This window comes from Pseudomonas sp. P5_B3, from assembly GCF_056400405.1.
Genome location: NZ_JBFULI010000039.1, coordinates 1 through 55,844 on the forward strand (window position 1 = coordinate 1; position 55,844 = coordinate 55,844).

Below are 55,844 nucleotides of genomic sequence, written 5' to 3' on the forward strand. Positions count from 1 at the left end.
GTAGTATAGGGCGTCTGYGGATGTGGCAAGTTGTCACAGCGCAATTCTTTGATAAGTCGCAGACACAAAAAAACGCCCAGCTCCGTGAGGAAACTGGGCGTTCTTTTTTGAACGTGAAAGCGAATTAACGCTTCGAGTACTGCGGACGCTTACGCGCTTTACGCAGACCGACTTTCTTACGTTCAACTTCACGAGCATCGCGGGTTACGAAGCCGGCTTTACGCAGGGCGCTGCGCAGAGTCTCGTCGTAGTCCATCAGAGCGCGAGTGATGCCGTGGCGGATTGCGCCAGCCTGACCACTTACACCACCGCCGATCACGGTGACGTAGATGTCGAACTTCTCGACAGTCTCAGTCAATTCCAGCGGCTGACGAACTACCATGCGGGCAGTTTCGCGGCCGAAGAAATTATCCAGCGAACGGTTGTTGATGGAGATGTTACCAGTACCCGGACGCAGGAAAACGCGTGCGGTTGCGGTCTTGCGACGGCCAGTGCCGTAATTTTGAGTCGCCGACATAATGTACTATTCCGTTAAAACTTCAGTTCTTGGGGCTGCTGAGCAGTATGTGGGTGTGCAGCGCCCGCATAGACTTTCAGCTTACGGTACATGTCGCGACCCAGCGGGTTCTTAGGCAACATGCCTTTGACCGCGGTCTCGATCACGCGCTCAGGGGCCTTGGCGATCAGCTTTTCAAAGTTGATCGACTTGATGCCGCCCGGGAAACCGGAGTGGGAGTAGTACATTTTGTCAGTGGTTTTAGCACCGGTAACACGGATCTGCTCAGCGTTGATTACGACGATGTAGTCGCCGGTGTCAACGTGAGGAGTGTACTCAGGTTTGTGCTTGCCACGCAGACGGCTCGCGATTTCGGTGGCCAGACGACCCAGGGTCTGACCAGCAGCGTCGACGACAAACCAGTCGCGCTTTACTGTTTCCGGTTTAGCAGTAAAAGTTTTCATTCTTTATAGCCTCAGGGGCCGCCCTGTAAATTAGACGGCGGATCTTACTGAATAGTGCGTACTTTGACAAGTCAAAGGCAGCCGGATACAGACGCTTTCGGGGGCTCGGGTCGGCGCGTCCGTTCAACGGCAAGATTCTTCGGCGGCGGCGCATCACTTCCACTGCAGAAAGAGGTGCGCAATTATGCAGATTGCGAAAAATAATTCAACCTGCTTTTATGATTGTTTTGCCCAAGGAGCACCCGATGGACTATCGCCAGCTAGGCCGAACCAATCTGAACGTGAGTGCCCTCTGCCTCGGAACCATGACCTGGGGCGAACAAAACAGCGAGGCAGACGCCTTCGCCCAGATTGAAGGGGCCAAGCGTGCCGGGATCAACTTCATCGACACCGCCGAGATGTACCCGGTGCCCCCCAAGGCCGAAACCTATGCCACCACCGAACGCTACATCGGCAATTACTTCAAAAGCCGCGGCGACCGCACCGACTGGATCCTCGCCAGCAAGATCGCCGGCCCCGGCAACACCATCGACTACATCCGCGATAAAAACCTGCGCCACAACCGCCAGCACATCACCGAAGCGGTGGACGCCAGCCTCCAGCGCCTGCAGACCGATTACATCGACCTCTACCAACTGCACTGGCCGGAACGCAGCACCAACTTTTTCGGACAACTGGGCTACAAGCACAAGATCGAAGCCAACCTGACCCCGCTGGAGGACACCCTCGAAGCACTGGACGAGCAGGTCCGCGCTGGCAAGATCCGCCACATCGGCCTGTCCAACGAGACGCCGTGGGGCACCATGCGCTTCCTGGCCCTGGCCGAAGCCCGTGGCTGGCCACGCGCGGTGTCGATCCAGAATCCGTACAACCTGCTCAATCGCAGCTTCGAAGTCGGCCTGGCGGAAATCGCCATCCGCGAGCAATGCGGCCTGCTCGCCTATTCGCCGCTGGCGTTCGGCTTCCTGTCAGGCAAGTACGAAGGTGGCGCCCGCCCGCCAAAAGGTCGCCTGAGCCTCTACAGCCGCTTCAGCCGCTATTTCAACCCGCAGTCGGAAGCAGCCTGCAGTCGTTACGTGGCGCTGGCTCGCGAGCACGGCCTGGACCCGGCGCAAATGGCCCTGGCGTTCGTGACGCAACAGCCGTTCGTGACCAGCAACATCATTGGCGCGACGACGATGGAGCAACTGGAGAGCAACATCGCCAGTTTCGACCTGAAGCTGTCGGAGGAAGTACTGGAAGGGATCGAGGCGATTCACAAGGATCATCCGAATCCGGCGCCATAACCCCCACTTGTAGGAGCGAGCTTGCTCGCGAAAAACCTGAGCACACCGTTGGGTGTCAGGTTTTCAACGTTATCGTTGACGACCATCGCGAGCGAGCTCGCTCCTACAATGATCTGGCGATGATTTCCTTCATGATTTCATTGGTCCCGGCATAAATCCGCTGCACCCGCGCATCCGCCCATGCCCGCGCGATCGGGTACTCCCACATGAACCCGTAACCACCGTGCAACTGCACGCACTCATCGAGCACCTTGCATTGCAGGTCGGTGCCCCAGTACTTGGCCATCGCCGCCGTCGGCACGTCGAGCTTGCCTTGCAGGTGCAGCTCCAGGCAGCGGTCGACAAAAACCCGGCCGATCTGGATTTCCGTGGCCATCTCCGCCAGCTTGAACCGGGTATTCTGGAAATCCGCGATCGACTTGCCGAACGCCTTGCGCTCGCGGGTGTAGTCCAGCGTCCATTGCAGCGCCGCTTCGGCCGATGCCAGCCCGCCAATGGCCACGGTGAGGCGCTCCTGGGGCAATTCCTGCATCAAGTAGGCAAACCCCATCCCGGCTTGGCCCAGCAGGTTTTCCTTGGGCACACGCACGTCCTGGAAGAACAACTCCGAGGTGTCCTGGGCTTTCATCCCGACTTTTTCCAGACGCTTGCCTTTCTCGAAGCCCGGCGTATTAGCCTCCACCAGAAACAGACTGGTGCCCTTTGCACCGGCCTTCGGATCGGTCTTGGCGACGACGATCACCAGATCGGCCAGATAGCCGTTGGTGATAAAGGTCTTGGAGCCGTTGATCACGTACTCATCGCCATCGAGCACGGCCGTGGTTTTCACCCCTTGCAGATCGGAACCGGCGCCCGGTTCGGTCATGGCGATCGCGGTAACCATCTCGCCGGACACCAGTTTCGGCAGGTATTTATGCTTCAGCGCTTCACTGCCGTAATGCAGGATGTACGGCGCCACGATGTCCGAGTGCAGGGAAAAACCGATGCCGGTCAGGCCCAGTCGCCCCACTTCTTCGATCACCACCGCACTGTAGAGAAAGTCCGCCCCCAGGCCGCCGTACTCTTCCGGCAAGTGCGAGCAAAGCATCCCCGCCTCCCCTGCCTTGTTCCACAGTTTGCGGTCGATATAGCCCTGTTTTTCCCATTGCCCATGGAACGGCACCGCCTCCTTTTCGAGGAACGTCCGCACGCTGTCGCGGAAAAGCTCGTGCTCGGAACTGAACAGGGTTCTGGGGATCATGCGGCACCTTTTCTTTGTTTTTAGAAGGAGTTGACCTTCAGAGACTATGCCTCGCTTCCGATACAGGACACTGGACACATCCGACAAAAAATAAGACGATCCAGCCGTCTGGTGACCACTTCCCCCTATAAAAATAAAGTTGAATTATGTCTAAGCAAGCCTCCACGCCCCTGCGGCGCGTCAGCATCCTGGCCATCGACCGGGTTTTCGCTTCCACCCTCATGCAAGCCAAGGATTTCTTCCACCTCGCCAGCCTGCGCTACGGCAAACAGCTGGGCCAGGGCCTGACACCGGCGTTCGAAACCCGTCTGGTCAGCCCCGATGGCAAACCGGTCAACACCTTCAGCGATGTGCTGATTCCGGTGGATGGCGGGCTGGAAAACGCCGACATCATCGTTCTTCCCGCGTTCTGGGACGATTTCGAGAGCCTTTGCAAACGTTACCCGCAAGTCTTGCCCTGGTTGCGCCAGCAGCATGCGCGCGGTGCCGTACTGTGCGGCGAGGCCACCGGTGTTTTCTGGCTGGCCGAAGCCGGATTGCTCAATGGCAAGGAAGCGACTACCTACTGGCGCTTCTTCAATGCCTTCGCCGAACGCTTTCCTCAGGTCCAGCTCAATCAGGACAAGCACCTGACCGACGCCGATAACCTGTACTGCGCCGGCGGTACCACCTCGGCATGCGATCTGTACATTTACCTGATTGAGCGCTTCTGCGGCGCCAATGTGTCCCAGGCCGTAGCGCGGGACATTCTGTATGAGGTGCAGCGCAGCTACGCGCCTGGACGCATCGGGTTTGGCGGTCAGAAGCTGCACCAGGACGTCATCATCCTGCAGATCCAGCACTGGCTCGAAGAACACTTCGCCGACAAGTTCCGCTTCGAAGACGTCGCCCGCGAACACGGCATGAGCATCCGCAACTTCATGCGCCGCTTCCAGACCGCCACCGGCGACAAGCCACTGCATTACCTGCAACGCCTGCGCATCGAAACCGCCAAGGGCTTGTTGTCCGGCAGCCGCAAGAGCATCAAGACCATCAGCTATGAAGTCGGCTATGACGATGCGAGCTTCTTTGCGCGGCTGTTCCGCCAGCACACGGAATTGTCACCGAACCAGTATCGGCAGCAGTTTCAGCAGGCGGCGTAATCACAGGCATACAAATACCCCCTGTGGGAGCGAGCTTGCTCGCGATAGCGGCGCATCAGTCACATCGATACTGAATGTGCCGCCGTCATCGCGAGCAAGCTCGCTCCCACAGGGAGTTTCAGCGCACAAAAAAAGGCCTGCAATCGCAGGCCTTTTTTATTTTCCGTACTACGGCTTGTGCGCCCGGGCCAGAAATTCGTGGGATTGCATTTCCAGCAGTCGGCTGAGGGTTCGCTGGAATTCGAAATTCAAGCGACCGCCGGTGTACAGATCCTTGAGCTCGACTTCGGCGGAAATGATCAGCTTCACGTTGCGGTCGTAGAACTCGTCGACCATGTTGATGAAGCGTCGGGCGATGTCGTCGGTGGTGACGCTCATCTGCTCGACATCGCTGAGCAGCACGGCGTGGAAGATCTTGCCCAGCTCAATGTAGTCGTTCTGGCTGCGCGGGCCGTCGCACAGTTCACGGAAGTTGAACCAGGCCACGTCGTCGCAGGTGCGCAGGGCACGAATTTCACGGTTTTCGATCATCAGCACGTCATTTTCGACCGCCGCCGTGCATTCCGGTGTCAGCGCACGGAAGCTCTTGCGCAGGCTTTCGTTGGCGGCTTCGTCGAGCGGATAGTGGAACAACTCGGCTTGTTCCAGGTGACGCAGTCGATAGTCGACGCCACTGTCGACGTTGACGATCTCGGTATTCTGCTTGATCAGCGCAATGGCCGGCAGGAAGCGCGCGCGTTGCAGGCCGTCCTTGTACAGGCCGTCCGGCACGATGTTCGACGTTGCAACCAGGGTCACGCCGTTCTTGAACAGTTCTTCCATCAGCGTGCCGAGGATCATCGCGTCGGTGATGTCCGAGACGAAAAATTCATCGAAGCAGATGACCCGGGCTTCGGTGGCGAAGCGCTTGGCGATGATGGTCAGCGGGTTTTTCTCGCCGCCCAGGGTTTTCATCTCTTCGTGCACGCGCTTCATGAAGCGGTGGAAGTGCGTACGGGTCTTTTCCTTGAAGGGCAGCGCTTCGAAGAAGGTGTCCACCAGGTAAGTCTTGCCGCGACCTACGCCGCCCCAGAAATACAGGCCCTTGACCGGGGTCTGATCCTTCTTGCCAAACAACTTGCCCAGCAGGCCCGGCTTGTTTTGCTCGGCCGCGACCAGGTCGTCGTACAGGCGCTGCAAATGACGCACGGCGGTTTCCTGCGCGGCGTCATGGAAGAATTCCGGGCGTTTCAGATCAGCTTGATATCGTTCTAGGGGCGTCATAATTCGTTAGCAAGGCAACAAAAACGGGCCGACACTGTAGCGACGGCCCGCAGGAATGGCAATCGGCCCTTGGTCGGGCCGAACCGTTGTTTATTCCTGAACCGGCGTCAGGGCGATGCGCAAGGCTTCGATAGCCGCGTCACGCGCGGCGCTGTCGGCGAAGGCCGGGCTGTCGGCAACGCACTCGCCTTCCAGCCATACACTGAAGCTCAGCGCCTCGCTGCGCACGTCCAGAGGCTGGCCCGCTTGCAGTTGCTTGGTCACCTGCCCTGCGGTCTTGCCGTCGGCGAAGTTGCGCGACAGCAGCAGTTGTTCGCTATCGGCCGCCAGCAGACGGAAGCGGAAACTGCCGTCGTCTTCGCGGAAGCTGACAAAACGTGCAGCTTTCGCGACTTTCTTCTTGGTGGTCGCCGCCACTTGAGTCTGGGCAACGAAGGAGCGCAGGCCCACCGCTTCACGCAGTTCGTTGAGGAACGGTGTCGCTACCGAACGGGCCTTTTTCGCGCCGTGTTGCAGGATGTCTTCCAGATCCCCCGGGCGCTCGATCAACAGGTTATAACGCTCGCGGGACTCGCCCAATTCGTTGTCCAGTAGCTGGAACAGACGACTCTTCGCCTCGCCCCAACCCAGACCCTGCAACAGCTCGCTGCGGAACTCGTCGGCCTGCGACGGGGTGGCGAATGCCTGGAACAGGGTGAACAGGTGCGAGTTGTCCGGATCCTTGGCTTCGCCCGGCGCGCGGGAGTCGGTGACGATCCGCGAAATCGCGTCCTTCATCTCTTTGGCGCTGCTGAACAGTGGAATGGTGTTGTCGTAGCTCTTCGACATCTTGCGGCCATCCAGGCCCGGCAACGTGGCGACGCTCTCTTCGATCAACGCCTCGGGCATGGTGAAGAATTCCTTGCCCTGGCCAAACAGGTGGTTGAAGCGCTGACCGATGTCCCGCGCCATTTCCACGTGCTGGATCTGGTCACGACCGACCGGCACCTTGTGTGCGTTGAACATCAGGATGTCCGCGGCCATCAGCACCGGGTAGCTGTACAGGCCCATGGTGATGCCGGCATCCGGGTCTTCGCCGGTCTCGACGTTCTTGTCCACCGAAGCCTTGTAGGCGTGGGCGCGGTTGAGCAGGCCCTTGGCGGCAACGCAGGTCAGCAACCAGGTCAGTTCGGGGATTTCCGGGATGTCGGACTGGCGGTAGAAGGTCACGCGGTCGACATCCAGCCCACCGGCCAGCCAGGTCGCGGCGATTTCCAGGCGCGAGCGCTGGATGCGCTGCGGGTCATCACACTTGATCAGGGCGTGATAGTCGGCCAGGAAGTAGAACGAATCGGCATTGCTGTCACGGCTGGCGACGATCGCCGGGCGGATGGCGCCAGCGTAGTTGCCCAGGTGCGGCGTGCCGGTGGTGGTGATGCCGGTAAGGATGCGGGTACGGGTCGTCATGGGTAATCGCTTGTCAGACTGCAATCAATTCGAGAGACGCGGCAGGATCAGATCCTTGAGATCGGTCAGCTTGCCATGAAAAAAGTGTCCGCATTCTGCCACTTTCAGCAGCTCATGGGGGCGTTCGAGCTTGTCGGACCACTCGTAAACCAGCTGCGGATCGATCACTTCGTCGGTTTCCGGCTGGATCAGGGTCAGTTCGCCCTGTTCCGGCAGCTGGTCCTGATCGCCCAGGCGCATGACCGCCGGCGCGACCATGAACAGGTGTTTGATCTGCTCGCCCTTGGCCTCAAGGCGTCCGCCGAGACTTGCTGCAACAAATCCACCGAAGGAGAAACCGAACAGGGTCAGCGGCAATTGCGGGTGTCTGGCACGAAACCATTCGGCCACAGCCTGGGCATCATCGACTTCACCGGTGCCCATGTCGTGGGTACCTTCGCTGGCACCGACGCCACGGTAGTTGAAGCGCAGGGTGATCAAGCCGGCATCGCGCGCGGTGCGCTGTAGGGTCGAGACCACTTTGTTGAGCATGGTGCCGCCCTGCACCGGGTTTGGATGGCAGATCAATGCAAGGCCGCGCGGCTGCTCGCTATCCAGATATAAAGCCTCAAGCTGACCCACCGGGCCGTCAATCACTACAGGGGTTTCACGCATAAGCAAGGAAGGAACTCCGTGACCTCGAATCAGGTCGACTCGTCTAGCAAATTGTCTGTGGCTGTCTATTGCGAGTGAATCGCGGTATACAGCGCAGGTTCGAGCCGTTAACGTAAAGCAAAGCCGTTTATAGAGGAAGGACTCGTGGAACACTCGCTCTTAGTTTGGTTGTTACCGACTCTTGCCCTGGTTGTGGGTGTCGCCATTGGGTTCCTGATCGCTCGCGTTGCACCGAACGCCGCGCCCAGCCGCACGCAGCGTCAGCTGGACGATATTCAGGAACGTTTCGACAGTTATCAGAACGAGGTGGTGACCCACTTCAACAGCACCGCGACACTGGTCAAGAAACTGACTCAGAGCTATCAGGAAGTACAGGAGCATCTCGCCGAGGGCGCAAATCGCCTGGCCCTGGACGAACAGACTCGCCAACGCCTGCTGGCCTCCCTGCACGCCGATGCGGCGCAGGCTCCACGGGAACGCCTGACACCACCGCGCAATCAGGAACCGCCACGCGACTACGCACCGAAAGCCCCGAACGCGCCGGGCATGCTCGATGAGCATTATGGCCTGAAGAAGTAAGCAGCTTTCGCGCCTAGCAAAAAGCCCCCGGACGGGTGATTGTCCGGGGGCTTTTTTGTTTCTGATCCTGTATCTCAGGTGCCCAGACCGGCCCCTTCGCGGGCAAGCCCGCTCCCACAGGGTTATGCATTGAATACAGATTTTATGTACGACATCGCCCCCTGTGGGAGCGRGCTTGCYCGCGAWGGGGCCAGAACTGACGACAAAAAAGCCCGCCCGATCTGTAAAGGATCGAGCTGGCTTTTTTACGCCTGGGGTTCRATCAGACGATCAAGGGTACTGCTGAACCTGACCTTGCTGCTGGGCACCATACTGCTGACCCGGAATCGCCTTGAGGTTGACCTCTACGCGGCGATTCTGAGCCTTGCCGTTGGTGTCGCTGTTGCTGGCCACCGGATTGTCCGGACCTGCGCCGCGAGCGCTCAGGTTGGCACCGCTGACACCTTGCGAGGTCAGGTAGGTTGCCACGCTCTGGGCACGACGCTGGGACAGGTCCATGTTGTGCTGGCGGCTGCCGGTGCTGTCGGTATAGCCGACGATCTCGATCTGGTTCTGGTTGAACTCTTTCAGCGAGCCCGCCAGGTTGTTCAGCGGTTGATAGAAACTTGGGGCAATGTTCGCCGAATCGGTCGCGAACGTGATGTTGCCTGGCATGATCAGTTTGATCTGGTCGCCCTGGCGCTGCACTTCAACACCGGTGTTGGCCATGCTGGCGCGCAGCTTTTTCTCTTGCTGATCGGCGTAGTAGCCGTAGCCTGCGGCAGAAGCACCGACCACCGCTGCACCGATCAGGGCGCCCTTGCCACGGTTATCGTGGTTGATCGCAGCACCGGCCAATGCACCGGCCAGAGCGCCGAGACCACCGTATTTCGCGGTCTTGCTCATGCCTTCGGAGCCGTTATCCGCCTGGCCCTGAGCCTGGCCTTGACCACCGTACGGGTTAGGCGAGGCACAACCGGACAAAACGGCCACAGCCGTAGCGAGAATAATCAAACGACGCGTGGTGAACATGTAAAGCTCCTACTTTTTTGCATTCTGTGGTGCAACGGACCAAGGCATCAGTCTTTGCGGGCGTTGGATCATGTTAACGGGTAAAAATTCCGCTCGTTACAAATCAGGCCCGTACAAACGGGTTTTCGCGCATTTCATCGCCCAGACGGGTGTCCGGACCATGCCCGGCCACCACTGTCGCCTCTTCATCGAGGGTGTACAAACGCTGCTTTATCGAACGCACGATGGTGGCCTGGTCGCCCCCCCACAAATCCGTGCGGCCGACGCCGCGACGAAACAGCGTATCACCGGCAATCAGCAGCTTGGCCTCGGAAAACCAGAAGCTCATGGAGCCCGGTGTATGACCTGGCGTGTGCAGCGCCACGCCACAACCGCAGGCCAGTTCTTCATCATCGGCCAACCAGCGGTCCGGAGACGGCACCGGAGTATAAGGAACGCCGAACATCTGGCACTGCATTTCCAGGTTGTCCCACAGAAACTGGTCTTCCTTGTGCAAATGCAGGGTTGCGCCGGTTTTCTCCTTGAGTTGACCGGAAGCCAGGAAATGATCGAGGTGCGCATGGGTGTGAATGATGCTGACCACTTTCAGCCCCAAGGCATCGAGACGCGCCAGGATCAGTTCATGATTGCCACCCGGATCGACGACGATGGCCTTTTTCGTCACCGGATCGCCGATGATCGTGCAGTTGCACTGCAAAGGGCCGACGGGGAAGGTTTCGCGGATGAGGGTGGGTTGCTGGGACATCGGGGCCTGCTCGATAAACGGGGACGAGGGATTTTCGCACACTTGAGTATCCAGCCAATGGCCACGATGGGTAACGTGAAGAATCCTTAACCCAAAACCCCCAGCTCCTTGGCCCGCGCCACGGCCTGCGTACGCCGCTCGACCCCGAGTTTGCTGTTGATATGGCTGGCGTGGGTCTTGACCGTGTGCAGTGAGATAAACAGCTGATCGCTGATTTCCTGGTTCGAACAGCCCTGGGCGATCAATCGCAGGACCGCCATTTCCCGCGTGCTGAGCTGTTCCGCGGCCGCGCAGGAATCCAGTCCGGGACGGGCAGCCAATGCCGGCAGTTTTTCACTGAGGCTCAGGGAAACAGGGGTGGGCGGAAAGTTTTGAAGCTGCCCACGCAGCCAGTCCGGGTGCTCGGCCAGCAGGCCCTCAAAGGGTTGCAACACGCCTCCACCAGCGGCGTCCAGCGCCTGAGCCAGTGCCTTACGGGCTTCCGGCTCCCGCCCGCTGCCCAGCAATAACGCCACTTTCTGGGTCAACGCCATGACACTGAGCAGCTGCCGACCGCTTTGCTGGCCATGTTCAAGCAGTGCATTCAAACGCCCTTCGGCCAGCATCGGTTGGCCCTGGATGACGTCGAGCAAGGCTTGTTGCAATTCGATATGCAGCGGCAATTGCGGATGGAATTCCGGTGGTGCCGCCCCGTTTTCGCCGTTATAGGTCTGTCCCAGGCGCGACAGCCAGGCTTCGGCCAGATCGATGCGCCCCTGGGCCAGCCAGAGTTCACATTTGACCAGGGTGATCATGGCCAGGTAGTAGATCGGTGGCACGTCCCAGATGTGCATCAGCCGTTCGGCTTCGGCCAGTTCGGCAAAGGCTTTGGCGAACTCGCCGTTGCTGCCTTCCAGCCTGGCAATCACACAATGGCCGATCAGTACGCTGATGTCACGACAGGCGCGCGCCTCGCTCAAACCGGTCTGCAATCGCAGCCGCGCCGCCTGCGGCTGCATGCGCAGGGCCAGCAGAAAGCCTTCATACAAGGTCAGCCGGGCTCGAACTGCATACAGCCGCTGCGCAGACAAGCTCTGCAGGCGTTGCATCCCCTGACGGACCTCTTCCAGCGCCCGACAGATTTCCCCGCGCGCTTGCAGGACACGGGCTCGGTCGTAGTGCGCCAGCGCTTCGAACAAGGGGTTGCCGACCCGTTGCGCCAGTTCCAGCGATTCGCGGTTCAGCCCCCGCGCCCGCCACAAATCACCGTCGGCAATGGCCAGGTTGGACAGGGTCGAGAGGCACATCAGGCGCTGGCCGTAACGCTTGCACGGAAGACTTTCCAACGCTTCGCGGCAGTACCGCAGCGTCAGTTCGCGGTTGCCGCGCCCACGGGCAATGATGCCACTCAATGCCAACCATTGAGCCAGCATGGACTTCTGGGCGGTGGCCGACGGAGCGGGCAGGAAGCGACTCAAATGGCTGGCCAGTTCCTCGGCGGCATCCAGCTGGCACGCCATCCCCAGCGCCCAGCTATAGAGCACAATCAGTCGCGGCGTGCTGATCAGCAAACTGTCAGGCAAGTCCATTTTCCAGCGCAGCAACATGCCGACATTCTGCTCGGCCAGCAGTTGCTCTTCGGAGAGGTTCTGCACCAGGTTCGCCGCGACGTCCAGGTGACCGGCACGCAAGGCCTGCTCCACGGCCTCATCGAGCAGGCCCTGGGCATTGAACCAGCGGCAGGCACGCAGGTGCAGGCTGGCGGCCGGCACCATCGACTGGGAAGCAGGCCGTGTGCGCAACAGATCGGAAAACAGGTGGTGGTAACGATACCAATGGCCATGCTCGTCCAGTGGCACCAGGAACACCTGGTGGGCAAGCAGGAAGCGCAGGATCTCCCCACTGTCATGGGCGTCGCGAACGGCGTCGCACAGTTCGCTGCAAAAACGTTCCTGGGGTGCCGTGTCGTAGAGGAACGACTGGACCTCGGCAGGCAGGCAATCGATGACTTCTTCGAGCAGATAATCGCGGATCAGCCCTTCCCCGCCGTGCAACGATTGCGGCAGCGCGCCATCGGTGCCTGCCTCCGAGGCGGCCAGCAGCCAGAAGCGCAACCCCGCGACCCAGCCTTCGCTGCGCTGGATCAGGTTTTCCAGTGCCTCACCGCGCAAGGAGCTGCTGTGCCGGTCGAGCAGGCTCAAGGCTTCGTCGTGGGTCAGGCGCAGATCCTGTTCATGCAACTCAAGTAGTTGCCGTGACAGCCGCAGCCGCGCCAGGTGCCAGTCGGGACGTTGGCGACTGGTGACCATCACCAGCAAGCCATCGGGAAGATGATTGAGGAAAAACTGCAGGCAGCGGTCCAGCACCGGCCCCTGGGCCAGATGGTAATCATCCAGCACCAGCAGTAGTGGCGTCGCTGTAGACAAGTGCACGGCCAGTTCGTCAAGCAGGCCGTCCAGCCATTCTTCGAACGCGAACGGCTGATGGCGCTGGCGCATTTTCAACAGCCCGAGCGATTGCCTGCCCAGGTGCGGGAAATAGTCCTGGAGACCTTCCAGCAGTCGTTCGAGAAAACGCCCCGGGTCACTGTCTCGCGGGCTCAAGCCCAGCCAGAGACTTTGCCAGTGCGCCGGCAACCCCTGGCAAAACTCCACCGCCAACGAACTCTTGCCGAACCCTGCAGGTGCGCTGACCAGCAATAACCTGCCGCCGAGCCCGGCACTCAGGCGCTCGCACAAACGTGGACGCAGCACATGGCCGTCGGGCAACGGCGGGCGGAAGAAGCGCCCGTCGAGTGTCGCGACAGCAACGTGTGCAGAACCTGGGGATGTAGACAAATCAGTCATGGCCGGCTCTTGTTTGAATTGCGGGTGGCGGCGTTGCAGATGTCCGCAGACTAGCCGTAAACGGATAGGGAATGAAGGTAGTTGCTACAAATGGCTACAAAAAGTCTACAAACAAAAAAACGCCCCGAACCAGTCGGGGCGTTTTCAGAGGGTGCGGCCTCTACTCAGTTCACCTTAGCGAACACCATCCTGACGCAAGGCGGCCGGGGTGAAGTCGCTGGTGGTTGCCTGGAAGCCGAAGTCATAGGCTGACTTCTCTTCGTTCTTCATGCCCAGCGCCAGGTAACGACCCGATTGCAGGTCATACAGGGCTTCGAGGGCATACCACGGAACTTGCTTGTCGTAGTAGTTCTCGGCATGGGCCTCGGCGACACGCCACAGTTGACCGCGACCGTCGTAGTGATCGATGACCGCGGCTTGCCAGGTGTCTTCGTCAATGTAGAAATCACGCTTGGCGTAGATGTGGCGCTGACCTTCCTTCAGGGTTGCAACCACATGCCACACACGACGCAACTCGTAACGAGCCAGGTCCTGGTTGATGTGACCGGCCTTGATGATGTCGTCGTACTTGAGCGTTGGCGAGTCGAGTTTGTAGCTGTCGGAGGCGATGTACATCTCTTTCTTGCCTTCGAGCTTCCAGTCGTAACGATCCGGTGCACCGTTGAACATGTCCAGGTTATCGGAAGTACGCAGGCCATCGGCAGCCGTACCCGGACCGTCATAGGACACTTGCGGGGCACGACGCACACGACGCTGACCCGCGTTGTAGACCCACGCCGAACGCGGTTCCTTCACCTGGTCGAGGGTTTCGTGCACCAGCAGTACGCCACCGGCCAGACGCGCCGGCGCGGTCACTTTCTGCTTGAAGTAGAACAGGATATTGCCCGGGTTTTTCGGGTCGTAATCCTTCATTTTGTCGCGGAACACGAACTGGTCCTGGAAATACACCATGCTATACGAGCCATTCGGTTGCGGTGTGGCCTGGGTCACCAGACGGGTCACGCTGCCACCACGATAGCGGGTGATGTGGTTCCAGATGACTTCCACGCCGCTTTTCGGAATCGGGAACGGCACGGCCGTTTCGAAGTTCTCCAGACCGTTACCGCCGGACACCAGGTTGGTGTTGGTGGCGTTGCGCTTGATGGCGGCGAACACGTCATCCGGCACGGTGGCACCGCGGTGGGACGGGTACACCGGCATCTTGAAGGTTTCCGGGTAGCGCTTGAACATCGCGTACTGGCCAGGGGCAAGCTTGGCCTTGTACTGGTCGACGTTCTGCGCCGTGATAGTGAACAGCGGTTTTTCACCCGGGTACGGATCGGACAGGAAGCCTTTGCTGTCGACGGTGCCGGCGTTCTTCGGCAGCGGTTTCCAGGCAGGGATCGAACCGTCGGCGTTACCCGCCATTTCGGCGCCCATAGGGGTCAGGCTCTTGCCCAGTTTGTCGGCCTCGGCCTGGGGAACCGCTGCGATGACGCTGGTCGCCAGCAGCGAAAGACCCAGAACACCGGCGTGGAACAGACTCTTTGTTATTTTCATTTATGCGTTCGTCCTGAAAATACTGTGCTTAGAAGTTCACGCCGAGGCTGAGCGCAACGAAGTCGCGGTCATCCACTGTGGTGTACTTGCCGTCGAAGAAGTTGGTGTAAGCCAGGCTCGCGGTGTAGGTGTTCTGGTACTCGGCATCAACACCCAGGCTCACCGCCTTGCGGCCTTCCTCGAAGTTGCCGCCAGGGCCAGGGGAATAACCGCTTACGTCATGGGACCAGGCAACGTTCGGTTTGAGGTTCACACCGGCAAACACGTCGTTGTATTCCCAGATGGCGCGACCGCGGTAGCCCCACGAAGTCGGGGTGGTGAAGCCTTCGTTGGTGCAGTTGCGGCTGAGGTTGTTGGTCGGCGTACCCGGGCCGGCCCCGTTGATGGTGCTGGTGTTGAGCGCCACGCAGGTGTTCTGGCCGCCGGTAGCTGGCAACTCGCCAGGGCCGTAGACCGGGTCACGGCCATAACGGACATCGGAGGAGCTTTCCAGCCCGCCGACGTGGGTCACGCCCACTTCGCCCACCAGGGTCAGACGGCTGGCGCCCATGACCTGATCGAAGAAGTGCGTCAGAGTGGTCTGGAATTGGGTGACTTCCTTGCGGTTATACCCGTGCAAGTCCTGGCCAGGCACACCGTTGAGCAGTGAAGCGTTGCTCAGAGCGCCGCCCAAAGGACGCACACCGGCGAACAGGATGTCGGTGGAGTTGAGCTGCACCGGTGCGTTCGGACGGTAGCTGATCTCACCGCTCCACGCCGTACCGGTAGGCAGGGTGGTGGAGAAGCTCAAGCCATACAGGCGAATGTCCTCGGGGTATTCGATGAAGTATTGCGAATTACCGGCCACCAGCAACGGCGCAAGCCGGGCAAATGGTCCACCGCTCAGCGACGCTGCGGTGTTGTAGACCGACTGCGGCGCACCGGTGGCGCTGAAGATCGGCGCACGACTGTGGTAGTTCATGAAGTAGGCGCCGAACTCGGTGTCCAGCGGATCGAACATGTACTTGAAGGACGCGCCCCACTGGCCGCTGTCACGGGCATCACGATCGGGGCCACGACGCACCAGAACACCCTCTTCGTTGACGTCGACGCCGTTGGCAGCCAAAGGCCCCAAGGCAACGGCCGGAATTTGCGAGCGCTTGTTCAGCACGCGCAGGTTGTTGTCGCAGCCGTCGGCAACGATGTCCGGCTGGGAGAAGAACGTGCCGCAGTTGTCGACGACGGTCTGATCCCATTCAAGTTGATAAAACGCTTCGGCCGAGAGGTTTTCGGTCAGGCTCTGGGACACATAGAACATATTGACCGGGATCAGGCCTTCCTTGATCTCGGCACCCGGACGGCGGAATGCCGACACGTCGATCGGGTTGATCGAGTTGATGCCGCCGCCAATGAAGGTACTTTCACCCCAGCTCACGACCTGCTTGCCCAGGCGCACGGAACCTGGTTGATCGGCAATGGAGTAGTTGTGGTAGACGAAGGCGTCGAGGAGTTGAGTGCCAGCGGACTTGGCGCCTTCCTTGCGACCGTCGTCGCTGATGTCCTTGAACGGACGGCTTTCGTCTTTCAGTTCAAAGTCGTACCAGTATTTGCCACGGACGAAAACACCGGTATCGCCGTATTTCAGTTCAAGGTCATGGATGCCCTTGAAGATCTTCGAGAAGGTTTCCCCGCTCTTGAAGTTCAGGTGACCGTCATCAGAAGTCTGCGACAGCCCCTTACCGCCGTTGTTGACGCCGATGAGGTTCTTGTTCGGCTGTTCGGTAGACCAACTGGCGCCAATCGACAGGGATGAGTCGAACTGACCTTCGATTTCACCAACGTTGAAACTGACGCCGAATGCTGGCCCGGCGAGCGTAGAAGCAAGACTGACAGCCAGGGGCAGTTTCGCCCGGCGCCAGAACTGGTTTACTGATGTCATCGACGCTACTCCATGTGCATTTTATTTTTATGGCAATGAGCACTTCTAAAAACGCTGTGGATAACCGGGAGCCATGGCATCCCAAAGTCATTCCAAAGTTGCATCGCCCCGGTTCGTGCGGTTGCCCCGTTCTTAAAAATCCTTGAACGGACTATAGCCAGCAGGTAGTAGTGCTTGATCCCTCTAAAGTGTGATTTGCAGTTGCCAGCCACTCTGGAACAGTCCTTTCGCCAGTCCGACACCCGTCGGCACGGCAAGGATGGCTGAAAAATTCGAATTGACAAGCCAAGCGCTTGCTTGGTGGGGCTGGCGTGCCCTTTCGGGCACGCCGAGAGGCGCTTAAAGCGTCGAGAGGAAGGTGCTGTTGGTGGCTTGCCATTCGGTGATGTCGACACGAATGCGCTTCTTGTCGAGTTTGCCGACGCTGGTCTTGGGAATTTCAGTAACAAGGGCAATCTGGCTCGGAATCGCCCACTTGCTCAAGTGCCCCAGCTCCACGAACGGCTTGAGGTGTTCCTTGAGTTCCCGAGCCCCGATTGCATGACCCTCACGGAGCACCAGCAGGGCAAACGGCCGCTCGCCCCACTGCGGATCGGGAATCCCCACCACTGCTACTTCACGTACCGCCGCATGACGGCTGATCAGGTCTTCCAGGTCCAGGGAGGAAATCCACTCGCCACCGGTCTTGATCACGTCCTTGATCCGGTCACGAATGTCGATCACCCCCATGCTGTCCAGGGTCGCCACGTCGCCGGTGTGCAGCCAGCCGCCGGCCCAGAGCTCGGCGCCCTTCTGCGGTTCATTGAAATAGCCCTCGGTGAGCCACGGTGCACGCAGCACCAGTTCACCCTGAGTCTCGCCGTCGGCGGGCAGGAAGTTGCCCTCGGTGTCGACGATCGCCGCCTCCACCAGCGGCCCCGGCACGCCAGCCTTGATCCGGTAGGTGGTGCGTTCGTCTTCGGTGCCTGCCATCAGCTCATCGTTCAAGTGCGCGCACGACACCAGCGGCCCGGTCTCCGACATGCCGTACGCCGCGGTCAACTGAATGCCCTTGGCCTTGGCCGCCTCGTACAACGTACGGTTCAGGGCGCTACCGCCGATGACGATTTTCCAGCCGCCGAAGTCGACGTTCTGCGCGGCCTTGGCATTGAGGACCATCTGCAAAATGGTCGGTACGCAATGGGAGAACGTGACCTTCTCCTTGCGCCACAACTCCACCAGGTATTCCGGGTCATAGCGGCCGGGATACACCTGCTTGAGCCCGAGCATGGTCGCCACGTACGGCAAGCCCCAGGCGTGGACGTGGAACATCGGGGTGATCGGCATGTACACGTCGTTGGTGCCCAGCAGGCGCACGCTATCGATCGCGCCCATGATGGTCGACACGCCCATGGTGTGCAGCACCAGTTGCCGATGGGTGAAGTACACGCCCTTGGGGTTACCGGTGGTGCCGGTGGTATAGAACGTGGTCGCGACCGAGTTTTCGTCGAAATCCTCGAAGTCGTACTGCGGGCTCGCCGCTGACAGCAGTTGTTCGTATTCGCCGACGAGGTTCGGCAGGTCCGCGGTTTTTTCCGGCAGGTCAGTCAGCAGCAGGGTTTTCTCGACCGTGGTCAGTTGCCCCTCGATTGCCTTGTACAGGCCGACGAACTCGCTGTTGACCAGCACAAAGCGGTCCTCGGCGTGGTTCATGGTGTAGAGGATCTGTTCCGGCGACAGTCGCACGTTGATGGTGTGGATCACCGCACCAATCATCGGGATGGCGAACATGCATTCCAGGTAACGATGGCTGTCCCAGTCCATCACACCCACGGCATCCCCGGGCTTGACCCCGGCCGCCGTCAGCACGTTGGCCAGGCGGGCCACCCGTTCGATCAGGGTCGGGTAGCTGTAGCGCAACTTGTCGCGGTAGATGATCTCGCGGGTTTTCTCATAACGGGCACCAGACATCAGCAGCCGTTTGATCAACAGCGGGTACTGGTAAGCGCCTTCGGCCGGGGGGATAACGCGAGTCTGCAACATAAGAATCCCTTTTTCTGACTGCACGGTCGTGACTGAAAGTACGCACTGTAGTGCCCTTGATCGTCAGCCAAATCAGCCAAAGGAATGATTTGCAGAACCGCGCAAATGCTAGCGTTGCGCCAGCATTTGCAGCAATTCGTGAACCGTTACGGTCAGTGCATCTCGGTAAACGCGAGTTTCACACCGATCGCAATCAGCACCGCGCCCATGGTCCGGTCGAACCAGTGGCCCATGCGGGCGAAACCGGCGCGTACGCGCTGCTGGCTGAACAGCATCGCCACCAGGCAGAACCAGGCCGCTGTCGCCGCCGCCAGGTAAACCCCGTAACCGGCCTGCACGGCCAGTGGCGTTTGCGGATTGATGACCACGGTGAACAGCGATAGGAAGAACAGCGTGGCTTTCGGGTTGAGACCGTTGGTGACGAACCCTGAAGTGAAGGCACCACGGGCGGTGCGCTCGCCGGCTTCCTTGTGCAGATCGTCCACCACAGGCTTGGCCGGTTGCGCGCGCAGTGCCTTGTAACCGATGTACAACAGGTAAGCGGCGGCGGCCCATTTCAAGGCATTGAACAGCACGATCGACTGGGACACGATCAGGCCGATACCCAACAGCGAATAACCCACGTGCAGGAAAATCGCCGTCCCCACACCCAGCGCGGTCCAGGTGCCTGCGCGGCGACCGTGGGTAACACTCTCACGCACCACGACAGCAAAGTCCGGGCCGGGGCTGGCCACGGCCAGCAAGTGAATCAGGGCAACGGTCAAGAATTCTGTCCAGTACATGGGGGCTCCTTCAGGCCAAGCGTATCTATTTATTTCATCTGGTAGGCTCGGCAGATTACGCCTTCAGTTCATTGCACAAAAGGTACAGTTGATGACGAACACTCGCCGCGCCGTTTTCCTCGACCACCCGTCCCTGGACCTTGGCGACCTTGACCTCAATCCGCTGCGCAGTTGTTTCAGCGAACTGCAGCTTTTCGCCCAGACCTTGCCCGATCAAGTCATTGAACACCTCAAGGGTGCCACCGTCGCCATCAGCAACAAAATTGTCATCGATGCCGCCGCCATGGCCGCCAGCCCTGATCTCAAGCTGATCCTGATCACCGCCACCGGCACCAACAACGTCGACCTCGCCGCCGCCCGCGCCCACGGAATTACTGTGTGCAACTGTCAGGGCTACGGTACGCCATCGGTGGCGCAGCACACGATCATGCTGCTGCTCAACCTGGCCACACGCCTGGCCGATTATCAAAAAGCCGTCGGCGAAGGTCGCTGGCAGCAGGCCAAACAGTTCTGTTTGCTGGATTACCCGATTGTCGAACTCGAAGGCAAAACCCTTGGACTGCTGGGCCACGGCGAATTGGGCGGCGCAGTCGCACGGCTGGCCGAAGCCTTCGGCATGCGCGTTCTGCTGGGGCAAATTCCCGGACGCCCCGCCCGGCCGGATCGCTTGCCGCTGGATGAACTGTTGCCACAGGTCGATGCCCTGACCTTGCACTGCCCACTCAACGAACATACCCGCCACTTCATCGGTGCCCGTGAACTGGCCTCGATGAAGCCCGGTGCATTTGTGGTCAACACCGCACGTGGTGGTCTGATCGACGAACAGGCACTGGCCGACGCCCTGCGCAACGGGCATCTGGGCGGCGCCGCCACGGACGTGCTGAGCGTCGAGCCCCCCATTAATGGCAATCCGCTGCTGGCCCACGACATTCCGCGCCTGATCGTCACCCCGCACAACGCCTGGGGCAGCCGCGAAGCGCGTCAGCGAATCGTTGGCCAAGTGACCGAAAACGCACTGGGATACTTCAGCGGTAAGGCGCTGCGGGTCGTCAGTTGATAAACTGCGGCACTTTTTTTAACGGGAGCAGTTATGGATCCGCGCAGTGAAGTACTGCTTCGTCAGGCCGAGTTATTCCAGGGTTCGGTGTTGCTGGCCGGTTTGCCCGCCGACGACTTGCTGGGCCGTCTGCCCGAAGCTCATGGCTGGTGCTGGCACGCCGGCGATCAGGCCGCGCTGGACGCCCGCTTTGCCGAGCGCAGCCATTTTGGCGTGAATGCGCCGCAGCGCGAGTTCGATAGCGCCGTGGTGTTTCTGCCCAAGGCCAAGGACCTGACCGACTACATCCTCAACGCCCTCGCCTCGCGGCTGGCCGGCCGTGAGCTGTACCTGGTCGGCGAGAAAAAAAGCGGCATCGAAGGTGCCGCCAAACAACTCAACCCGTTCGGCAAGCCACGCAAACTCGACAGCGCGCGACACTGCCAGCTCTGGCTGGTCACCGTGGCCAACGCGCCTGAAGCCAAACCGCTGGAAAGCCTGGCGCAGACCTACGAACTGCCGCTGGCCGAAGGCCCGCTGAAGGTCATCAGCTTGCCGGGGGTGTTCAGCCATGGTCGCCTGGATCGCGGCAGCGCGCTGCTGCTGGAACATCTGGACAAACTGCCCGGCGGTCACCTGCTCGATTTCGGTTGTGGCGCCGGGGTTCTGGGGGCAGCGGTGAAACGTCGTTACCCGCACAACCAGGTCACGTTGCTGGATGTGGATGCCTTTGCCGCTGCCAGCAGTCGTCTGACTTTGGCTGCCAATGGTCTGGAAGCCGAGGTGATTACCGGTGACGGAATCGATGCCGCACCGATGGGTTTGAGTGCGATTCTGAGCAATCCGCCGTTCCATGTCGGGGTGCACACCGACTATTTCGCAACCGAAAACTTGCTGCGAAAAGCAGCCAAACATCTGAAAAACGGTGGCGAACTGCGCTTGGTAGCTAACAGCTTCCTGAAGTATCAACCGCTGATCGAAGAGCATTTGGGCGTGTGTGCGATCAAGGCGGAAGGACAGGGCTTCAGAATCTACCGGGCAAAGCGCGGCTGAGAATTTGTACTTGCCGAATGGATTTTGCCTAGGCAGAATCCGCTCCGTCCTAGGGGAGTAGTCTCCCACGAGCGCCACGCTCGTCCGGCATGCGTCAACATACTTGGTCAAAAGACCATGGCGCATGCGACCCAAGCATCCACATCAGATGGATCGCAGGGTTTGACAAGACCTATGACACGAACACCTTACCCGGGGCGGGAAGGCTGTACGTGTCATAGCCGTGTCGACCCGCCCCTTAGGAAAACCCCTGATGCTGGATTCACTACTCGTACCTACCGCAATCGTTGCCTTGGCCGAAATCGGCGACAAGACGCAACTGCTCGCGCTCATTCTCGCTGCCCGCTTCCGCAAGCCCTGGCCGATCATCGCCGGTATCGTCGCCGCGACCCTGGCCAACCACGCTGCAGCCGGTGCGATAGGCGCCTGGGTCGGCAGTTTCTTCTCGGATACGATGCTGCACTGGATCCTCGCCGCGAGCTTCGCCGCGACCGCACTGTGGACCCTGGTCCCGGACAAGATGGATGACGACGAAGCCAGCACCGCCCGCAAGTTCGGGCCGTTCCTGACCACGCTGATCGCGTTCTTCCTGGCGGAAATCGGCGACAAGACGCAGATCGCGACCGTGATGCTCGCGGCCCAGTATCCAGAGCTTTGGCTGGTGATCATCGGCACCACCCTCGGCATGCTGATTGCCAACGTACCGGTGGTACTGGCGGGCAACTTTGCCGCAGACAAATTGCCCTTGACCCTGATCCGTCGACTGGCGGCGTCGGCGTTCTTCATCCTGGCGATTGTCGCGGTGTACAAGGCGATGCAGAGCAGCGGGTGGGTTTGACGGTTTAGGTCGATAGACCGCGTTATCGTTCATCGCGAGCAAGCTCGCTCCCACAGGGTTCGGCGTCGAGCACAAAACCAATGTGGGAGCGAGCTTGCTCCGGGCGGCGCTCCGACGATGAGGCCCGAAGCCTCAATAGATGACCGTCAGGATTTCTTGGCCTGCTCATACAACGGCATCACTTTCGGAATCGCCGCCTGCAACGCCGCAATACGACTCGACGACGCCGGGTGAGTGCTCATGAATTCCGGTGGCGCACCTTCCGAGACCTTGCTCATCTTGTTCCACAGGGTAATTGCGGCATTCGGGTTGTAACCGGCGCGGGCCGCCAGTTCCAGGCCAATCAGGTCCGCTTCGTTTTCATTGGCGCGGCTGTTGGGCAAGGTCATGCCGTAGTTCGCCACGGTATCGGCCAGGGCCATGGTGTCCTGCCCCAATCCCAACAAGGCACCGGCGCCCTGCTTGGCCATTTCGATGCCGTAAGCCTTGGACATCGCTTCACGACCGTGCTCACGCAGGGCGTGGGCGATTTCATGCCCCATGATCGCGGCGATTTCATCGTCGGTCAGTTTCAGTCTGTCGATCAGGCCGGTGTAAAAGATGATTTTGCCGCCAGGGCCGCAGTTGGCGTTGAGCTCATCGCTCTTGATCAGATTGACTTCCCACTTCCACTGAGCCGCGTCCGGACGAAACGTCGGCGTCTGGGCAATCAGCCGGTCGGCAATCGCCTGAACCCGCCGGGCTTCATTGCTGGTCTTGTCCAGCACACCTTTGCTGGACGCTTCGCCCACGGTCTTCTGATAGGACTGGGCGTACATCTGGTCGACCTCTTGCGCGGACAACATGCTGAACATGTACTGCTTGCGCTCAATGCCCACTGCACCGCCGCTGGTGGTATTGACCGACTGACAACCGGTGAGCAGCAGCGCTGCGCTCAGTGCACTGACAACCAAAATCTTGTTCATCAAAAATTTCCCTGAAAACATGCCGCGTATCCTAGGCGTGGAAATGTCTAGACGCCAGATACAATGGACGTAAGACGCACAATTCGGACAAAGCTCTCATCGCCGTAGAAAAAATTCACATACGGCAACAACCCGCAGTCCATCACGCCGCGCATGGATTCATTTGCGACATCCGACACGCAAAAACAGTCATTTCAGCTGCCCGCGCTCATGCCCGTCCGACACTCTGCCGATACACCTGGGCAGACGTCCTTTTGCGTGCGGAGCCCCCATGAAATTCAAGTCGATCCAGTTTTCCGTGGCAGCCCTTGCCGGCGCCATTGTCCTTAGTGTCGTGGCAGCGCTGGTGGTGTATGCGCTGCTCTCCGGCGCCCGGACCCAAGACATGGTCCAGGAGCGGACCCAGGCCCAATTCGAGCAAGTCATCGAACAGCGCCTGACGTCCCTGGCGCAAACCCAGGTCAGCCAGATCCAGCGTGAACTCGAAGCACCGCTGCTGATTGCCGGCGGGCTGGTGCGGGTCAACGCCCTGATCGGCACACCGGGTACCGATGGCCAGCCTGCGCTGAGCCTCAGCCGCGAGCAATTGATCGGTCTGATCAAGGAAAACGTGGTCAAGAACCCGAAAATCCTCGGCACCTATATCGGTTGGGAGAAAGACGCACTGGATCACAACGATGCGGCCTATGTCGGCACTCAGGTAGTCGGCATCGACGCCGCCAACGGGCGCTTCCTGCCCTGGTGGTTCCGCAACGACGACGGCACCCTGGGCCTGGACAAACTGGTGGACGTCGACGACCAGAAAACCCTGTCCACCGGCGTGCGCGCCAGCGAGTACTACCTGTGCTCAAAAGAAACCAAAAAATCCTGCGTGATCGATCCGGCGCCTTATAAGGTGGGCGACAAAATCGTCATGCTCGCCTCCTTTATTGAGCCGATCATGCTCAACGGTGCCTTCCAGGGCATCGTCGGTGCCGACCTGTCGGTGAACTTCATCCAGGAAATGCTCTTGGGCGCCAACCAGAAACTCTACAGCGGCGCCGGGGAAATGGCCCTGATCGGCGGCAATGGCCGGATCGTTGCCTACACCAAGGATCCGAGCAAATTCGGCGAAAAGGTCAGCGACATCCTCGACAGCAAGCAGATCGCCAACATGGCCAATCTCAAGCGCGGCGAAGTCACCTATACCGTCGACAAGGCCCAAGGCCGGATCGAGTTGTACCTGCCGTTCGGCATCGGCCAGACTGACGCCCGCTGGACCTTGATGCTGCAGTTGCCGCTTAATGCGGTCATGGCCGACCTGCAAAAACTCCAGGCCGACCTGAACGCACAGCGCAAATCCGACACCTTCGGCATGGCGATGGTCGGTCTGGTGATTGCCGGTATCGGTTTGCTGGTGATCTGGCTGGTGGGCCACGGCATCGCCCGTCCGCTCAAGCAGATGGTGGCCATGCTCGACGATATCGCCCAGGGCGAAGGTGACCTGACCCGGCGCCTGAGCAGCGACCGCGCCGATGAACTGGGTTCGATCGCCAAAGGCTTCAATACTTTCCTGGCCAAGTTGCAGGCGATGATCACCCAGGTGGTGACGTCGGTGCAGAGCGTCAGCGATTCGTCGGAACACACTGCCGACATCGCCATCCGCACCAATACCGGTGTACACAAGCAAATGGCCGAGATCGATCAGGTGGCCACCGCTGTGCAGGAAATGACCGCCACCGCCCAGGACGTGGCGCGCAACGCGACCCAGGCCGCACAGGCCGCCAGCCATGCCGATCAGGCCGCCAGCCAGGGCATGCAGATCGTGCGCGACACCTCGAACTCGATTGGCGCCCTCGCAGTGGAAATCGGCCGCGCCGTGGGCGTGGTGCAAACCCTGGCCAAGGACAGCGAAAACATCAACGCCATCCTCACCGCCATTCGCGGGATCGCCGAGCAGACCAACCTGCTGGCCCTGAACGCGGCCATCGAAGCCGCCCGCGCCGGTGAACAGGGCCGAGGTTTTGCGGTAGTGGCCGACGAGGTGCGTAACCTGGCGCAGAAAACGCAAAAGGCCACCGAAGAAATCCAGACCATGATCCAGCAACTGCAGCAAGGCACGCGGGATGTAGTGCGGGTCATGGAAGACAGTCAGAACCGTACGGACGAAAGCGTACAGCACGCCTCCAAGGCCGCCGAAGCACTGGAAACCATTACTCAGGCGGTGTCGGTGATCAATGACATGAACACCCAGATCGCCAGCGCGGCCGAGGAGCAAAGTGCGGTGGCGGACGACATCAACCGCAACGTGATCAACATCGGTCAGGTGGCCAATGAAGTGGCCGGCGGCGCCGATGAGTCGAGCGCGGCCAGTGCGAATTTGACCAGGTTGGCCGAGCAGCAGCGGCGGTTGATCAATCAGTTCAGGGTTTGATCCAAAGGCCCCATCGCGGGCAAGCYCGCTCCCACAGGGGATTTGTGTACGCCACAGATCCAATGTGGGAGCGRGCTTGCTCGCGATGGGGCCGGCTCAGCCACCCAATAATTCAACCCGGAGTGAGGCACTCCGGCCCATTGAGCTTCGGATCATTCACCATGTTGGCCAGCACCCGCTCGCGCAACACGGCAGGCTCACTGGCCAGCAATGCTTGCAATGCATGCAACGGTGTCTCGGGATCCAGCCACGCCGCCTGCCCCACCTCATCAAGAATCAACGGCCGCCGCTGGCTTGCCGCCGGTTGGGTAATCACGGCGGTACTCAGCCAAACCTGCTCTTGCACCGGATACGCCTCCCAGATCGCCGCAAAAAACAATGACGAACCCTCCCCCGGTGTCAGCCAGTACGGGCGCTTGCGCGTCGTGCCGCGCCATTCGTAGAAACCGTTGGCCGGCAACAGGCAGCGGCGCAAGCGCAGGGCTTCGCGGAACATCGGTTGTTCGGCCACGGTTTCGGCACGAGCGTGGGCCGGAGTGCGGGACAGATCGGTCAGCCAGGGTGGCGTCAGGCCCCAGCGGGCGCGGGCCAGCGTGCGTTGACCGTCAGGCTCGGCCCGCAGCATCAACACCGAATCATTGGGGGAAATGTTCCACTGCGCCTGCTGGTCGGCGGGAAAACCGGGCAGCGCCGCGAAGGCGGGGTTCCAGCGAAACAGGGCATAACGTCCACACATGGGGCAACACGGCTCTTGATCAAACGAACGCCAGCCTAACAGACCAGCGTGCCGGGAAAGCTGTCCGGTTCATCGCCGGACAGCGGCAGCGCGGCATTGTACGCGGTGATCAGCTCGCGGGCGTATGCAGCCTGATCGTTCTCGACCGACAGCCCCAGCAAGCCATAGATCGGCAACTCGCCGCTGCCCCCGAGCAAATCACGGCCCACCAGGTGCGCCTCGATGCCCTCGCTGGCGAGCATGCCTTGCAGCAACTCGCCTTCCATCAGGTTCTCCGGGTCGTAGATGCGCTGCATACACGCTCCTCACTCGTTTTCGCTGAACACTTCGAGATGCCATTCATCTTCATGAACCTGCAACACGAAGGTTATCGGCCGGCAGCACACCTGACAGTCTTCAATATAGGTCTGATCGCCACCGGACAAATCCAGCGTCGTCTCGACTTCCTCACCACAATACGGACATTCATATTGCGCAGTTTCCAGCATCGCGGTCTCCCAGGTGACTTGTGCGTATAATCGCCGGTCTATTTGCAGGGCTATTTTTGTCTGGCTACTTTTTCAGACCGCACCCCGCCGGTTTTCAATCAAAACCTTTACTTACCCTAGCCGTTTCTAACAAGAGAGCATGATGGGCGAATTCGATGCCATCCGACCTTACGACGACAGCGAAGTCCCGGCAGTGCTGGCACGACTGCTCGGCGACAAGGCGTTTCTAGATATCCTCACCCACTTCCGCTTCCCGCGTTTCGCCGGCGCTTTAGGCTGGGCACTCAAACCTCTTATAGCCCATCGGCTGCGCCGTGAGTTTGCCGGCATTAACTCCGTGGCCACATTACAGGACAAAGTCGAGGTTTACGTCGACCACACCATTGAGCGCGCCACCGACGGCGTCACCTATACCGGGGTGGAGCAATTCAAGTCCGGCAGCGCCTACCTGTTTATCGCCAACCACCGCGATATCGTGATGGACCCGGCCTTCGTCAACTATGCCGTGTACCACGCCGGCCTGCCGACTCCGCGCATCGCCATTGGCGACAACCTGCTGCAAAAGCCTTTCGTCAGCGACCTGATGCGCCTGAACAAGAGCTTCATCGTGCACCGCTCGATCAGCGGTCGCCGGGAGAAAATGGCGGCTTATCAACTGTTGTCGGCGTACATCAACCATTCGATCCGCAACGATTGCGCCTCGATCTGGATCGCCCAGGCCGAAGGCCGCGCCAAGGACGGTGACGATCGTACCGAATCGGYGATCCTCAAGATGTTCCACATGAGCCGTAAGGACGAACCGTTCGGCGAAGTCATCCAGTCGCTGAACCTGACCCCGGTGTCGATCAGCTACGAATACGACCCGTGCGATCAGGCCAAGGCCCGCGAGCTTTACATCCGCGCTACCACCGGCAGCTACACCAAGGCGCCGGGCGAGGATGACGTGAGCATCGCCAAGGGCATCACCGGCTACAAGGGTCGGGTGCATGTGAACTTTGCCGCGCCGATCACCGAACTGTTCGAAGGCACCAAGCAGTTGGCGGTCGAGACGGACAAGCAAATCCTCAGCGGCTATCGCTTGTTCCCGGTGCACTACCTGGCGTACGCACAGTGGAAAGACGCCGATCCGCAGTTGCAGGTACCAAAAGCCGCCGAAGTGTTCCCGGCCGAGGAACTCGCCAAGGCCCAGGAAGAATGGCAACGCCGCCTGGACGCCTGCCCTGAAGAGCATCGTCCGTTCCTGGTGCTGCAATATGCGACGCCGGTGCGCAATCAGTACCGGGTGAAGGCAGGGTTGCCGCTGTAAGCGGTTTCGGCTGGATACGAGAACGGCGCCTTCGGGCGCCGTTCTTTTTAAATCAAGATCTTTTACTTTGAAAAGGCTCAGACCTGAGTACTGATCCAGGAAACCAGCAGCGCCATCCCCATGCAGGCAAAACCGAAGATGTAGAAAAAACGGTTCTTGCGCAAGGTCGCCCAGTCCAGCGTGGGCTCTACGTTGGGGCTGCTCTGGCGCTGTGCCTGAAGGCTGGCCATCGCGCGCATTTCACGACGACGGGTAGCGTGCAGCAACCAGCCGCCCGGAAAGGCAAAGAGCAAGGCCAGCAGATTGATCAATTTGGCGGGATGGGCGGTAAACAGCGTCATCAAGTGCAGCGACATCACAAACCTCAAGTCAAACAGGTGGCAGGTGCCGGACCGGCGACCGCGGCGCGGATTCTACCGAAAGCCTGCGCGCCTGCCCTCTGTTTCCGACAAATAACGAGGCAATTGATCAATGGTTGTCCTGAGTCACGGCTTCGTCATCTGTATCGGCGACCATGCGCGCCTCGAAACCGACAAGGACCACGTCATGCTCCACGCCGAAAACCAGGATCGCCTTTACCTCATCACCCCCAGCGAAGAACAACAAGCCCTCGTCGGCAGCCTCGCCTTCAATGTTCAGGACCGCCATTGGCTGGTGTATTGCGCCCTGGGCGGGCATCAACACGCGGATTTGCCGGAAACGGATCTGCTTACCGGCGTGAGCGTGCTGGACTTTTACTCACAAGCCGCCTGACACCAACGCCCCCCTGTAGGAGCGAGCCTGCTCGCGATGGTCGTTAACGATTACGCGGGGAATCTGATACCCCGCGGCGTCCTCAAGTCCATCGCGAGCAGGCTCGCTCCTACAAGGGGGCTCGCATTATTCGCCGAGAATCTGCCCCACGGTCGGGTCCTTGAACAGGCGGGTCAATGCATCACTGAGCACATCGCTGACCAGCTTGGTGTTGGTTTCCTGGTTCGGCGCCATACCGAAGCGCTGGTCCAGGGACGAACCATAACGGCCGCTGTAGCGACGGTTGGCGTTCTGCACATCGGAGCGGAAGGTCGCGCCGATGGTGGCTTCGGTCACGTACATGCCTTCCTTGGGCGACTGGTACTTCAACTCCACCAGGGTCACGGTCAGTTGCGGTGCATTCATGGCATTGTTCGTCGGGGTAAAGCCCAACAGACGCACGGCGGCTTCAGCCTGGGCCTGCAGCTTCGGCAGGATCTGCGCGCCCTGCACAGTGATCGCGCTGGTCTCCGGGTACAGGCCACCACGGGTGCCCAGCGTCGGCGACGGGCGACCGTCCACTACACGCACCACGACGGGCTGGCCATGGCCGACCGGGGCCAACTGGGCGGTCAGCTTGGGTTCCGGGCTCAGTTGTTGCGGGCTGTGGGCGCAGCCAACCAGCGTCAAACTGGTCACAGTGATCAAACCGAACAACAGGCGTTGCAACATGCTCTTCTCTCCAGAATCAGGCACAAACAGGCCCGCAGTATAGCGGTGCGCCACTGCGGGGAACCAGCACCTCACAGTGTTTGATGAAATCTCTGACAAACCCTTGGGAAAGCAGTTCATGTCACATATCTGTCATCGCCCATACACTTGCACGTAACGGCTAGTGGGCTATTTTCACCGTAGCCACCCCACAAGGTACTCCAGCATGCGCCACCTGATCTCTCTGTTCGCGCCACGCCCACTGCATCGCTGCTTCGCCCTGCTCGACCGCAATGGCCACTGCCAGGCCTTCAAACAGTGCAGCCTCCAGCCCATGGGCGATGGCTGGGTTGAAATCGAAGAGATCCGCCTGAACTGGCTGGATCAACCGCTGCCTGCCGGCGCCCGGGTCGTTTCGCAGCAGCTACAACCACGCTCGCGTGCACAGCAAATGATGACGACCTGACCAAACACCTAATAAAAGTCATTAAACACGACCATTTCCCTGCGTTTCTTAGATACAATCTCCCCCCGATTATAAGGACGTCTCCTGATCGGGCCTCGCAGCATCGTCAATGCGCTTGCATTGACACCCCGCACCGCCCACAGAGAGCCGCCCACACAGATCGAGTGAAGCTGGCGCGCTTGCTGTTTTGTTGAGCAAAACCTCCACTTTTCGCGAATCTGCAGAGCTGTCATTACGCTCGGTCACTGAGCTGTTTGCCCGTTTTGCCTGCCCTGTATCCCATGGCGGCAATCCATCCGGGCACGGTGCCAGGCTGGGACAGCCCTTTTTGAGGTTCACGTCTTCAAAAGAGCGTGAAAAAAACGGGTTTTCACAACTTCACAAGAGTGTGGCGAGCAAATGAATAGTTTTGCGTCTGAACATGCACCATTAGCGTCTACAACAGCCCAACGACACAGGACCGAGTATTCCTCGAACACCGGAGCCTGAAGCCTGTCCGCTACGGATTTGGTTGCACAAACGGATGTATCGACCATAAGTCGAATTGCCTCCCGCGCGTCGAAATGAGTTCATATGGCTCATGGGCCCGGCAGGTAGCGTCCGTCGAAGTTGCGATAAATTGCGAAGATTCGGACATGGCGATCCTGCCATGGGTACCTGGGGCAACACTGACACGCCCCGTCACTCCTGGCAGCCATGCCGACAATTTGGTGCTGCAGATTTTGGAGACGCGTTAAATGGCGCATAACGAAGCAGTCGACGTAGTACTGGTTGGGGCCGGCATCATGAGTGCCACCCTTGCAGTACTGCTCAAAGAGCTCGACCCCGCGATCAAGCTGGAAGTCGTCGAGCTGATGGATTCCGGTGCCGCGGAGAGTTCCAACCCGTGGAACAACGCCGGTACCGGTCACGCCGGGCTGTGTGAGCTCAACTACACGCCGCAGGCCGCCGATGGCACCGTCGACATCAAGAAAGCCGTGCACATCAACACCCAGTTCGAGGTGTCGAAGCAGTTCTGGTCGTACCTGACCAAAAAAGGCACGTTCGGCTCGTGCAAATCGTTTATCAGCCCGGTGCCACACCTGAGTTTCGTGCAGGGCGACAGCGGCGTGTCCTTCCTCAAGGAACGCTTCAAGGTGCTGAGCAAGCACCACGCCTTCGCCGACATGGAATACACCGAAGACAAGGCCAAAATGGCCGAGTGGATGCCGCTGATGATGCCTGGCCGCGATCCTGGCGAAACCCTCGCCGCGACCCGCGTGATCAATGGCACCGACGTCAACTTCGGCGCCCTGACCAACCAGTTGCTCAAGCACCTGACCAGCGCACCCGATGCACAGGTCAAGTACTGCAAGCGCGTGACCGGCCTCAAGCGTAGCAACGGTGGCTGGACCGTCAGCATCAAGGACGTCAACAGCGGCAACACCCGTGAAGTCGATGCCAAATTCGTCTTCCTCGGCGCTGGCGGCGCGGCACTGCCGCTGCTGCAAGCCTCTGGTATCGAAGAGAGCAAAGGCTTCGGCGGCTTCCCGATCAGCGGCCAGTGGCTGCGTTGCGACAACCCGGAAGTGGTCAAGCACCACCAGGCCAAGGTCTACAGCCAGGCTGCCGTGGGTTCGCCGCCAATGTCCGTGCCGCACCTGGACACCCGCGTGGTCGAAGGCAAGAAGTCCCTGCTGTTCGGACCATACGCCGGCTTCACCACCAAGTTCCTCAAGCACGGCTCCTTCATGGACCTGCCGATGTCGGTTCGTGCCGGCAACATCGGTCCGATGCTGTCCGTGGCAAAAAACAACATGGACCTGACCAAGTACCTGGTCAGCGAAGTGATGCAGTCGATGGAGCAGCGCCTGGAATCCCTGCGTCGCTTCTACCCGCAAGCGAAAGCCGAAGACTGGCGCCTGGAAGTGGCCGGCCAACGGGTGCAAATCATCAAGAAAGACCCGAAAAAAGGCGGCATCCTGCAATTCGGTACCGAACTGGTCGCGGCCAAGGACGGTTCCCTGGCGGCACTGCTCGGCGCTTCGCCAGGTGCCTCGGTGACCGTTTCGATCATGCTTGAGCTGATCGAAAAATGCTTCCCGGGCAAAGCCAAGGGCGAATGGGCCACCAAACTGGCTGAAATCTTCCCGGCCCGGGAAAAGGTTCTGGAAACCGACGCTGCGCTGTATCGCAAGATCAACACGCAGAACAACGTTGCCCTGGAACTGGTTGAAGCCAGYAGCGAGACCGAAAGCTACGCTTGATTCGGCCTTATGAAAAACGCCCCGTTCTCACTGAGAACGGGGCGTTTTTTTATGCCTTTAAAAGATCGTTAACCGCGAGCTTTTTCAATCAGCTCGATGTAATCCTGCGCATTGCGCTGATCCTTGATCAGGGCAACGAAGTCATTGCCGTGCTCATCCTTGCCATTCAGCTCGTAACCCGCTTCGACGAAGAACGTCAGGAAACGCTCGAAATCGTCAATGCGCAGGCCACGATAGGCCTTGACCAGTTTGTGCAGGGACGGAGAAGTCGCGTCGACCGGTTCGAAATCGAGGAACAACTTGATCTGCTCATCGCCGATCTCGTCACCAATCACTTGTTTTTTATCTTTACGCATTGCCGACTCCAGCTCGCAGACATTACACAGGGCGGGCAGTTTACCCCTGCGCAGGCACAGGGCTCAACGCGGACGAGTGCTGCCGGTGTGCAGATCGGCCCAGACATGACCATTGGCGTAGCTGAGAAACTGACAATACACCGTGTCGTTGCGCAGCAAATCGATCACCACGCGGTATTGAGCGAGCGGGTAATAGAGGGTCAGGGTTTTGCTCTTGTCGTCGTAGACCGGCTTCTTCAGGCTTTTGCTTTCACCATCGAAGTTCACCAGCACCTGGCTGATGGTGGCGCCCTTGTTCAGGGATTTGCCCTTGAGACGAATCATTAAAGGCGACGTGACCGGAATCGGCTGTTGATTGGATTGACGCTGGGCACCGACTACCACCGAATAATCGGTGACTTGCATCAGTTGCTGCTGTTCGGGATCGGCATCGCGCAGCGTGAGATCGTCCGGCGGCAGGAATTGACTGTGCATGGGCGCCGGCGCGGCGGCCAGGGGCAGGCTGAGGGTCAGCAACAGGGCGGCGCAGCTGCGGATCAAATGGCTCATGACAGGTTCCGGAATCGAGGCCGGGCACTTTACCATGGGCTGAAGGAAGTGGTTCAAGTGCACAGAAACCACTGTGGGAGCGAGCTTGCTCCGGGCGGCGTTCCGACGATGACGTCGGCACATCCAGCATTAATGTGTCAGTGACATAGCCATCGCGAGCAAGCTCGCTCCCACAGGGTAGGGATCAATCGAACTGCGCGCGCATCCAGGCCTGATACTCGGCAACGCCGGGCTCGCCTTCGCGCGGCGCCCAATGCGCCAGCTCACCTTCACCGACCGGACGGTAAGGGCCGGCCTTGCATTCGAACATCAGGCTGTCGGCCTCCAGCACCACCAAACCGTGGAACACACCGGTTGGCAGGTCCACACCAACACAATCGCCACCGGCCTGAAGCACGGTCTTGCTCAGCACCGTACCGGTCTCATCGAAGATCAACACGCCCAGCCGGCCCTTGAGGACCAACAGGGTTTCGGCCTTGTTGTCGCCCAAATGCCGGTGAGGCGGGATATACGTGGACGGCTGCAACCCCACCGCCATGCGATGGCATGCGTCTTCCATCTGATGGAAGTTGTGATGCTGACGCCCCCGAGGATTGGCCGCAGCTTTCCCGGCCAGCTCGGCGAACAAGGTCTGATCCAGAAAGCGAGGCGTATCCATGTCTTACATTCCTTTAACGGCGAAAATCCCGTTGGCGTTACGCCAGTAGCCTTTGTAGTCCATACCGTAACCGAAGATGTAGCGATCGATGCACGGCAGACCGACGAAATCGGCCTTGAGGTCCGGACGGGCCTTGCGGTCGTGGTCTTTGTCGATCAGCACGGCGGTGTGCACTTTACGTGCGCCAGCGTGTTTGCAGAAGTCGATGATCGCGCCCAGGGTGTGACCTTCGTCGAGGATGTCGTCGATGATCAGCACATCACGGTCGATGAAGGACACTTCCGGCTTGGCTTTCCAGAACAGGTCACCGCCGCTGGTTTCGTTGCGATAGCGGGTGGCGTGCAGGTAGGACGCTTCCAGCGGGAAGTGCAGGTAGGTGAGCAGCTTGCCGGAGAAAATCAGCCCGCCGTTCATCACGCAGAACACCACCGGGTTGCTGTCGGCCATTTGTTCGTTGATTTGTGCACCGACGCGGGCGATGGCCGCCTCGACTTCAGCTTCGGTGTACAGGCAGTCAGCCTCTCGCATGATTTGACGGATATGCTCGAGATCAGCGGACATGGCGCTCTCCAGGGGGTTTGAGGGGAGGGACGGATTCGGAAAAGCGGGCAAAGGTACGCATCAAGCGAGGCCAGATCAAGCCTTTGTGGACTAACGTACTGTATGTCTATAGGACAACACCCTCGGATAGATTAATCTAGACCGGTTTTTTTGCCCGCCGCCGGAGCCTTTCCCAATGCCCATTCATGAGATCCGCCACCCGCTGATCCGCCATAAACTTGGCCTTATGCGCCGTGCAGACATCAGCACGAAGAATTTCCGTGAGCTCGCTCAGGAAGTCGGCGCCCTGCTGACCTATGAAGCCACCAAAGACCTGCCGCTGGAATCCTACGATATCGAAGGCTGGTGCGGCACCGTATCGGTCGAAAAAATCGCCGGCAAGAAAATCACCGTGGTGCCAATCCTGCGTGCCGGCATCGGCATGCTCGAAGGCGTACTCAGCCTGATCCCGGGCGCCAAAGTCAGCGCCGTCGGCGTGGCCCGTAACGAGGAAACCCTCGAAGCCCACACCTATCTGGAAAAACTGGTACCGGAAATCGACGAACGCCTGGCCATGATCATCGACCCGATGCTCGCCACCGGCGGCTCGATGGTTGCCACCATCGACCTGCTGAAAAAAGCCGGCTGCAAGGACATCCGCGCCATGGTGCTGGTCGCCGCGCCAGAAGGCATCGCCGCCGTAGAGAAAGCTCACCCGGACGTGATCATCTACACCGCTTCCATTGATCAAAAACTGAACGAACACGGCTACATCATCCCAGGGCTTGGCGATGCCGGTGACAAGATCTTCGGCACCAAGCAGAAGGACGCGTGAGCATGCAGCAAGAGTTCAACGATCCGCTCTGGCGCACGGTGCTGTCCGGCGCACAGATGCTGTTCGTGGCCTTCGGCGCCCTGGTGTTGATGCCGCTGATCACCGGCCTTGACCCGAACGTGGCGCTGTTCACGGCCGGCCTGGGGACGATCCTGTTCCAGATCGTCACCGGGCGTCAGGTGCCGGTGTTCCTGGCATCGAGCTTTGCCTTCATCACCCCGATCATTCTCGCCAAGGGCCAATTCGGCCTCGCCGCGACCATGGGCGGTGTGATGGCGGCGGGTTTCGTCTATACCTTCCTCGGCCTCGCGGTGAAGATCAAAGGCACCGGTTTCATCGACCGCCTGCTACCGCCGGTAGTGATCGGACCGGTGATCATCTCGATTGGCCTGGCCATGGCGCCGATTGCCGCCAACATGGCCATGGGCAAGGCCGGCGACGGCAGTGAATTGATTCATTACCAGACGGCGATGATGATCTCGATGCCCGCACTGCTGACTACGCTGATCGTCGCGGTTTTCGGCAAGGGCATCTTCCGCCTGGTGCCGATCATCTCTGGCGTGCTGGTCGGTTTTGCCATGGCGTTCTATTTCGGCGTGGTCGATACCGCGAAGATTGCAGCGGCACCATGGTTCGCCATCCCGAACTTCACCGCGCCGGAATTCAACTGGCAGGCGATTCTGTTCATCGTTCCGGTGGCCCTCGCCCCGGCCATCGAACACATCGGCGGCGTGATTGCCGTGGGCAGCGTGACCGGTCGCGATTACCTGAAGAAGCCTGGCCTGCACCGTACCCTGCTCGGCGACGGCATTGCCACCACGGCGGCAGGTCTGTTCGGCGGCCCGCCCAACACCACCTACGCCGAAGTGACCGGCGCAGTCATGCTGACCAAGAACTACAACCCGAAAATCATGACCTGGGCGGCGATCTTCGCCATCAGCCTGGCGTTCATCGGCAAGTTCGGTGCACTGTTGCAAAGCATTCCGGTACCGGTGATGGGCGGGATTCTCTGCCTGTTGTTCGGTTCGATTGCGGCGGTGGGGATGAACACACTGATCCGCCACAAGATCGATCTGGCCGAGGCGCGCAATCTGGTGATTGTTTCGGTGACCCTGGTGTTCGGGATCGGCGGCGTGCTGATCGGCACCGGCACCGGGCCGGACGATTTCGGCCTCAAGGGCATCGCGCTGTGCGCAGTGGTGGCGATTGGCTTGAACCTGATCCTGCCGGGAAATGACAGCTGGAAGCACAAGAAAGCGCATGAGCCGCTGCTGTAATGCTTCAAGAGCTTTGTTGTTAATGAAATAGCTTTCGCGAGCAGGCTCGCTCCCACAGGAGATTTGTGAACAACACAAATCAAAATGTGGGAGCGAGCCTGCTCGCGATGCTTTAAAGCGCCAACGGTGCCCTTTCGCACAACGCACTCAACGCCCGCGCCCAGTGCGGATCATCGTTTAGGCACGGCACCAGCACCAACTCCTCTCCCCCTGCAGCGCGGAATTGCTCCTTGCCGCGATCACCAATCTCCTCCAGTGTCTCGATGCAATCGGCAACGAACGCCGGGCACATCACCAGAATCTTTTTCACGCCGCTTTTGGCCAACTCATCGAGACGCGCTTCGGTGTAGGGTTCGATCCATTTGGCCCGCCCCAGACGCGACTGGAACGACACCGACCACTTGCCCTCCGGCAGCCCCAAACGCTTGGCGACCTCTGCCGCCGTGCGCAGGCATTGGCCGCGATAACAGGTGGCGACCACCTCCGGCGGCGCCCCGGCGCAGCAATCACCGCCACCCTCGAAGCTGTGACCGGGGTTGAGCTTCTTCAGATGCCGTTCCGGCAAGCCGTGAAAGCTCATCAGCAAATGATCGAAATCCTGCTCCAGGTAGGACCTGGTCGTGGCCACCAGCGCATCGAGGTATTCCGGTTGGTCGTAGAACGGTTGCAGCACCGACAGCTGTACGTCGAGGTTTTTCTCGCACACCACGCGTTTGGCTTCCGCGATGACCGTGGTGGTGGTGCTGTCAGCGAACTGTGGATATAGCGGCGCCAGCGTGATTCGCTTGTGCCCCGCGGCAACCATGCGAACCAGTGTCGATTCGATCGAAGGCTCGCCGTAACGCATGGCCAGTTCGACCGGGCCGTGGTGCCACTGGTCAGTCATGGCTTGTTGCAGACGACGACTGAGTACCACCAGCGGCGAGCCCTCGTCCCACCAGATCGAGGCATAAGCATGAGCCGACTGCTCGGGACGCTTGATCAGGATCAGCGATACCAGCAAGCGTCGAACCGGCCATGGCAGGTCGATCACGTACGGGTCCATCAGAAATTGATTGAGGTAGCTGCGCACATCCGCCACCGAGGTGGAGGCAGGTGAACCCAGGTTGACCAGAAGCAACGCGTGATCGGTCATGCAACGTCCTATTTCAAAGGCGACCGGACAGATCGTCCAGAGCCGCGCGCAATTCCGTGAACTGAAAAGTGAAACCAGCCTGTAACAATCGCACCGGGGTGGCGCGCTGGCCGCCCAGCAACAGCAAGGACAACTCGCCCAACCCAACCCTCAATGCGAAGGCCGGCATCGGCATGAACGCCGGGCGATGCAGCACGTCGCCCAACGCCTTGGCAAACTCGCGGTTGCGCACCGGTTTGGGCGCGCACGCATTATAGGGACCGCTGGCCTCGTTGCGATGCAGAAGAAAATCAATGAGGGCGATTTGATCGTCGATATGAATCCACGGCATCCACTGCCGGCCGTTGCCGATCGGCCCTCCCAGACCCAGTTTGAACGGCAGTAACAGCCGCGACAAAAAGCCGCCCTCCGCCGACAGCACCAACCCGGTACGGATGTGAATGACGCGAATGCCCATCGCTTCGGCCCGCTGTGCAGTCTCCTCCCAGGCGATGCATAACTGGCTGGCGAAGTCTTCACTGACCGGCCCCGAATCCTCGGTCAGTTCACGCTCGCCGCCGTCGCCATACCAGCCGACAGCCGAACCGGAAATCAAGACCCGGGGTTTATGCTCGCGACTTTCGAGCCACGCCAGCAAGGTTTCGGTGAGGGTGATGCGGCTGCTCCACAACAAGGCTTTACGCTTGTGCGTCCAGAGTCGGTCGGCAATCGGCGCTCCGGCCAGATTGACGATCGCATCCACCGGCTCCTGCCCCAGATCCCCCAACCGGGCAATTCCACGCACTTGGGCACCACATATTTTCGCGACTTTTCCAGGCTGACGACTCCAGACTGTCAGGCGATATCCCTGAGCCGACCAGTGCCGGCAAAGTTGACGTCCTATCAAACCAGTACCGCCGGTCAGCAATATGTGCATGACTTCTTCCTCGCGTGGCGTTTTACCCTGTCCATTAGTCTATTTTTATAAGCAGGGATCTTTGGTATCGAGCAGGCTCTATGTTTAACAATAGGCCAAGCTGTCAGAACAAGAACGCTAAAAGTTATACCAATAAACAATATTGTACAGGTTTGAACCCCGGCGTAGTCTGTACAGAAAGGTAAACGAGGCCCCTATGACTGTACCTATCGCAATCATTGGCACCGGCATCGCCGGACTCTCCGCCGCCCAGGCTCTGACTGACCTCGGGCATGTGGTTCAATTATTCGATAAAAGCCGCGGCAGTGGCGGGCGCATGTCGAGCAAGCGCAGCGATGCGGGAGCGCTGGACATGGGCGCGCAGTATTTCACCGCCCGTGACCGGCGCTTTGTCACCGAAGTCCAGCGCTGGCAAGCCAAGGGTTGGGTCGCTGAATGGACGCCGCAGCTGTACACCTATCATGGCGGCCAGCTTAACCTGTCGCCGGACGAGCAGACCCGCTGGGTCGGCACGCCGCATATGAGTGCCATCACCCGCGCCCTGCTCGGTGACCTTGAAGTGCATTTCGCCTGCCGTATCACCGAGGTCTATCGCGGTGAAGAGCACTGGCACCTACAGGACGCCGAGGGTTTCACCCACGGACCGTTCAGCCACGTGGTCATCGCCACGCCGGCCCCACAGGCCACGGCTCTGCTGGCAACAACGCCGAAACTCGCGGGTGCCGCCGCCGGGGTGAAAATGGACCCGACCTGGGCCATCGCCCTGGCCTTCGAAACGCCGCTGGAAACGCCCATGGAAGGCTGCTTCGTCCAGGACAGCCCACTCGACTGGCTGGCCCGCAACCGCAGCAAACCCGGACGCGACAACACCCTCGACACCTGGGTGCTGCACGCCACCAGCGCCTGGAGTCGCCAGCACATTGATCTGTCCAAGGAAGCCGTGATCGAACAACTGCATGGCGCCTTCGCCGAACTGCTGCACGATTCCATGCCCGCACCGACCTTCAGCCTCGCCCACCGCTGGCTTTACGCCCGCCCCGCCAGCAGTCACGAATGGGGCACCCTGGCCGATGCCGACCTGGGGCTGTACGCCTGTGGCGACTGGTGCCTTTCCGGACGCGTCGAAGGGGCCTGGCTCAGCGGTCAGGAAGCCGCCCGCCGCTTGCATGAACACCTGCAGTAAAGAGCATCAATCCGAGCAAATCGCTGCTGTCGCCTTGGCAGCAGTCGTCAGAAAACCTGTACATAAAATTTGACTTGTACAACTTCGAATCTATGATGAAGTTATCTTGTACAGACTCGAATGTTTGTACAGGTTCAGATTCGAGGTGCTCCGATGCCCCACGCCCCCGCCAAACCGAAAATCGCCATCAGCGCCTGCCTGCTGCACCCGGACTTGCCGGTGGAGGAAGACGGCCGGCTCAACGATCCGGCGCTGCGGGAAAACTTCCTCACCCGCATGTTCGCCTATGGCGCCTGGCAGCAGTTGTGCCAGGAAGGCTTGACCCGTCGCGGTCTCACGGACTTTCACTCGCGCTACAAGTACCTGCTGATGGCCCACAACCCGGTGCAATACAAAACCCTGGGCCGCCTACTGGGCAACATGAGCCATACCGATCCGCAGGAACTCGGCCCACGCTATTTCAGCGAACTGATGGTTGCGCTGAAAAAATGCGCCACCCGCCGCACTCACACCAACGTCCTGCAACACCTCAGTGGCTACCTGAAACAGGCCATCAGCGGCGAAGACAAGCAGGAAGTGCAGCACGTGATCAACCAGTACCGCCTGGGCATCGTGCCGCTGGTGGTGCCGCTGACGCTGCTCAAACATCACTTTCGCCAACACCCCGATCCGTACATCGCACAGCAGGTTTACCTGCAACCGCACCCGGAAAACCTCAGCCTGCGAAACGCCATCTGATGAAAAAAGCACTCGACACCAGCGCCCGCGAAGACCTCGGCGATGACTTTCAAAAGGCACTGGACGAAGGCTGGCTGCCGATCCGTGAAGTGGCGCGGCAAACCGGGGTCAATGCCGTGACCTTGCGCGCCTGGGAACGGCGCTACGGTCTGATCGTGCCGCTGCGCACGCCCAAGGGCCATCGGTTGTTCTCGGCCGACCACGTACAACGCATCCAGACCATCCTCACCTGGCTCAACCGTGGCGTTGCCGTCAGCCAGGTCAAGCCATTGCTCGACACACCGCAAGCCTTCAGTGTTTCCGTCGATAACGATTGGTACGCGTTGCTGCAAACGTTGCTGCAGGCGGTCAGCCGATTGCAGGAACGTACCCTGGATGACAGCGTCAATCAGGCGATGGCGCTGTATCCGCCGCGAACCCTGTGCGAGCAATTGCTGATGCCCTTGCTGGCTGCTCTGGAGCAACACTGGCAAGGCCAGTTCGGGGCGCAGATGGAGCGGGGCTTTTTTTGTGCCTGGCTGCGCAGCAAGTTCGGTGCGCGCATCTACCACAACAATCGTCAGTTGCGCACTGCGCCGCTACTGCTGGTCAACCACTCGGACCTGCCCATGGAGCCACACCTTTGGCTAACGGCCTGGCTGATCAGCAGCGCGGATTGCCCGGTGGAGGTCTTCGACTGGCCGCTGCCTGTCGGCGAACTGACATTGGCGGTCGAACTTCTGCAACCCCGTGGGGTTCTGCTGTACTCAAGCAAAGCCCTGAATCTGGCGCAGCTGCCGAAACTTTTCAAAGGCATCAGTTGCCCAAAAATGATTGCCGGACCAACGGTATGCATCCACCACACCGAGTTGTCCGCAAGTACTGCCGAGATCGCTGACTTGTACCTGGCCGAAGACCCGCTGTCGGCACATCAGGCACTCGTTCAGCGCGGGCTGATTTAAATGGATCGAGTGGACACCCACATGCAATTGATCTGGCTGCGCAGCGACTTGCGCCTGCATGACAACACCGCCCTCTCGGCTGCCGCGGCTAGCGGCCCGTGCGTGGCGGTGTTTCTGCTGAGCCCGGAACAATGGCTGGAGCACGACGATGCGCCCTGCAAAGTGGACTTCTGGCTGCGTAACCTGCGCGAGTTGAGCCGCGAACTGGGTCAACTGAACATTCCCCTGCTGGTCCGCCGGGCACCTCGCTGGGATGACACCCCCAGCGTATTGCTGAACCTGTGCCGACAGTTGCAGATCGACGCTGTGTACCTCAACGAAGAGTACGGCATCCACGAATCCCGTCGCGATGCAGCCGTCACCCAGACGCTAAAGGCCGAAGGCATCGAAGTTCATCGCTACCTCGATCAATTGCTGTTCAAGCCAGGGAGCGTACTGACCCGGACCGGCACTTACTTTCAGGTCTTCAGCCAGTTCCGCAAAGTCTGCTACGAACGACTGCACCACTCACTGCCCAGCCTGGTCCGCGCACCGCACAAACAAGCGCCGCTGAACATTGCCAGCGATGCGGTCCCCGTGAGTGTCGACGGCTTCGCAACGCCCGATGAGAACCTGCGCAACCTGTGGCCGGCGGGCGAAACCGAAGCCCGGCATCGCCTCGACAGCTTTAGCGATATGCAGATCGAGCACTATCAAAGCGAACGGGATTTCCCGGCGAAGCCCGGTACCAGTCAGCTCTCGGCCTATCTCGCCGCCGGGGTGATCTCTCCTCGCCAATGCCTGCACGCCGCCTTGAACAGCAATCAGGGTGAGTTCGAAAGCGGCAAGACCGGCGCCGTCACCTGGATCAACGAACTGCTGTGGCGCGAGTTCTACAAACACATCCTGGTGGGCTACCCACGGGTTGGCCGACACCGCGCGTTTCGTCCGGAAACCGAAGCGCTGGCCTGGCGCAACGCCCCTGAAGAACTCGCCGCCTGGCAACAGGCGCGAACCGGCTTGCCGATCATCGACGCCGCCATGCGCCAATTGCTGTCTACCGGCTGGATGCACAACCGCCTGCGCATGGTGGTGGCGATGTTTTTGACCAAAAACCTGCTGATCGACTGGCGTGAAGGCGAACGCTTTTTCATGCGTCACCTGATTGATGGCGACCTGGCGGCGAACAATGGCGGCTGGCAGTGGAGTTCCTCCACCGGCACCGACTCGGCGCCCTACTTCCGGATTTTCAACCCGCTGAGCCAGTCGGAAAAATTCGACCCCGAGGGCGTGTTCATCAAGCAATGGCTGCCGCAACTGGCCGGGTTGAATAAAAAAGACGTGCACAACCCTTCCAATCTCGGCGGTCTTTTCGGTGTTGTGGATTACCCCTCACCAATCGTCGACTTGAGTACTTCCCGTGCGCGCGCGTTGACGGCGTTCAAAAACCTGCCCTCGCGGCAATACGCCGCCGCTGGGTCATGAATTACCGCCACCGGGATCACTTCGATGCCGGGGCTTTGCATTATGAACACTTACCCGTATTGGGCCGGGCAATTACCCAACTGAAAAGGAGATTGGGATGAGTCGGACACTCGCACGACGATACTGGCTGACGGGTGCCAGCAGCGGCATCGGTGCCGCCCTGGCCGAAGAAATCCTGAAAACCGGTGCGTACCTGGCCGTGAGTTCTCGCACGCTGGGACCGCTCAAAGTCTTGTCGCTACGTTATCCGGGACAGGTGCTGGTGGTCGCCGGAGACCTGACCAACAGCCAGACCGTCCGCGAGATCGGCGAGCGGATTGCCGAGGACTGGGGCTCGCTGGACACCGTGATACTCAACGCCGGCACCTGCGAGTACGTGGATGCCAAGCAGTTCGATGCGTCGATTGTCGAGCACGTGGTGCGTACCAACCTGTTGGCCAGCAGTTATTGCATCGACGCCGCCCTGCCTTTGCTGCGGGCCGGCACCGCACCGCATATAGTCGCCATGGCCAGTACGGTGACTTACCTGCCGCTGCCCAAGGCAGAAGCCTATGGCACCTCAAAGGTCGGGCTGCGTTACCTGTTAGAATCCCTGCGCATCGACCTGGCCCCCGAAGGCATAGAACTCACGGTGATCAACCCTGGGTTTGTCGGAACGCCGCTGAAGGAGGAAAACGAGTTTTCCATGCCCTTGAGCTGGCCGGTGGAGAAAGCCGCACGGCACATCTTCGAAAAATTCAAGGACCGTCCGCTGGAGATCGCTTTCCCGGCAGCGTTCATGGCCGCCCTCTGGCCGCTCTCCAGACGGCCGGACCAAGTGAAACTCGAGATCGGCAAACCCATGGTGCGCAGCCAGCCACCGAGCAAGGATCAACCGTGAAAAGCGCCATCATCGGCAGCGGTATCGCGGACGTTCCGATACTTGAGCGTCCGTCCGACCTTTCACACAGCACCCGGCGACTGCCTTACACTGCGCGCCATGATAACCATCCCCCATACGCAAATCGCGGAACCCGCAGTCACCTGCTCGACCTGCGCAGCCTGCTGCTGCCAGCTCGAAGTCATGCTGATCACCGATACGGGTGTGCCTGAACGGTTCATCGATACCGATGATTGGGGCGGGGAAGTCATGCTGCGCCTGGACGACGGCTGGTGTGCCGCACTGGATCGCAACACGATGATGTGCACCATCTACGAAAAACGCCCGCTGATCTGCCGGGAGTTCGAGATGGGTGCGCCGGAGTGCATCGACGAACGCCAGGGGATTTCGACGGCGTATCGCTGAACTGAAAAACAACACAGCTACTGTAGGAGCGAGCCTGCTCGCGATTGCGGATTATCAGCCAACCAAGCTGGCAACTGACACACCGTCATCGCGAGCAGGCTCGCTCCTACAGGGGGATGCAATTACAACGGCAACGTGTAATGCAGCGAATAGCTTTCCACACCGTCGTTGGAACTGGCGAGCCCGGCGTTGGAATAGTGCGTCGCGCGGATCCCGACTTCGTGGCCGCCATTGAAGCGCAGGCCAAAACCGAACCGGTCTTCAAACTGGAAAGCACTGCCGATGTTGTTGTCTTCGAGTCGGGTATTGGAGAACACCGCTACGCCAATGCCCGCTTCAACGTACGGTTTGACGTTCTGGCCGGAAAATTCGTAAACGAATACCGGGGAGAACGACAGGCTGTTGGTGCTGGAGGTCTTGTCGCCTTCCCAGTAGGTGTAGGCGCCGCTCCAGTAACCGGTCACGCGACCGACGTCACTCTGCCACCAACTCTGGTCCCAATCGAACTGCATGCCCAGTCGATACGTCATGGTCGAATCGCTGGTCTCACCAACCGCGAACTCCACACCTGCCGCCTGAGCGGTAAAAGTGTGCCCCATTAGTGCGGCCGCAATCGCGGCCAAGCAGAATAGTCGCTTCATTAGAAACTTCCTTTTCCGAACAATTTCGTATGGTTTTTTTGTTGCTCGCCCTGAAAAGCTATGGAAATCGGCGATTTATCAGAAGCTCACCCCAATTTTTCGTTTGATTCCCCGGGACTTTCTTACCTGTTGAAGCTTCGCACAATGCCAGCCGTATTCCACAGTATCGGCAAGATATTTCTGAAATGAAGCGGATCGGCACTGGTCCAGAACTGCGCCTCACGGGCTGGCCCATCGGCGAGCAGCTCGCCTTCGGCCAGCAGCCGCTGAAGCTGGCGCGCGACGGCGGCGCCGGTGTCGATGAGGCTGATGTCCTCGGGAATCATTTGCCGAAGCATCGGTTTGAGAAAGGGATAATGGGTGCAGCCGAGAATCAGGGTGTCCGCGCCGGCGGCCAGCAGTGGTTCGACATACCCGGCCAGCAGCTGACGCAGCTCGGGGCTACGCAGATCACCATTTTCAATCAGCTCCACCAGCCCGGGACACGGCTGGGTGATCACTTTCACGTCCGTGGCGAAGCGGTCGAGCAATGCGGCGAACTTGGCGCTCTGCAAGGTACCGGTGGTGGCCAGCACCCCCACCACGCCAGAGCGGGTTGCGGCGGCGGCGGGTTTGACTGCCGGCTCCATGCCGACAATGGGCCATTCGGGATAGTCGCGACGCAAATCGGCGACACCGGCCACCGTCGCCGTGTTGCAGGCCAGCACCAGGGCCTTGGCACCCTGCTGCTGAAAGAAGTCGGCCATCACGCTGCAACGCTGCCGGATAAATTCCGGGGTTTTCTCGCCGTAGGGAATATTCCCGCAGTCAGCGACGTACATCAGCGTCTCATTGGGCAACAAACGCTGGATCTCGGCCAGTACCGAGAGCCCGCCGACACCGGAGTCGAACACGCCAATCGGCGCTTCACGCATGTTTCGACCCACAGACGCTGCAGCCCGGATCGCGCTTGACCCGCAGCTCGCGAAAACGCGTGCCCAAGGCGTCGATCAACAGCAGGCGCCCCACCAGTGGCTCACCGAATCCGGCCAGTAACTTCAGTGCTTCGAGCGCTTGCAGACTGCCGACCAGCCCCACCAACGGCCCGACCACGCCGGCCTCGCTGCACGTCAGTTCGGCTTCGCTGCCGTGCCCGTATAAACAGTGGTAGCACGGACTCTCCGGCCGGCGTGGATCGAACACCGACAATTGCCCTTCGAGGCGAATCGCCGCGCCGCTGACCAGCGGTTTGCCGGCCGCCACGCACGCGGCATTGACCGCTTCACGGGTGGAAAAATTGTCAGAGCAATCGAGGACCAGATCCACGCCTGCCACCACGGCGGCCAGGGAATCTTCATCCAGTGCCACACGATGGGCGATCAGTTGAATTTCAGGATTGATCGCGCTCAGGCGCTTGAGCGCCGAATCGACCTTGGTCATGCCGACGCTGTCGGTGTCGTGAATGATCTGGCGTTGCAGGTTGGTCAGGTCGACTGTATCGAAGTCCGCCAAGTGCAACTCACCCACACCTGCCGCCGCGAGGTACAACGCCACTGGCGCGCCAAGGCCGCCAAGACCGACGATCAATACGCGGCTCTCCTTGAGCCGCAACTGGCCGTCGATATCGATGTGTTGCAGCAGAATCTGCCGGCTGTAACGCAGCAATTCCTGATCATTCAGCACGGCAGGCGCCCCAGACTGATGCGTTGGTGACCGCCCAGATCGGTGCGGCTGTGGACTTCTTCAAACCCGCGGGTCAGCAGCAAATCGCGGACCGCCTCGGCCTGATCATAGCCATGCTCGAGCATCAGCCAGCCGCCAGCATCGAGATGGTCCGGTGCCTGGGCGACGATCAGACGCAGATCGTCGAGCCCGTCGACACCGGCCACCAGGGCGCTGGCCGGTTCGAAGCGCACATCGCCCTCGACCAGATGTGGATCGGTCGCTGCGATGTAGGGCGGATTGCTGATGATCAGTTGAAAACGCTGACCTTCCAGGGCGCTGAACCAATGGCTGCTCAGTACCTTGGCGTTATTCAGATGCAGACGCTGGCGATTGCGTTCGGCCAGGGCCACGGCTTCCAGAATCCGATCCACGGCAGTGACGCTCCAGGCCGGACATTCGCTGGCCAGGGCCAGGGCAATCGCGCCGCTGCCGGTGCCAAGGTCAAGTACTTTGGCCTGTGTGGCCGGCAACAGTTCCAGCGCGGCTTCCACCAGCAATTCGGTATCCGGGCGCGGGATCAGCGTGTGCGGCGCCACTTCCAGATCCAGTTTCCAGAAACCCTGCTGGCCGAGGATATAGGCCACTGGCTCCCCGCTGCGGCGGCGTTGCAAATATTCGGCGAACGTCAGCGCCGCTTCGCTCGGCACGATGCGCTCCGGCCAGGTGTGCAGGAAACTGCGGGACTTGCCCAACGCCGCCGCCAGCAGCAATTCGGCATCCAGACGCGCCGTGGGCGAGTCGGGTAAGTCGGCGGCGCGCAACAAACTGGCAATGATCGTCATTTACTCACCTATCGCTGCCAGTTGATCGGCCTGGTACTCGGCCAGCAACGGCTCGATCACCGCCTCGACACCGCCGGCGAGGATCTCGTCGAGGGAATACAAGGTCAGGTTGACCCGGTGGTCGGTGACCCGGCCCTGGGCAAAATTGTAGGTGCGGATGCGCTCGGAGCGATCACCGGAACCAACCAGCAACTTACGCTCACTGGCAATGGCGTTGGCCGCAGCGGAGGTCTGTTGATCGTTCAGCTTGGCCGACAACCAGGACATCGCCCGGGCGCGGTTCTTGTGCTGCGAACGTTCTTCCTGGCACTCGACCACGATGCCGGACGGCAAGTGCGTGATGCGGATCGCCGAGTCGGTCTTGTTGACGTGCTGGCCACCGGCGCCGGAGGAGCGATAGGTATCGACGCGCAGGTCGGCCGGGTTGATCTCGATCGCTTCTTGCTCGTCCGGTTCGGGCAATACTGCCACGGTGCAGGCCGACGTGTGGATGCGGCCTTGGGATTCGGTCGCCGGAACCCGCTGCACGCGGTGCGCACCGGACTCGAATTTGAGCTTGCCGTAGACGTTGTCGCCCTCGACCCGGGCAATCACCTCTTTATAGCCGCCGTGTTCACCCTCGTTTTCCGAGAGGATCTCCACCCGCCAGCCACGGCGCTCGGCGTAACGCGAATACATGCGGAACAGGTCGCCGGAGAAAATCGCCGCCTCGTCGCCGCCGGTGCCGGCACGGATTTCGAGGAACACGTTGCGCCCGTCGTTCGGGTCCTTGGGCAGCAGCATGCGCTGCAAGTCGGCTTCGAGCGTGACCAGGCGTTCCTTGGCCTCGCGGACTTCTTCCACGGCCATTTCACGCATGTCCGGGTCGCTGTCCTTGAGCAGTGCCTGGGCACCTTCGAGGTCATCCTGCACTTTCAGCAATTCTTTATAGACGCCCACGATCGGTTCGACTTCCGCGTACTCCTTGGAATAGGTGCGGAACTTGTTCTGATCGGAAATGACCTCGCCATCGCCCAGCAGGGCGGTCAATTCCTCGAAACGGTCCTGGAGGATATCCAGCTTATTGAGCAGTGACGCTTTCATTGCGGTTTTTTATCCGAAAAGCTATCCGATGAGCCCTCACCGAGGGCAAAGAGTTCCTGGGCCATCGCCAGCGCATCGAGGCGACCTTCGGCAGAGAGCTTTTTCAACTGCACGCTCGGTGCGTGCAACAGTTTGTTGGTCAGCCCGCGGGCCAGTTGCACCAGCACCTCTTCGGCGCTGGTGCCGTTGGCCAGCATGCGCTGGGCCTTTTGCAATTCTTCGTCGCGCAGGCGTTCGCTCTGTTGACGATAGGCCTTGAGCACGTCCACCGCTGCCAATTCACGCAGGCGGACCATGAAGTCTTCGGCGCCGACCGAGACCATCTCTTCGGCAGCCTGGGCTGCGCCCTGGCGGCTCTTGAGGTTCTCGGCGACCACTTCGTGGAGATCGTCGACGCTGTAGAGGTAAACGTCGTCCAGTTCGCCGACTTCTGGTTCGATGTCGCGCGGAACGGCGATATCGACCATGAAGATCGGTTTGTGCTTGCGCAGTTTCAAGGCGCTTTCCACTGCACCCTTGCCCAGAATCGGCAATTGGCTGGCAGTGGAACTGATGACGATATCGCTGCGCACCAGCTCCGCCGGAATATCCGACAGCAACACCGCATGAGCACCGAACTGTTCGGCCAGAATGCTGGCGCGCTCCAGGGTACGGTTGGCCACCACGATACGCTTTACGCCCAGTTCATGCAGATGGCGGGCGACCAGGGTGATGGTCTCTCCGGCGCCGATCAGCAAGGCCTGGCTGCGTTGCAGGTCGCTGAAAATCTGCTTGGCCAGGCTCACCGCGGCAAACGCCACCGACACCGGGTTCTCGCCGATGGCTGTGTCGGTGCGCACCTGTTTGGCCGCATTGAACGTGGCCTGGAACAACCTCCCGAGCAACGGCCCGATGGTGCCGGCCTCGCGGGCCACGGCATAGGCCGACTTCATCTGGCCGAGAATCTGCGGTTCGCCCAACACCAGTGAGTCGAGCCCGGAAGCCACCCGCATCATGTGACGAACTGCCGCATCATCTTCATGCACATAGGCGCTTTCGCGCAGCTCGTCGTAGCTCAAATGATGATATTCGGCCAGCCAGCGCAGCACGATGTCCGCCGACAGGTGATCCTGTTCTATATAGAGTTCACTGCGATTGCAGGTGGAGAGGATCGCAGCTTCGCGGCTGTCGGTGAGTCGGCAGAGCTGCTGCAAGGCCTCAACCAGCTGCTCAGGGGTAAAAGCCACGCGCTCGCGGACGTCTACTGAAGCAGTCTTGTGGTTAATACCGAGTGCAAGGAAGGCCATTCAAAGTCGCTGATGGTGACGTGAAGCCGGTAATTGTCCTACTTCAACGGAATCAGAACAACCACTCGATATCTATCGCTTCGGTAGATGGTATCCACGTTGCGAGCGGTTCTCGTTTACAGGGCAGCCAGGCGTTGTCGGATCCGCTGTGCGGGTAAATTGGCGGGCCGGTTATGTTTGGCCGAAAGCTTGTGTCATGATGATCCGACCGCAGGTTAGTCGTCCTCTTCCTATATGAATAGATCTTCCGCGTTGCTCCTCGCTTTTGTCTTCCTCAGCGGCTGCCAGGCCTTGGCACCCGTTTCACCGGACGCTACGTCGCCGGTTGAAGACAGCACCCCGACCCCTGAAAAGCCCAAGGTCTACAGCTCATTCAGCGAGGAAACCATCTTCAGCCTGTTGAGCGCCGAACTGGCTGGCCAGCGCAATCGTTTCGACATTGCCCTGGACAACTATGTGACCCAGGCCATCAACACCCAGGATCCGGGTATTTCCGAGCGGGCATTCCGTATCGCCGAATATCTGGGCGCCGATCAGGCAGCCCTGGACACCGCGCTGATCTGGGCCAAAAACGCCCCCAACGACCTCGAAGCGCAACGCGCCGCCGCCGTGCAGCTGGCACGCGCCGGGCGTTATGACGACTCCATGGTCTATATGGAGAAAGTCCTGCAAGGCAAGGGCGACACGCATTTCGACTTCCTTGCGCTGTCCGCGGCCGACACCGACCAGGACACCCGCAACGGATTGATGAAAAGCTTCGACCGTTTGTTGCAGCGTCATCCGGACAACAGCCAGCTGATTTTCGGCAAGGCGCTGCTGATGCAACAGGATGGCGATACCAAAGGCGCGCTGAAGCTGCTGGAAAACCATCCGCCGGACGACGGCGAAATTGCCCCGATTCTGCTGCGTGCACGCCTGCTGCAAACCCTGAATCGCGGTGACGAGGCCTTGCCGCTGCTGCAAAAAAGCATCAAGAAATACCCGGACGACAAGCGTCTGCGCCTGACTTATGCGCGGATGCTGGTTGAACAGAACCGTATGGACGACGCCAAGGCCGAGTTCTCGAGCCTGGTTCAGCAATACCCGGAGGACGACGAACTGCGTTACTCCCTGGCACTGGTCTGCCTGGAAGCCAAGGCCTGGAACGAGGCCAAGGGTTACCTGGAAGACCTGATCGCCCGGGAAAGCCACGTCGACTCGGCGCACCTGAACCTCGGCCGCATCGCCGAAGAACAAAACGACCCGCAAGGCGCCCTGATCGAATACGCCAAGGTTGGCCCGGGCAGCGACTTCCTACCGGCGCAATTGCGTCAGGCCGACATCCTGATGAACAACGGCAGGACCGCCGAAGCACAAAGAAAGCTGGCCGCAGAGCGCGATGAGCAGCCGGATTATGCGATCCAGCTGTATCTGATCGAAGCCGAAACCCTGTCCGCCAACAATCAGGGCGACAAGGCCTGGAAAATTCTGCAACAAGCCTTGCAGCAATACCCGGACGACTTGAATCTGCTCTACACCCGAGCCATGCAGGCGGAAAAACGCAATGACCTGGCGCAGATGGAAAAAGACCTGCGCACGATCATCAAGCGCGACCCGGACAATGCCATGGCGTTGAACGCACTCGGCTACACCCTGTCTGACCGCACCACACGCTACGCCGAAGCCAAGGCCCTGATCGAACAGGCGCACCAGATCAGTCCGGAAGACCCGGCGGTACTCGACAGCCTTGGCTGGGTGAATTACCGCATGGGCAATCTGGACGAAGCCGAGCGCCTGTTGCGTCAAGCCCTGGATCGTTTCCCCGATCAGGAAGTCGCCGCTCACCTGGGCGAAGTCCTGTGGGCCAACGGCAAACAGCGCGAAGCCAAACAGGTCTGGAGCAAGTTCCTCAAGGAACAACCCGACAGCCCGGCCCTGCGCGGCACCATCAAACGCCTGACCGGATCAGAGACTCTTTAAGATTATGTTTTTGCGCCATTTCATCGCTTTCAGTTTTATCACCCTGCTCGCCGGTTGCGCGGGCCTGGGTCCCCGCGAATCAGTCGAGGGTCACGGCAACCCCGCCCAATGGCGAGAGCACAAACAGCAACTTGCGAGCCTCGATGGCTGGCAGATCGACGGCAAGATCGGCATTCGCGCACCGAAAGACTCAGGCAGCGGCACGCTGTTCTGGTTGCAGCGTCAGGATTACTACGACATTCGCCTGTCCGGACCACTGGGCCGTGGCGCAGCTCGCCTGACCGGACGTCCGGGCAAGGTGTCGCTGGAAGTCGCCAACCAGGGACGCTACGACGCACCGAATCCGGAAGTGCTGCTCGAAGAACAGTTGGGCTGGAAATTGCCGGTGTCCAACCTGGCCTGGTGGGTGCGCGGGCTCCCGGCTCCGGACAGCAAAAGCCGTCTGACGCTGGATGGCGACAGTCGTTTGGCCACTCTCGAACAGGACGGTTGGCAGGTCGAATACACCGAATACACCCAACTGAACGGTTACTGGCTGCCCGAACGGATCAAACTGCATGGCACCGACCTGGATGTCACGCTGGTGATCAAGGCTTGGCAACCGCGCAAATTGGGGCAGTGAAATGCCAGACAATCGCCTGACACTGCCTTCGCCAGCCAAACTCAATTTGATGCTGCACATCCTGGGGCGCCGCGAAGACGGCTACCACGAACTGCAAACGATGTTTCAGTTTCTCGATTATGGTGACGAGATCACCTATGCCCTGCGCGATGACGGTGTCATTCAATTGCACACCGAATTCCCGGGCGTTCCCCACGACAGCAACCTGATCGTCAAGGCCGCCAGAAAACTTCAGGAGCAATCCGCTTGCTCGCTGGGCGTCGACATCTGGATCGAGAAAATCCTGCCCATGGGCGGTGGTATCGGTGGCGGCAGCTCGAATGCCGCAACGACTTTGCTCGGCCTCAATCACCTGTGGCAATTAGGCTGGGATGAAGATCGCCTGGCTGGCCTGGGGTTGACGCTGGGCGCCGACGTCCCGGTTTTCGTACGTGGCCACGCGGCTTTCGCCGAGGGCGTGGGGGAGAAACTGACCCCTGTCGACCCGGAAGAACCGTGGTATCTGGTGCTGGTGCCGCAAGTCTCTGTAAGTACGGCAGAAATTTTTTCAGATCCGTTGTTGACACGTAACACTCCTCCCATTAAAGTGCGCCCCGTTCCCAAGGGAAACAGTCGAAATGACTGCTTGCCGGTGGTAACAAGGCGTTATCCAGAGGTACGTAACGCTTTGAATTTGTTAGGTAAATTTACCGAAGCAAAACTCACCGGAACTGGAAGTTGTGTGTTTGGGGGCTTCCCAAGCAAAGCTGAAGCTGATAAAGTCTCGGCCCTTCTGACAGAGACCCTTACAGGTTTTGTAGCAAAAGGAAGCAACGTTTCGATGTTGCATCGCAAGCTGCGAAGTCTGCTCTAAAGGAACCGATTACCGGGTAATCGTTGCAACAGATACAGGGGCGTCGCCAAGCGGTAAGGCAGCAGGTTTTGATCCTGCCATGCGTTGGTTCGAATCCAGCCGCCCCTGCCATTTTCCTATACTCATCCAGGTTACCCTCAGCCTTCAGGTACTGCGCGTGTCCAAGATGATGGTCTTTACGGGGAACGCTAACCCCGATCTGGCTCGGCGTGTCGTACGTCAGCTGCATATCCCTCTCGGTGACATCTCTGTCGGTAAATTTTCCGACGGCGAAATTACAGCCGAGATCAATGAAAACGTCCGCGGTAAAGACGTCTTCATTATTCAGCCGACTTGCGCTCCGACCAACGATAACCTGATGGAACTGGTAGTGATGGCTGATGCCTTCCGCCGCTCCTCGGCTACTCGTATCACTGCTGTTATTCCTTACTTTGGTTATGCCCGTCAGGATCGCCGTCCGCGTTCCGCACGTGTGGCTATCAGCGCGAAAGTCGTGGCTGACATGCTTACCGTAGTCGGCATCGACCGTGTTCTCACGGTTGATCTGCATGCTGACCAAATCCAGGGTTTCTTCGATATTCCGGTAGATAACATCTACGGCTCCCCGGTTCTGGTGGATGACATCGAAGATCAGCGCTTCGAAAACCTGATGATCGTGTCCCCGGACATTGGCGGCGTCGTGCGTGCACGTGCCGTTGCCAAATCCCTGGGCGTGGATCTCGGGATCATCGACAAACGCCGTGAGAAAGCCAATCACTCTGAAGTGATGCATATCATCGGTGATGTCGAAGGGCGTACCTGTATTCTGGTCGATGACATGGTCGATACCGCCGGCACCCTGTGCCACGCGGCCAAGGCCCTGAAAGAGCATGGTGCTGCCAAGGTTTTCGCCTACTGCACACACCCTGTGCTGTCCGGTCGGGCGATCGAAAACATCGAAAATTCCATGCTGGACGAACTGGTGGTGACTAACACCATCCCGTTGTCCGCTGCTGCACAAGCCTGCTCGCGTATCCGTCAACTGGATATCGCGCCGGTAGTTGCCGAGGCGGTCCGCCGCATCAGCAATGAAGAATCGATCAGTGCGATGTTCCGCTAAGGGCCCTGCCCTTCTCGAAATGTCTCGTTGACGAAAAGCGCCCCGCCCTGGCATTCCTGTCGGGGCGGGGCTTTTTTGCCCATATCGCCTTTAGCGCTGGTCGCAAACGCTGGGGCGAATGTGGTTATTTTGGAGATACAACATGAACGATTTTACCCTGAATGCTGAAGTGCGTTCCGACCTGGGGAAAGGTGCGAGCCGCCGCCTGCGTCGTCTCGCAAGCCTGGTTCCAGCTGTAGTTTACGGTGGCGAAAAAGCCCCTGAATCCATCAGCATGCTGGCCAAAGAAGTTGCCAAACTGCTCGAAAACGAAGCGGCTTACAGCCACATCATCGAGCTGAACGTTGGTGGCACCAAGCAGAACGTCGTGATCAAAGCCCTGCAGCGTCACCCGGCCAAAGGCCACGTGATGCACGCTGACTTCGTACGCGTAGTAGCTGGCCAGAAACTGACCGCTATCGTTCCAGTGCACTTCATCAACGAAGAAGCACCGACCAAGAAAGGCGGCGAAATCTCGCACGTTGTTGCCGAGATCGAAGTTTCCTGCCTGCCGAAAGATCTGCCTGAGTTCATCGAAGTCGACCTGGCTAACGCTGAAATCGGTTCGATCATTCACCTGTCGGACCTCAAAGCGCCTAAAGGCGTTGAGTTCGTGGCCCTGGCACACGGCGATGACAAGGCTGTTGCCAACGTCCACGCTCCACGTGTTGCTCCAGAAGCTGCAGAAGGCGCTGCAGAGTAATTTTACTCTGTACGCCGGAGTGACCGGAAACATCGCGGACTAGAGCGTAGCGAGAAAGCGGGCGAGAACGCGGAGTTTACATCATGGTAAATGAGCTATTTTCGTCCACTTTCGCCGCTCTCCCTGATTGCGGCGATGTTATCCACCACTCCAATGAAGGGCCCCTATCGTGACTGCCATCAAACTGATCGTTGGCCTGGGAAATCCAGGCGCTGAATACGAACAGACCCGGCATAACGCAGGGGCCCTTTTTGTTGAGCGCATCGCGAACGCACAAGGCGTCAACCTTGTGGCGGACCGCAAGTATTTCGGCCTGACCGGGCGCTATTCGCATCAGGGTCAGGATGTTCGTCTGCTGATTCCCACCACGTACATGAACCGCAGCGGCCAAGCCGTGGCGGCACTCGCCGGTTTCTTCCGCATCACGCCTGAAGAAATCCTCGTGGCGCACGACGAACTCGACCTGCCACCCGGCGTTGCCAAGCTCAAGCAGGGCGGCGGCCATGGCGGTCACAACGGGTTGCGCGACATCATTGCGCAACTGGGCAATCAGAATACCTTTCATCGCTTGCGGCTTGGCATTGGCCACCCGGGCGTTGCCAGTATGGTTTCAAATTTCGTCCTGGGTCGTGCGCCACGCGCCGAACAGGAAAAACTCGATGCCAGCATCGACTTTGCCCTCGGCGTGCTGCCGGATATCCTCGCCGGGGAATGGAACCGCGCGATGAAAACCCTGCACAGCCAGAAGGCCTGACTTTTACCCGAGGGGAAACACCATGGGATTCAATTGCGGC

General features: G+C 59.7%; 55 protein-coding genes, 1 tRNA gene, 3 pseudogenes and 1 riboswitch. Of the genes and pseudogenes, 28 read left to right on the top strand and 31 right to left on the bottom strand.

All coding sequences use genetic code 11. The features are described 5' to 3' along the window. Positions 1 to 124: 124 nt before the first annotated feature. Together rpsI and rplM are read right to left on the bottom strand one after the other, a co-directional pair. The gene (gene rpsI, locus AC1DRN_RS21040; RefSeq protein WP_003228056.1) at positions 125 to 517 is read right to left on the bottom strand and encodes a 30S ribosomal protein S9; all 393 of its coding nucleotides are present in this window, start codon (positions 515 to 517) and stop codon (positions 125 to 127) included. A 14-nt stretch (positions 518 to 531) separates the two neighbouring features. Continuing rightward, complete coding sequence (gene rplM / locus AC1DRN_RS21045; protein ID WP_007917032.1) at positions 532 to 960, bottom strand: 50S ribosomal protein L13; 429 nt, start codon at positions 958 to 960, stop codon at positions 532 to 534. A 245-nt stretch (positions 961 to 1,205) separates the two neighbouring features. On the opposite strand from rplM, the gene AC1DRN_RS21050 reads away from it, so the two are divergent. After that, positions 1,206 to 2,246, top strand: coding sequence for an NADP(H)-dependent aldo-keto reductase (locus AC1DRN_RS21050; protein WP_223461194.1), 1,041 nt, complete (start codon positions 1,206 to 1,208; stop codon positions 2,244 to 2,246). A gap of 103 nt (positions 2,247 to 2,349) precedes the next feature. Here AC1DRN_RS21050 and AC1DRN_RS21055 read toward each other — a convergent pair whose 3' ends face one another. Then, positions 2,350 to 3,486 (bottom strand): acyl-CoA dehydrogenase family protein, encoded by a 1,137-nt coding sequence (locus AC1DRN_RS21055; RefSeq protein ID WP_223461192.1) that lies wholly within the window; start codon positions 3,484 to 3,486, stop codon positions 2,350 to 2,352. A gap of 221 nt (positions 3,487 to 3,707) precedes the next feature. Here AC1DRN_RS21055 and AC1DRN_RS21060 point away from each other — a divergent pair, with 221 nt between their 5' ends. After that, positions 3,708 to 4,628, top strand: coding sequence for a GlxA family transcriptional regulator (locus AC1DRN_RS21060; RefSeq protein WP_223461246.1), 921 nt, complete (start codon positions 3,708 to 3,710; stop codon positions 4,626 to 4,628). A 168-nt stretch (positions 4,629 to 4,796) separates the two neighbouring features. Here the strand turns inward: AC1DRN_RS21060 and zapE are convergent, their stop codons facing one another. From zapE to AC1DRN_RS21075, 3 genes are all read right to left on the bottom strand, one after another. Further along, positions 4,797 to 5,891 (bottom strand): cell division protein ZapE, encoded by a 1,095-nt coding sequence (gene zapE / locus AC1DRN_RS21065; RefSeq protein WP_095943473.1) that lies wholly within the window; start codon positions 5,889 to 5,891, stop codon positions 4,797 to 4,799. Positions 5,892 to 5,981: 90 nt separating this feature from the next. Next, a complete protein-coding gene (locus AC1DRN_RS21070; RefSeq protein WP_223461190.1) occupies positions 5,982 to 7,337 on the bottom strand; it encodes a tryptophan--tRNA ligase in 1,356 nt (451 codons plus the stop codon). A 24-nt stretch (positions 7,338 to 7,361) separates the two neighbouring features. After that, entirely contained in the window at positions 7,362 to 7,991 is a 630-nt protein-coding gene (locus AC1DRN_RS21075) for an alpha/beta hydrolase (RefSeq protein WP_223461243.1), read from the bottom strand. A gap of 144 nt (positions 7,992 to 8,135) precedes the next feature. Here AC1DRN_RS21075 and AC1DRN_RS21080 point away from each other — a divergent pair, with 144 nt between their 5' ends. After that, complete coding sequence (locus AC1DRN_RS21080) at positions 8,136 to 8,570, top strand: Z-ring associated ZapG family protein (RefSeq protein WP_223461188.1); 435 nt, start codon at positions 8,136 to 8,138, stop codon at positions 8,568 to 8,570. Positions 8,571 to 8,840: 270 nt separating this feature from the next. On the opposite strand, the gene AC1DRN_RS21085 is transcribed toward AC1DRN_RS21080, so the two are convergent. The 7 genes from AC1DRN_RS21085 to AC1DRN_RS21115 form a co-directional block, all read right to left on the bottom strand. Beyond that, positions 8,841 to 9,581, bottom strand: a complete 741-nt coding sequence (locus tag AC1DRN_RS21085) for a YiaD family glycine zipper/OmpA-like lipoprotein (protein WP_223461187.1) — start codon at positions 9,579 to 9,581, stop codon at positions 8,841 to 8,843. 103 nt (positions 9,582 to 9,684) lie between these two features. Then, complete coding sequence (locus tag AC1DRN_RS21090) at positions 9,685 to 10,326, bottom strand: MBL fold metallo-hydrolase (RefSeq protein ID WP_008016675.1); 642 nt, start codon at positions 10,324 to 10,326, stop codon at positions 9,685 to 9,687. Positions 10,327 to 10,412: 86 nt separating this feature from the next. Next, a complete protein-coding gene (locus tag AC1DRN_RS21095; protein WP_223461185.1) occupies positions 10,413 to 13,151 on the bottom strand; it encodes a winged helix-turn-helix domain-containing protein in 2,739 nt (912 codons plus the stop codon). 174 nt (positions 13,152 to 13,325) lie between these two features. Next, positions 13,326 to 14,690 carry a DUF1329 domain-containing protein gene (locus tag AC1DRN_RS21100; protein WP_223461182.1) on the bottom strand — a complete coding sequence of 455 codons (1,365 nt, stop codon included), beginning with the start codon at positions 14,688 to 14,690 and terminating at the stop codon, positions 13,326 to 13,328. 28 nt (positions 14,691 to 14,718) lie between these two features. Further along, on the bottom strand, positions 14,719 to 16,608 hold the full coding sequence (locus tag AC1DRN_RS21105; protein WP_223461180.1) for a DUF1302 domain-containing protein: 1,890 nt from the start codon (positions 16,606 to 16,608) through the stop codon (positions 14,719 to 14,721). A gap of 339 nt (positions 16,609 to 16,947) precedes the next feature. Next, positions 16,948 to 18,630: a fatty acid--CoA ligase gene (locus AC1DRN_RS21110; RefSeq protein WP_223461178.1), complete on the bottom strand. Its 1,683-nt coding sequence runs from the start codon at positions 18,628 to 18,630 to the stop codon at positions 16,948 to 16,950. Between the two features lie 152 nt (positions 18,631 to 18,782). Then, positions 18,783 to 19,412 (bottom strand): LysE family translocator, encoded by a 630-nt coding sequence (locus AC1DRN_RS21115; RefSeq protein WP_223461176.1) that lies wholly within the window; start codon positions 19,410 to 19,412, stop codon positions 18,783 to 18,785. Between the two features lie 91 nt (positions 19,413 to 19,503). Between AC1DRN_RS21115 and AC1DRN_RS21120 the strand changes: the two genes are divergently transcribed. The 3 genes from AC1DRN_RS21120 (at position 19,504) to AC1DRN_RS21130 (ending at position 22,339) form a co-directional block, all read left to right on the top strand. Beyond that, positions 19,504 to 20,469, top strand: coding sequence for a 2-hydroxyacid dehydrogenase (locus AC1DRN_RS21120; RefSeq protein ID WP_223461174.1), 966 nt, complete (start codon positions 19,504 to 19,506; stop codon positions 20,467 to 20,469). Positions 20,470 to 20,502: 33 nt separating this feature from the next. Further along, on the top strand, positions 20,503 to 21,501 hold the full coding sequence (locus AC1DRN_RS21125; RefSeq protein WP_223461172.1) for a class I SAM-dependent methyltransferase: 999 nt from the start codon (positions 20,503 to 20,505) through the stop codon (positions 21,499 to 21,501). A 39-nt stretch (positions 21,502 to 21,540) separates the two neighbouring features. Beyond that, positions 21,541 to 21,665, top strand: a riboswitch (yybP-ykoY riboswitch). Positions 21,666 to 21,754: 89 nt separating this feature from the next. Beyond that, entirely contained in the window at positions 21,755 to 22,339 is a 585-nt protein-coding gene (locus AC1DRN_RS21130; protein ID WP_223461170.1) for a TMEM165/GDT1 family protein, read from the top strand. 146 nt (positions 22,340 to 22,485) lie between these two features. Here the strand turns inward: AC1DRN_RS21130 and AC1DRN_RS21135 are convergent, their stop codons facing one another. Further along, positions 22,486 to 23,304, bottom strand: a complete 819-nt coding sequence (locus AC1DRN_RS21135) for a M48 family metallopeptidase (RefSeq protein ID WP_223461168.1) — start codon at positions 23,302 to 23,304, stop codon at positions 22,486 to 22,488. A 1,360-nt stretch (positions 23,305 to 24,664) separates the two neighbouring features. Here AC1DRN_RS21135 and AC1DRN_RS21140 point away from each other — a divergent pair. After that, positions 24,665 to 24,862: pseudogene (locus AC1DRN_RS21140) on the top strand (HAMP domain-containing protein); the annotation flags it as partial. Positions 24,863 to 24,973: 111 nt separating this feature from the next. Then, complete coding sequence (locus tag AC1DRN_RS21145) at positions 24,974 to 25,717, top strand: methyl-accepting chemotaxis protein (protein WP_457266085.1); 744 nt, start codon at positions 24,974 to 24,976, stop codon at positions 25,715 to 25,717. 112 nt (positions 25,718 to 25,829) lie between these two features. On the opposite strand, the gene AC1DRN_RS21150 is transcribed toward AC1DRN_RS21145, so the two are convergent. The 3 genes from AC1DRN_RS21150 to AC1DRN_RS21160 are packed head-to-tail and all read right to left on the bottom strand — an operon-like array spanning position 25,830 to position 26,941. Continuing rightward, positions 25,830 to 26,453 (bottom strand): SOS response-associated peptidase, encoded by a 624-nt coding sequence (locus tag AC1DRN_RS21150; protein ID WP_223461164.1) that lies wholly within the window; start codon positions 26,451 to 26,453, stop codon positions 25,830 to 25,832. A 35-nt stretch (positions 26,454 to 26,488) separates the two neighbouring features. Next, positions 26,489 to 26,749, bottom strand: coding sequence for a putative signal transducing protein (locus AC1DRN_RS21155; RefSeq protein WP_008045983.1), 261 nt, complete (start codon positions 26,747 to 26,749; stop codon positions 26,489 to 26,491). Positions 26,750 to 26,758: 9 nt separating this feature from the next. Beyond that, the gene (locus AC1DRN_RS21160) at positions 26,759 to 26,941 is read right to left on the bottom strand and encodes a CPXCG motif-containing cysteine-rich protein (protein ID WP_007979317.1); all 183 of its coding nucleotides are present in this window, start codon (positions 26,939 to 26,941) and stop codon (positions 26,759 to 26,761) included. A gap of 139 nt (positions 26,942 to 27,080) precedes the next feature. Here AC1DRN_RS21160 and AC1DRN_RS21165 point away from each other — a divergent pair, with 139 nt between their 5' ends. Continuing rightward, positions 27,081 to 28,247: a 1-acyl-sn-glycerol-3-phosphate acyltransferase gene (locus AC1DRN_RS21165; RefSeq protein WP_477786792.1), complete on the top strand. Its 1,167-nt coding sequence runs from the start codon at positions 27,081 to 27,083 to the stop codon at positions 28,245 to 28,247. A gap of 77 nt (positions 28,248 to 28,324) precedes the next feature. Here the strand turns inward: AC1DRN_RS21165 and AC1DRN_RS21170 are convergent, their stop codons facing one another. After that, positions 28,325 to 28,603, bottom strand: a complete 279-nt coding sequence (locus AC1DRN_RS21170; RefSeq protein ID WP_223461160.1) for a hypothetical protein — start codon at positions 28,601 to 28,603, stop codon at positions 28,325 to 28,327. Positions 28,604 to 28,793: 190 nt separating this feature from the next. On the opposite strand from AC1DRN_RS21170, the gene AC1DRN_RS21175 reads away from it, so the two are divergent. After that, positions 28,794 to 29,000, top strand: coding sequence for a hypothetical protein (locus AC1DRN_RS21175; RefSeq protein ID WP_085724026.1), 207 nt, complete (start codon positions 28,794 to 28,796; stop codon positions 28,998 to 29,000). A 126-nt stretch (positions 29,001 to 29,126) separates the two neighbouring features. Here AC1DRN_RS21175 and AC1DRN_RS21180 read toward each other — a convergent pair whose 3' ends face one another. After that, complete coding sequence (locus tag AC1DRN_RS21180; RefSeq protein ID WP_223461158.1) at positions 29,127 to 29,711, bottom strand: YajG family lipoprotein; 585 nt, start codon at positions 29,709 to 29,711, stop codon at positions 29,127 to 29,129. 205 nt (positions 29,712 to 29,916) lie between these two features. Between AC1DRN_RS21180 and AC1DRN_RS21185 the strand changes: the two genes are divergently transcribed. Both AC1DRN_RS21185 and mqo read left to right on the top strand, forming a co-directional pair. Beyond that, complete coding sequence (locus tag AC1DRN_RS21185; RefSeq protein ID WP_223461156.1) at positions 29,917 to 30,156, top strand: hypothetical protein; 240 nt, start codon at positions 29,917 to 29,919, stop codon at positions 30,154 to 30,156. A 737-nt stretch (positions 30,157 to 30,893) separates the two neighbouring features. Next, positions 30,894 to 32,402 (top strand): malate dehydrogenase (quinone), encoded by a 1,509-nt coding sequence (gene mqo, locus AC1DRN_RS21190; protein ID WP_223461154.1) that lies wholly within the window; start codon positions 30,894 to 30,896, stop codon positions 32,400 to 32,402. Between the two features lie 68 nt (positions 32,403 to 32,470). Here mqo and AC1DRN_RS21195 read toward each other — a convergent pair whose 3' ends face one another. From AC1DRN_RS21195 to AC1DRN_RS21210, 4 genes are all read right to left on the bottom strand, one after another. Continuing rightward, positions 32,471 to 32,758 (bottom strand): PA4642 family protein, encoded by a 288-nt coding sequence (locus AC1DRN_RS21195; protein WP_223461152.1) that lies wholly within the window; start codon positions 32,756 to 32,758, stop codon positions 32,471 to 32,473. 63 nt (positions 32,759 to 32,821) lie between these two features. Next, a complete protein-coding gene (locus AC1DRN_RS21200; protein ID WP_223461150.1) occupies positions 32,822 to 33,307 on the bottom strand; it encodes a hypothetical protein in 486 nt (161 codons plus the stop codon). A gap of 184 nt (positions 33,308 to 33,491) precedes the next feature. Beyond that, a complete protein-coding gene (locus AC1DRN_RS21205; RefSeq protein ID WP_007981336.1) occupies positions 33,492 to 33,965 on the bottom strand; it encodes a WbuC family cupin fold metalloprotein in 474 nt (157 codons plus the stop codon). A gap of 3 nt (positions 33,966 to 33,968) precedes the next feature. Then, positions 33,969 to 34,526 carry a hypoxanthine-guanine phosphoribosyltransferase gene (locus AC1DRN_RS21210; RefSeq protein WP_150728000.1) on the bottom strand — a complete coding sequence of 186 codons (558 nt, stop codon included), beginning with the start codon at positions 34,524 to 34,526 and terminating at the stop codon, positions 33,969 to 33,971. 175 nt (positions 34,527 to 34,701) lie between these two features. On the opposite strand from AC1DRN_RS21210, the gene upp reads away from it, so the two are divergent. Together upp and AC1DRN_RS21220 are read left to right on the top strand one after the other, a co-directional pair. Further along, positions 34,702 to 35,340, top strand: coding sequence for a uracil phosphoribosyltransferase (gene upp / locus AC1DRN_RS21215; RefSeq protein WP_108214877.1), 639 nt, complete (start codon positions 34,702 to 34,704; stop codon positions 35,338 to 35,340). Positions 35,341 to 35,342: 2 nt separating this feature from the next. Then, positions 35,343 to 36,617: a uracil-xanthine permease family protein gene (locus AC1DRN_RS21220; protein WP_223461148.1), complete on the top strand. Its 1,275-nt coding sequence runs from the start codon at positions 35,343 to 35,345 to the stop codon at positions 36,615 to 36,617. Between the two features lie 112 nt (positions 36,618 to 36,729). Here the strand turns inward: AC1DRN_RS21220 and hemH are convergent, their stop codons facing one another. Together hemH and AC1DRN_RS21230 are read right to left on the bottom strand one after the other, a co-directional pair. Further along, positions 36,730 to 37,752, bottom strand: coding sequence for a ferrochelatase (gene hemH / locus AC1DRN_RS21225; protein ID WP_223461146.1), 1,023 nt, complete (start codon positions 37,750 to 37,752; stop codon positions 36,730 to 36,732). A gap of 13 nt (positions 37,753 to 37,765) precedes the next feature. Further along, entirely contained in the window at positions 37,766 to 38,668 is a 903-nt protein-coding gene (locus AC1DRN_RS21230; protein WP_223461144.1) for a TIGR01777 family oxidoreductase, read from the bottom strand. Positions 38,669 to 38,864: 196 nt separating this feature from the next. On the opposite strand from AC1DRN_RS21230, the gene AC1DRN_RS21235 reads away from it, so the two are divergent. The 7 genes and pseudogenes from AC1DRN_RS21235 to AC1DRN_RS21265 all read left to right on the top strand — a co-directional run bounded on the left by AC1DRN_RS21235 (position 38,865) and on the right by AC1DRN_RS21265 (position 44,279). Continuing rightward, positions 38,865 to 39,851: an NAD(P)/FAD-dependent oxidoreductase gene (locus tag AC1DRN_RS21235; protein WP_223461142.1), complete on the top strand. Its 987-nt coding sequence runs from the start codon at positions 38,865 to 38,867 to the stop codon at positions 39,849 to 39,851. Positions 39,852 to 40,043: 192 nt separating this feature from the next. Next, positions 40,044 to 40,589 (top strand): annotated as a pseudogene (locus AC1DRN_RS21240) (YbgA family protein); the annotation flags it as partial. Beyond that, complete coding sequence (locus AC1DRN_RS21245; protein ID WP_223461139.1) at positions 40,589 to 41,530, top strand: MerR family transcriptional regulator; 942 nt, start codon at positions 40,589 to 40,591, stop codon at positions 41,528 to 41,530. The pseudogene AC1DRN_RS21240 and the gene AC1DRN_RS21245, both read left to right, overlap by 1 nt. Before the next feature lie 21 nt (positions 41,531 to 41,551). Next, complete coding sequence (phrB, locus tag AC1DRN_RS21250) at positions 41,552 to 42,994, top strand: deoxyribodipyrimidine photo-lyase (RefSeq protein ID WP_223461137.1); 1,443 nt, start codon at positions 41,552 to 41,554, stop codon at positions 42,992 to 42,994. 2 nt (positions 42,995 to 42,996) lie between these two features. Then, positions 42,997 to 43,095: pseudogene (locus tag AC1DRN_RS21255) on the top strand (nuclear transport factor 2 family protein); the annotation flags it as partial. Beyond that, complete coding sequence (locus tag AC1DRN_RS21260) at positions 43,092 to 43,874, top strand: SDR family NAD(P)-dependent oxidoreductase (RefSeq protein ID WP_223461135.1); 783 nt, start codon at positions 43,092 to 43,094, stop codon at positions 43,872 to 43,874. The pseudogene AC1DRN_RS21255 and the gene AC1DRN_RS21260, both read left to right, overlap by 4 nt. Before the next feature lie 99 nt (positions 43,875 to 43,973). Further along, positions 43,974 to 44,279: a YkgJ family cysteine cluster protein gene (locus tag AC1DRN_RS21265; protein ID WP_223461133.1), complete on the top strand. Its 306-nt coding sequence runs from the start codon at positions 43,974 to 43,976 to the stop codon at positions 44,277 to 44,279. Positions 44,280 to 44,401: 122 nt separating this feature from the next. On the opposite strand, the gene AC1DRN_RS21270 is transcribed toward AC1DRN_RS21265, so the two are convergent. The 6 genes from AC1DRN_RS21270 to hemA form a co-directional block, all read right to left on the bottom strand. Then, a complete protein-coding gene (locus AC1DRN_RS21270; protein WP_223461131.1) occupies positions 44,402 to 44,920 on the bottom strand; it encodes an acyloxyacyl hydrolase in 519 nt (172 codons plus the stop codon). A 122-nt stretch (positions 44,921 to 45,042) separates the two neighbouring features. Beyond that, positions 45,043 to 45,834 carry a glutamate racemase gene (gene murI, locus AC1DRN_RS21275; protein ID WP_223461129.1) on the bottom strand — a complete coding sequence of 264 codons (792 nt, stop codon included), beginning with the start codon at positions 45,832 to 45,834 and terminating at the stop codon, positions 45,043 to 45,045. After that, the gene (locus AC1DRN_RS21280; protein WP_223461127.1) at positions 45,827 to 46,582 is read right to left on the bottom strand and encodes a molybdopterin-synthase adenylyltransferase MoeB; all 756 of its coding nucleotides are present in this window, start codon (positions 46,580 to 46,582) and stop codon (positions 45,827 to 45,829) included. Before AC1DRN_RS21280 ends, murI begins: the two co-directional genes overlap by 8 nt. After that, entirely contained in the window at positions 46,576 to 47,406 is an 831-nt protein-coding gene (gene prmC / locus AC1DRN_RS21285; RefSeq protein WP_223461125.1) for a peptide chain release factor N(5)-glutamine methyltransferase, read from the bottom strand. Before prmC ends, AC1DRN_RS21280 begins: the two co-directional genes overlap by 7 nt. Further along, entirely contained in the window at positions 47,407 to 48,489 is a 1,083-nt protein-coding gene (prfA, locus tag AC1DRN_RS21290; RefSeq protein WP_223461123.1) for a peptide chain release factor 1, read from the bottom strand. After that, positions 48,486 to 49,775 (bottom strand): glutamyl-tRNA reductase, encoded by a 1,290-nt coding sequence (gene hemA / locus AC1DRN_RS21295; RefSeq protein WP_223461121.1) that lies wholly within the window; start codon positions 49,773 to 49,775, stop codon positions 48,486 to 48,488. Before hemA ends, prfA begins: the two co-directional genes overlap by 4 nt. A gap of 234 nt (positions 49,776 to 50,009) precedes the next feature. Here hemA and AC1DRN_RS21300 point away from each other — a divergent pair, with 234 nt between their 5' ends. From AC1DRN_RS21300 to pth, 7 genes are all read left to right on the top strand, one after another. After that, complete coding sequence (locus AC1DRN_RS21300) at positions 50,010 to 51,734, top strand: tetratricopeptide repeat protein (protein ID WP_223461119.1); 1,725 nt, start codon at positions 50,010 to 50,012, stop codon at positions 51,732 to 51,734. Positions 51,735 to 51,738: 4 nt separating this feature from the next. Then, on the top strand, positions 51,739 to 52,356 hold the full coding sequence (lolB, locus tag AC1DRN_RS21305) for a lipoprotein insertase outer membrane protein LolB (RefSeq protein ID WP_223461116.1): 618 nt from the start codon (positions 51,739 to 51,741) through the stop codon (positions 52,354 to 52,356). A 1-nt stretch (position 52,357) separates the two neighbouring features. Continuing rightward, positions 52,358 to 53,209 (top strand): 4-(cytidine 5'-diphospho)-2-C-methyl-D-erythritol kinase, encoded by an 852-nt coding sequence (ispE, locus tag AC1DRN_RS21310; RefSeq protein ID WP_223461114.1) that lies wholly within the window; start codon positions 52,358 to 52,360, stop codon positions 53,207 to 53,209. A gap of 36 nt (positions 53,210 to 53,245) precedes the next feature. Beyond that, a tRNA-Gln gene (locus AC1DRN_RS21315) sits at positions 53,246 to 53,320 on the top strand. A 46-nt stretch (positions 53,321 to 53,366) separates the two neighbouring features. Continuing rightward, complete coding sequence (locus AC1DRN_RS21320; RefSeq protein ID WP_003208392.1) at positions 53,367 to 54,308, top strand: ribose-phosphate pyrophosphokinase; 942 nt, start codon at positions 53,367 to 53,369, stop codon at positions 54,306 to 54,308. A gap of 142 nt (positions 54,309 to 54,450) precedes the next feature. Further along, entirely contained in the window at positions 54,451 to 55,050 is a 600-nt protein-coding gene (locus AC1DRN_RS21325; RefSeq protein WP_008046051.1) for a 50S ribosomal protein L25/general stress protein Ctc, read from the top strand. 169 nt (positions 55,051 to 55,219) lie between these two features. Then, complete coding sequence (gene pth / locus AC1DRN_RS21330) at positions 55,220 to 55,804, top strand: aminoacyl-tRNA hydrolase (RefSeq protein WP_223461112.1); 585 nt, start codon at positions 55,220 to 55,222, stop codon at positions 55,802 to 55,804. The last annotated feature ends 40 nt before the right edge of the window (positions 55,805 to 55,844 follow it).

Coding starts and splice junctions, on each gene's coding strand:
- rpsI (WP_003228056.1), bottom strand. CDS start 517: ATGTCGGCGACTCAAAATTACGGCACTGGCCGTCGCAAGACCGCAACC.
- rplM (WP_007917032.1), bottom strand. CDS start 960: ATGAAAACTTTTACTGCTAAACCGGAAACAGTAAAGCGCGACTGGTTT.
- AC1DRN_RS21050 (WP_223461194.1), top strand. CDS start 1,206: ATGGACTATCGCCAGCTAGGCCGAACCAATCTGAACGTGAGTGCCCTC.
- AC1DRN_RS21055 (WP_223461192.1), bottom strand. CDS start 3,486: ATGATCCCCAGAACCCTGTTCAGTTCCGAGCACGAGCTTTTCCGCGAC.
- AC1DRN_RS21060 (WP_223461246.1), top strand. CDS start 3,708: ATGCAAGCCAAGGATTTCTTCCACCTCGCCAGCCTGCGCTACGGCAAA.
- zapE (WP_095943473.1), bottom strand. CDS start 5,891: ATGACGCCCCTAGAACGATATCAAGCTGATCTGAAACGCCCGGAATTC.
- AC1DRN_RS21070 (WP_223461190.1), bottom strand. CDS start 7,337: ATGACGACCCGTACCCGCATCCTTACCGGCATCACCACCACCGGCACG.
- AC1DRN_RS21075 (WP_223461243.1), bottom strand. CDS start 7,991: ATGCGTGAAACCCCTGTAGTGATTGACGGCCCGGTGGGTCAGCTTGAG.
- AC1DRN_RS21085 (WP_223461187.1), bottom strand. CDS start 9,581: ATGTTCACCACGCGTCGTTTGATTATTCTCGCTACGGCTGTGGCCGTT.
- AC1DRN_RS21090 (WP_008016675.1), bottom strand. CDS start 10,326: ATGTCCCAGCAACCCACCCTCATCCGCGAAACCTTCCCCGTCGGCCCT.
- AC1DRN_RS21095 (WP_223461185.1), bottom strand. CDS start 13,151: ATGACTGATTTGTCTACATCCCCAGGTTCTGCACACGTTGCTGTCGCG.
- AC1DRN_RS21100 (WP_223461182.1), bottom strand. CDS start 14,690: ATGAAAATAACAAAGAGTCTGTTCCACGCCGGTGTTCTGGGTCTTTCG.
- AC1DRN_RS21105 (WP_223461180.1), bottom strand. CDS start 16,608: ATGACATCAGTAAACCAGTTCTGGCGCCGGGCGAAACTGCCCCTGGCT.
- AC1DRN_RS21110 (WP_223461178.1), bottom strand. CDS start 18,630: ATGTTGCAGACTCGCGTTATCCCCCCGGCCGAAGGCGCTTACCAGTAC.
- AC1DRN_RS21115 (WP_223461176.1), bottom strand. CDS start 19,412: ATGTACTGGACAGAATTCTTGACCGTTGCCCTGATTCACTTGCTGGCC.
- AC1DRN_RS21120 (WP_223461174.1), top strand. CDS start 19,504: ATGACGAACACTCGCCGCGCCGTTTTCCTCGACCACCCGTCCCTGGAC.
- AC1DRN_RS21125 (WP_223461172.1), top strand. CDS start 20,503: ATGGATCCGCGCAGTGAAGTACTGCTTCGTCAGGCCGAGTTATTCCAG.
- AC1DRN_RS21130 (WP_223461170.1), top strand. CDS start 21,755: ATGCTGGATTCACTACTCGTACCTACCGCAATCGTTGCCTTGGCCGAA.
- AC1DRN_RS21135 (WP_223461168.1), bottom strand. CDS start 23,304: ATGAACAAGATTTTGGTTGTCAGTGCACTGAGCGCAGCGCTGCTGCTC.
- AC1DRN_RS21145 (WP_457266085.1), top strand. CDS start 24,974: ATGGCCGAGATCGATCAGGTGGCCACCGCTGTGCAGGAAATGACCGCC.
- AC1DRN_RS21150 (WP_223461164.1), bottom strand. CDS start 26,453: ATGTGTGGACGTTATGCCCTGTTTCGCTGGAACCCCGCCTTCGCGGCG.
- AC1DRN_RS21155 (WP_008045983.1), bottom strand. CDS start 26,749: ATGCAGCGCATCTACGACCCGGAGAACCTGATGGAAGGCGAGTTGCTG.
- AC1DRN_RS21160 (WP_007979317.1), bottom strand. CDS start 26,941: ATGCTGGAAACTGCGCAATATGAATGTCCGTATTGTGGTGAGGAAGTC.
- AC1DRN_RS21170 (WP_223461160.1), bottom strand. CDS start 28,603: ATGTCGCTGCACTTGATGACGCTGTTTACCGCCCATCCCGCCAAATTG.
- AC1DRN_RS21175 (WP_085724026.1), top strand. CDS start 28,794: ATGCTCCACGCCGAAAACCAGGATCGCCTTTACCTCATCACCCCCAGC.
- AC1DRN_RS21180 (WP_223461158.1), bottom strand. CDS start 29,711: ATGTTGCAACGCCTGTTGTTCGGTTTGATCACTGTGACCAGTTTGACG.
- AC1DRN_RS21185 (WP_223461156.1), top strand. CDS start 29,917: ATGCGCCACCTGATCTCTCTGTTCGCGCCACGCCCACTGCATCGCTGC.
- AC1DRN_RS21195 (WP_223461152.1), bottom strand. CDS start 32,758: ATGCGTAAAGATAAAAAACAAGTGATTGGTGACGAGATCGGCGATGAG.
- AC1DRN_RS21200 (WP_223461150.1), bottom strand. CDS start 33,307: ATGAGCCATTTGATCCGCAGCTGCGCCGCCCTGTTGCTGACCCTCAGC.
- AC1DRN_RS21205 (WP_007981336.1), bottom strand. CDS start 33,965: ATGGATACGCCTCGCTTTCTGGATCAGACCTTGTTCGCCGAGCTGGCC.
- AC1DRN_RS21210 (WP_150728000.1), bottom strand. CDS start 34,526: ATGTCCGCTGATCTCGAGCATATCCGTCAAATCATGCGAGAGGCTGAC.
- upp (WP_108214877.1), top strand. CDS start 34,702: ATGCCCATTCATGAGATCCGCCACCCGCTGATCCGCCATAAACTTGGC.
- AC1DRN_RS21220 (WP_223461148.1), top strand. CDS start 35,343: ATGCAGCAAGAGTTCAACGATCCGCTCTGGCGCACGGTGCTGTCCGGC.
- hemH (WP_223461146.1), bottom strand. CDS start 37,752: ATGACCGATCACGCGTTGCTTCTGGTCAACCTGGGTTCACCTGCCTCC.
- AC1DRN_RS21230 (WP_223461144.1), bottom strand. CDS start 38,668: ATGCACATATTGCTGACCGGCGGTACTGGTTTGATAGGACGTCAACTT.
- AC1DRN_RS21235 (WP_223461142.1), top strand. CDS start 38,865: ATGACTGTACCTATCGCAATCATTGGCACCGGCATCGCCGGACTCTCC.
- AC1DRN_RS21245 (WP_223461139.1), top strand. CDS start 40,589: ATGAAAAAAGCACTCGACACCAGCGCCCGCGAAGACCTCGGCGATGAC.
- phrB (WP_223461137.1), top strand. CDS start 41,552: ATGCAATTGATCTGGCTGCGCAGCGACTTGCGCCTGCATGACAACACC.
- AC1DRN_RS21260 (WP_223461135.1), top strand. CDS start 43,092: ATGAGTCGGACACTCGCACGACGATACTGGCTGACGGGTGCCAGCAGC.
- AC1DRN_RS21265 (WP_223461133.1), top strand. CDS start 43,974: ATGATAACCATCCCCCATACGCAAATCGCGGAACCCGCAGTCACCTGC.
- AC1DRN_RS21270 (WP_223461131.1), bottom strand. CDS start 44,920: ATGAAGCGACTATTCTGCTTGGCCGCGATTGCGGCCGCACTAATGGGG.
- murI (WP_223461129.1), bottom strand. CDS start 45,834: ATGCGTGAAGCGCCGATTGGCGTGTTCGACTCCGGTGTCGGCGGGCTC.
- prmC (WP_223461125.1), bottom strand. CDS start 47,406: ATGACGATCATTGCCAGTTTGTTGCGCGCCGCCGACTTACCCGACTCG.
- prfA (WP_223461123.1), bottom strand. CDS start 48,489: ATGAAAGCGTCACTGCTCAATAAGCTGGATATCCTCCAGGACCGTTTC.
- hemA (WP_223461121.1), bottom strand. CDS start 49,775: ATGGCCTTCCTTGCACTCGGTATTAACCACAAGACTGCTTCAGTAGAC.
- AC1DRN_RS21300 (WP_223461119.1), top strand. CDS start 50,010: ATGAATAGATCTTCCGCGTTGCTCCTCGCTTTTGTCTTCCTCAGCGGC.
- lolB (WP_223461116.1), top strand. CDS start 51,739: ATGTTTTTGCGCCATTTCATCGCTTTCAGTTTTATCACCCTGCTCGCC.
- ispE (WP_223461114.1), top strand. CDS start 52,358: ATGCCAGACAATCGCCTGACACTGCCTTCGCCAGCCAAACTCAATTTG.
- AC1DRN_RS21325 (WP_008046051.1), top strand. CDS start 54,451: ATGAACGATTTTACCCTGAATGCTGAAGTGCGTTCCGACCTGGGGAAA.